Consider the following 56,658-nt stretch of genomic DNA (forward strand, 5'->3'; position numbering starts at 1 on the left):
AATTCATATAATCATACACTAAAAAAGGAATTTCCAGAGTAGATAAGCGAAGATAACATTCTCAATTAGCTTGTTAATATGTATCCCTCACTAATCGGATTTTTTTGAGAACAATCTTTTATAAAATGATTGTGAGGAATTCAGCAAAACAAGATATATGAAGTGAGTGAAGACTAGTGATGAACATACTACATTTTTTATTAGAGAATACTGTTTTCCAAAATGTATTACAAGATCTTCAGTTGAATGTCCTTTATATAGAAGATGGATGTACACATCAACAAACGATAGAAAATGTCCATCCAAAATGTATGTTTATAGCAAATAGTTTTGAAGAAGGAGAACTATTGTTTCATAAGACTAAACCACATATTGTAATTATGTATGTAACAGATTTTTCTCAAATAAAATATATAAAGAATATGTATAATCCCCATAGTACATTCATTGTCATTTGGGATCAACAGATAACAAACGAGTTTACAGAGGTGCTTACGTTAGGAATACGTAATATTGTGATAGCCCCAGTAACTCCACAAGTAGTGTTAGAGGAAGTGAATAAGAGTTTGTATCAACTTTCTTTAGTACGACAAGTAAGTTTGCAACAAGAACTACTTCAGACGATGTTTGATTTTCAAAATGATCTATTATTTATAGTAGAAGATGATGAGATTGTTGATTGTAATACGAATTTTTTAGAGTTTTTCGGATATGAAAATTTGTTTGCTTATCGTGAGCAACATTTAGTATTTGCTGAACATTTTATTAGAGAAAATGGATATTATTCAACGACTCATGATATAACATGGTTAGATGATACATTATCATATGATAGAAGAATTAAGATGTCCAATTATGAAGGGATCGTATCAACATTTTTATTACGTGCGACACCGTTGCCAGAAGATTTATCGAGATTTATTGTAAAGTGTACAGAGATTACAGAATTAGACGAAATCTATCAAGAGCAAGAAAGACTTGCTATGATAGATTCATTGACAGAGATTTATAATCGCTTGAAGTTCCAACAAATACTAGAGGTAGAGTGGGACAATGCAATACGTAACGATGAAAAATTAGCACTTATTTTATTTGATATAGATAATTTTAAAACAGTAAATGACACATATGGCCATGATTTTGGCGATTTAGCATTAATACAACTTGCAGATCTTATGAAATCTAAAGTTGAACATCAACATATATTTGCAAGGTGGGGAGGAGAGGAATTCATAATATTAGTGACAAATACGGTAGAAAAAGAAGCGTTTCAAGTTGCGGAATCATTGCGTTTTTTCATTGAAACAAAGCAATTCACTGGAATCTCAAAATTAACAGCGAGTTTTGGAGTTGCGTTATATGAGCAAGGGATTACAAGAGAAGAGTTAATGCAAAGAGCGGATATTGCATTATATGAAGCGAAAAAAAATGGGAAAAATCAAGTATGTATATATAGAAAAGAAAAAATGTGATTTTTCGCAACAAATTGTTGCGATTTTTTTTTATTACCTGATAATAGAATATGGGGGACCATTTTAAATGAAATAATTACGGAGGAACAATATGATAAAAAAAATAATTGTTATGGCTTCACTGTCTGCTGTAGTTTGCGGCGGAGTATACTATTTTCTCTATAGTCCCGATCCAAAGGAACAAGCAGTATTAACAACAAAGGTAACGCCTGCTATTGAGTCAGAGGTACAGGATAATATAGAAGAAGTACAAAAAATTGATTATGCTAGTATAGCTCAAAAGTTAGATCAGTATTTAGTAGGAAAGCAATTTAATGGGACAGTTTTGGTGACAGATAAAGAGCATGTTATATTGAATAAAGGATATGGATATGCTGATGTTCAAAATAAAATAGAAAATACGCCTCAAACAAAATATCGTATCGGTTCTATTACGAAAACCGTTGTTGCTACATCCATTTTACAGTTACAAGAACAAGGGAAGTTAAATATCCAAGATAATGTAAATAAATATATTCCTTCATTTCCAGCAGATAAAAACATCACGTTATATCACTTATTAACGCATACATCTGGTTTACCGGAAAATGGGAAAGGAAAGGTTAATGTAGCTTCACGTATAAATTTAATAAATTGGATTGGAAGTCAAAAGTTAGATTTTCCACCAGGAACAGGTTGGAAGTATACGGATTATAATTATATGGTGCTCGCTTATATTATAGAAAATATAACGAAAAAGCCTTTAGGAGATTATATAAAAGAAAATATATTTACAAAGGCAGAGATGCATGAATCAGGTATGGGAAATATGGTACCTGGAGATAAAAACTTCACGAAGGGTTATGTGAAGAAAGATCAAGAACTTGTACCAGCGCAAAAATTAGGGATGGACTGGTTATATGGCTCTGGTGAGATGTATACGACAGTAGGAGATATGAAGAAATTAGATGAAGCGATTATAAATGGAAAGCTTCTTTCTGAACAAAGTATACAAGCGATGTTTACACCTTCTGCAGAGAGGAAATATGCATTTAGCTTTTACATATATCCTGATTTTTTCCATAATCATGGTGTATTATCTGGTTGGAATACGTTTAATAATTTCAATAAAGAAAAAGGAACGTTTGTTATTTTATTCTCAAATGTGAAGAATAGTTTGGATGATGATTTTAATAAGGAATTTCGGAAGATGGTAAATGATTTATTAGAACAAAGGGGATGAGAAGATGGAGAATAAAAATTTATCAATAGGTTTCATTGGTATTGGTGTGATGGGAAAAAGTATGGTTAACCATTTAATGCAAAGTGGTTATAAAGTATATGTATATAATAGAACGAAAGAAAAAGCGGATTCTTTAGTGCAAGAGGGTGCGACTTGGTGTGATACACCGAAAGCGTTAGTAAAGCAAGTTGATGTTGTTATGACGATGGTTGGTTATCCTCATGATGTAGAAGAAGTGTACTTTGGGATAGATGGAATTTTAGAACATGCAAATGAAGGTACGATAGCAATTGACTTTACAACATCTACACCAACATTGGCAAAACGTATTAATGAAGTTGCGAAAAGCAAGAATATATATACATTAGATGCACCAGTATCTGGAGGGGACATTGGCGCTAAAGAAGCTAGACTAGCAATTATGGTCGGTGGAGAGAACAGAATATATGATATTTGCTTACCTCTATTTGAAAAATTAGGAACAAATATTCAGTTGCAAGGCCCTGCTGGGAGTGGACAACATACAAAAATGTGCAATCAAATTGCAATTGCTTCTAACATGATAGGAGTATGTGAAGCGGTAGCGTATGCGAAAAAGGCTGGACTTAATGCAGATAAAGTATTAGAGAGTATTTCGACAGGAGCAGCAGGTAGCTGGTCATTAAGTAATTTAGCTCCTCGAATGTTAAAAGGAGATTTTGAACCTGGCTTTTATGTAAAGCATTTTATGAAAGATATGAAGATTGCTTTAGATGAAGCTGAAAAATTACAATTACCAGTACCGGGTCTAACCCTAGCGAAGGAATTGTATGAAGAGCTAATCGCAGATGGAAAAGAGAATAGCGGAACACAAGTATTATACAAAAAGTATATAAGGGGGTAAATGAAATGGATCTCCAAAAGTTTGACGAGATGATTGATGCTGTGCAACGAGCAACTTGTGTACAGATTAATGATAAGCAAAAAGAAGCTTTTAAACAAAAATACGATTTTGGACCAGATTTTGAATATGGAAGAGATGAGAAAGGGCATTATGTTATCCGAACCTCGAAAAAGATGTTAGAGGAAATGGAGTTTTATTTGGCATTGAAATATGATCGGGATGGAATTGCCCTTTATATGCATGCTGAGATTGAAGGGACATGTCATGTATCAGTTAGCTATAGTGAAGATGCACTTCATTTGCAAGAATTGTTTCAATTTCTAGAAGAAAATAAATAAAAAGTCCTCATTTGAGGACTTTTTATTTATTTAGGCAGGCATAATATTTAAGTTGGATAATTTATAGGCTGGAAGCGCGACGGCATCTTTCAATTGGGAATGGAATAACTTGTGCAATGTGATTAGGGCCCAACTGTTTCGCGCGAGCATGGCGTAGTATATAAAATGCGCACAGAATAGCAACAGGAATAGCACCATATAAACCGAAAAATAAAGCGCTTACACATGATGCAGCAAAACCTAAAACACCAACTTCTAATTCTTCCATAATAGCTCCTAAAATGACAGGAATAGCTCCGCATATAACTCCTAGTATAAGTGCGATAAGTAAACTCATGATTATCCCCCTCTGTTTGCAATATTCTTTTCCTTCTTATTAGTTGTAGTATATCATACATAAAACAGAATTTTCAGAAAAAATTTAAAAAAAGTTCAACAAATGTTCAAAAAGTATTCCGAAATGTACTTGATAAAGTGGAATTATGATTCGAGATATTTGATTTAAACAAACGAAAGGGACAAATCATTTTAGTAAATAAAAAATCAGGCTTACTTCAATGTTATGAAATAAGCCTGTTCCATAGGAGGATGTATATATGTAGAGTGAATAAAAGGTTGGAAAAGGGGTTCCAATTTCTTTTATTCAACTAGCTACCTTAATAAATTGGAACCCAACCTTCTGTTGTAACAAAAATACGAATAGCTACAACTTGGCGATCATTTTGTAAGGTAAAATAGTGTCTGGCATTTTCAGGTACAGATATAAGATCACCAGGCTCAAGTTCAACGTCAAAGAATCGACCATCTTTTCCTTCAATAGCGAAGATGCCATGACCGCTGACAATAAAGCGAACTTCATCGTCAGTATGATGGTGCTCTTTTTGGAAATTAATTAATAACTCGTCAAGGTTAGGTATGCTATTTGAAAGTGAAATCACATCATATGCTTTATAACCTCTGCGCTCTGAAACATCAGCAATTTCTTTTGAAAACAACGTTAATATTTCAGCTTTGTTTTCATCTGTTAAGGAGTAATTTTCTTTTAAATGAGTAGGAAGTTTAGAAATATTCCATTTCTCATATAAAACATCTTCTCCTTGTAGAAAGTTTGATACCTCTACTTCATTTTCAATACGAGTATTTTCCTCATGAATACGAATTTGCGCCATTAGAAACGCCTCCTTGAATTGATAATAATTTTATATGAAATTGGAATAAAAACTCATAAGCTTCTAATCTTTTTTTTGCATCAAAGCTATCACGGCCCCATACGGTAATGCCATGGTTTCGAATTAATACTGCTCCGGAATCTCCTTGTATATGCTTTCGAAATTTTTCTCCAAGCGTTGGGATATGAGCATCATTTTCGATAATAGGAATGTTAATCGTTGCACCTTCTTCCCAAATATCAAGAGCTTTAATAATTTCTTGATTTTGAAGGGTGACTTTATCGCTATACAAATTTGTGATGACATTATTATCAGTTGTATGAACATGAAGTACGCACCCGGCATTCGTGCTGTTATAAATATGTGTATGCAATATTGTTTCTGCTGAAGGGCTTAACTCAGTTTCTAAAACGGGAACTCCTTGATGATTTACTAATAGAAAATCATCTGGAGTGGTTTTTGTTTTATCTTTGCCACTTGCTGTAATAAGAAAAGTAAGGGGATCATGACTGACTTTTATAGAAATATTTCCACTTGTTGCTGGAAACCAATTCCGAGTTGTTAATTCTTTTTTTATTTCACTTAAGTCATACCATTGACGAAAAAGTTGTTTCATGATTTCACCTCCAACAAATGTTGTAATTCGACTTGAATATCGTGAAATGTGTTAAAGGATGTATAAGCAATATGATTTTCTTCACATTTTGTAATAAGGAAGTCACGGGCAAATACTTTATCTGCTTGTTTTGCTGCTTGTAAATCAGTAATGGAATCTCCTATCACAATATGAAAATCATCTTTAGAGCTTAGTTTACGAATTAATGATGATTTACAGAGACCACAACTATGCTGACATTGCTCGTCACAAGGGTGTGGCCATTTAACTTCAACAAATTCTCCTGAAAAGTCAGTTGCATTACAATAAATTTGTTCTTTAGGGATTATTTCTTGTAAGAGTGGATAGACGAAGAAATCCATTCCACCTGATATAACGTAAAAGGAAATGTTATTTTCATTAATAAATTGTATGAATTCATGAAAACCTGTACGGATTTCAGCAGTTTCTTGTAAAAACTGAATAATATCATCGTGTAGATTAATAGGTATTAATCGAAATAATTGAGAAACACCTTCTTGAATAGAAAGTTCTTGCGATAAAATTTTTTGCTTTATTTCCTCTGCTTCTGATGGTGCGAATTTTTCCATAATGGACATGATATTATCGTTATTTGTAATCGTACCATCGAAATCACAAAATACTTGAATACTCATAATTTCACCTCATGAGAAGGATTTCCCCATATTTGTAGTGCGCTATGTAAATTTATTTCATCCACTTCATGGAGTGGTTTACCTTGTAAAGTAGCTTCAATTGCAGCACGGAAAGCTTTGCCACCACCTTGCGCCCCATACGGATGCCCATGTATGCCGCCGCCCGCATTAATAACAACATCCTTACCAAAATCTCGTAGAATAAAGGGAACGAAACCAGGATGAATTCCAGCAGATGGAACAGAGAAACTTTTTTTGAAAAATGCATCGTCTTCAGTTAAATAGTTTGAAATGTTGAGAGCATCTTCCTTTTCTAACGCAACACTTCCGTATGGAGACGGGAATAAAGAAAAATCAGCACCAGCATAACGTAGTAGCTTTCCAAGTAATAATGGAGATGAGACCCCATATAGCTTGGATGCTGAATAAGCACCACTTACAGCAGGGTGTGCCATAATAGGAACTGGGATTTCATCATCTTCTGCAAGTGATTGTAGTACATCTAGTCCGTAAGCAAATACATTAAATAATAGAATATCAGCACCAGCTTGCACTGCGCGTTTCGCATTTTCTTTTAAATCAAAAGTTCGTCCTGTTAAATTTACGGCATATAACGTTTTATGTCCGTATGTTTCATATACGGATTGTAAAACTTCTTTTCCAGATACAATGCGTTTCGTAAGTGGTGTTAATGTATTCTCAAATAATATTTCATCATCTTTTACTATATCTACACCACCAATTGCTTGATCACGTAATTGCGTTTTTAAATACCCAATATTTCGTCCAATCATTCCTTTAAAAATACTCATTAAAAGGGGACGCTCATGCACTTGTAAAAGATTTCGAATACCATCTATCCCGAACTTTGGACCAGGGAAATACTTTTTTAACTCGTCTGAAAATGTTAAGTCAATTAATTTCACTTCGCCATCAAGTGATAGCTTTCCGAATGTAGTTGTTAAAATTGCTGGTAAGTCTGGACTGAAGTTTAATAACGGATATTCGATTTTAATAATCCCGCGTTTAACTTTTTTACGTAAATACGAATTGGTATGTTCTTGTTCAGCTAACTCCTCAACATGAATGACGTTGCCTTTATGCTGTTTTAATTGTTCTTGCAATAAGTGTGGCAAATGAGTCCAAGAGCCAATTGTTAAACCGAGTGCAATTTGCTCGGCCTTTTTTTCTAAGTTATGTGAATCATCATGGATTAAATACGTTGCTATAATTCCGCTCATTGTTAAAACCTCCTAGTTAAATAAAAAAACCTCTCAGCTAAGGAGAGGTTTTTTTACAACCAGCTCCTTATCTGTCAGCATAACGCTGCGAGAATTAGCACCGTGTCTACAATTGTAGATCGGTTGCCGGGTTTCGTCGGGCTCGTCCCTCCACCTGCTCTTGATAAGAAGTATTTAGAAATGTTTAAATTTTTAAGATAACTGAATTTTGTCAGATATTTTTCATGTTGTCAATTACTTTTTGAAAAAATTTAATTTATCAATTCGATTAATGGCTTCTCGTAATCTATCTTCTGTATGTAAGAGGCCAACACGAACATACCCTTCGCCATGTTCACCAAATCCAACACCAGGAGCAACTGCAACGTGTGCTTTTTCTAGTAAAATATTAGAAAATTGCTCAGATGTATAACCTTCTGGTACAGGAAGCCATGCAAAGAATGATCCGGTTGGAATGTCCACATTCCAACCAATTGAGTGACAAGCTGAAATAAGAGAGTTTCTACGAGATTCGTAACTATTTACAAGGTCTACGACGCAAGACTGTGAACTTAATAGTGCTTCACGGGCAGCATCTTGAACTGCACCAAAAATACTAACATACATATGATCTTGTAATAAGTTAATTGTTTCAATCACACTTTCATTCCCCACAGCAAAAGCGATGCGCCATCCAGCCATATTGAAAGTTTTCGATAGAGTGTAAATTTCAATACCTGTATCTTTAGCGCCGTCTGCTTGCAAGAAACTAACAGGTTTTTGACCATCGAATCCAATCGCACCGTAAGCGAAATCATGAACGACTAATATATTATGTTCATTAGCAAAATGAATCGTTGCATCAAAGAAATCTTTTGATGCAGTAGCACCAGTAGGATTGTTTGGGTAATTTAAAAACATTAACTTTGCACGCTCAGCGATAGTGTCATCAATTTTCGTATAATCCGGTAAAAAATTATTTTCTGCAAGTAGCGGCATTGTTTGAAATTGTGCTTTTGCTAAAGCAACTCCTGATAAATAATCTGGATATCCTGGATCTGGAACGAGAATGGTATCGCCAGGGTTTGTAAAACAAATTGGTAATTCTACTAATCCGGCCTTTCCGCCAAACAAAATAGCAACTTCTGTTTTGGGATTTAATTCTACGCCGTATTCACGTTGATAGAATGTTGCCACAGCTTCTTTTAAACTTTCATGTCCGCGAAATGGCGGATATTTATGATGAATGGCCTTTTCAGCAGCGTCTTGTAAAGCTTTTACGATATGCTGCGGTGTTGGTTGATCTGGATTACCTTGTCCTAGATTAATAACATCGTGACCTGCTGCAACGACTTTGTTAACTTTTGCAACAAGTGAAGCGAAAAATTGTGTTGGCAATGATGTTACTATCTCAGAAGGTTGAAATAATTTCATACTTTCCACCTCTTTTGAAAGTTGTTACAATTCTAGTGACAAATGATATAATCTTTCCAGTATTTTGTAAAGAAAAAATTAAGAATGGGGCTGACAAAATGAAAGTCGCATGTATTCAAATGGATATTGTCTTTGGAGATGTAGAAAAAAATATTGAGAATGCTAAAAATAAAATAAGTGAAGCGATGAAAGAAAGACCAGATGTTATTGTCTTACCAGAACTGTGGACAACAGGATATGATTTAACGAGGCTTTCTGAAATTGCAGATAGGGATGGAGTAGAAACGAAAGAAAAGCTGAAAGAATGGTCGAAACAATATGGTGTACATATTGTCGGTGGTTCTATAGCGAAGCAAACAGGTCAAGGTGTTACAAATACAATGTATGTTGTAACTAATAAAGGTCAGCTAGTCAATGAATATAGTAAAGTGCATTTATTTCAGCTTATGGATGAACATAAATATTTAATCGCTGGAAATAGTACAGGCGAATTTAAGCTAGATGATGTAGAGTGCGCCGGTACAATTTGTTATGACATTCGTTTTCCGGAGTGGATGCGTGTTCATACTGCTAAAGGTGCAAAAGTTTTATTTGTTGTAGCAGAATGGCCATTAGTTCGTTTAGCTCATTGGCGTTTGCTATTGCAAGCAAGAGCAGTTGAAAACCAGTGTTATGTTGTTGCGTGTAATAGGTCAGGAAAGGATCCGAATAATGAGTTTGCAGGTCATTCTCTAATTGTAGATCCTTGGGGTGAAGTTGTAGTAGAGGCAAATGAAGAGGAATCCATTTTATTTGGAGAACTTATATTTGAGAAGATTAAAGAGGTGCGTAAAGGAATTCCAGTTTTTGCAGATCGCCGTCCAGAATTATACAAATAAAATGTTGACAAGTGATTTTTATTCTTGGTATAGTCTTCAACATAAAGTTAAAAATTCTAAAAAATTATATAACTCTTATCAAGAGCAGGTGGAGGGATTTGGCCCGATGAAGCCCAGCAACCGACCGTAATACCATTGTGAAATGGGGCGTTTATGACGCCAAAAGGCACGGTGCTAATTCCAGCAGAAAGTAAAATTTCTGGCAGATAAGAGGGGAGAAGATAAACTTCAAACCTCTTTCTTAGTGGAAAGAGGTTTTTCTGCGTTAGAAAAACCTCTGAATTTAAAAAGGAGGAAAAGACGATGGGATATTATTCATTAACAGAAGTAACAGCTGTACAATATGCGAAAGAACATGGCTATTTTGAAAAGAAAGCGAATGTAGTTTGTCATGAAATCGGAGATGGAAATTTAAATTACGTGTTCAAATTAGATGATGGAGAGAGATCAATTATAATAAAACAAGCACTTCCATATGCGAAAGTAGTTGGTGAGAGCTGGCCGTTGTCTATAAAAAGAGCAACGATTGAAAGCAAGGCATTACAAATTTTTGCGAAGTATGTACCAGATTATGTTCCGGTAGTGTACAGTCATGATGAAGAGTTAGCAGTTACAGTAATAGAAGACTTATCAAGACTAACAATTACACGAAAAGGATTAATAAATGGAGAAGGATATCCACTTCTATCCCAGCATATCGGTCGTTTTCTAGCGCATGTTTTATTTTATACTTCAGATTTCGGTTTACAGTCAGAAGAGAAAAGGTTACTAGAAGGTACATTTGTAAATCCAGACCTTAGTAAAATTACAGAAGATTTAGTTTTTACTGATCCGTTTGGACATTACGATACGAATGATTATGAGTCAGATTTACAGTCAGTGATTGATGAACTTTGGAGTGATAAAACTTTAAAACTAAAAGTAGCACAATATAAATATAAGTTTTTAACGAGAAAAGAAGCGCTTATTCATGGTGATTTACATACTGGTAGTATTTTTTCATCACCTTCTGAAACGAAAGTGATTGATCCAGAATTTGCAACGTACGGTCCATTTGGATTTGATATCGGTCAATTTATTGCAAATCTATTATTAAATGCTTTATCTAGAGAAGAAGAAAAGAGAAGTGTACTATTTTTCCATATAGAAAAGACATGGAGTTATTTTGTAGAAACTTTTACGAAGTTATGGATTGGAGAAGGTGTAGAAGCATATACGAAAGAAAAACAATGGTTACCAATTATTTTGCAAAATATCTTTACTGATGCCGTCGGGTTTGCCGGATGTGAACTGATTCGTAGAACAATTGGCTTAGCTCATGTAGCGGATTTAGATGGAATAGCAAATAAAGAAAAAAGAATTCAAGCTAAGAAGCAAGCGCTGTACTTAGGAAAAGAACTAATAAAATATGAATCTAAGTGTGCTGATATTCAACTGTTTCGAACATTATTTCAACAGACAGTTTCAGGAGGCATAAAAGCATGAGTACAATTGTAACTGTTCCGAGGTCTGTAAGTTGGAAAGGTGATACAATTGCGGTATTAAATCAAACAAAGCTGCCTCATAGTACAGAATACAAAACGTTAACGACTATTGAAGAGGTATGGAAAAGTATCATTATGTTAGAAATACGCGGAGCACCTGCAATTGGAATTGTAGCTGCGTTTGGTTTGGCGCTTGCGGCAAAGAAATACGATGCTACAAATATCGATGAATTTCAAAAGAAGTTTAATAGAGATTGTAACTATTTGGGGACATCACGCCCGACGGCAGTCAATTTATTTTGGGCAATTGATCGCATGAGAGAAGCTATACGAAGAATTGCTACAATAAAAGAAGCACAAAAAATATTAGAAGAAGAAGCACTTTGTATTCAGCAAGAGGATGAAAAGGTATGCCGAAGTATTGGAGAACATGCTCTAACATGTTTTAAAGACGGTGATAAGATTTTAACAATTTGTAACGCTGGAAGTATTGCAACTGCTAGATATGGAACTGCATTAGCACCGTTTTATATTGGGAAAGAGAAAGGTGTGCGTTTACATGCGTATGCGTGTGAAACGAGACCAGTTTTACAAGGTGGTCGTTTAACGACATGGGAATTGAAGCAAGCAGACATTGATGTAACGCTTATTACGGATAATACTGCAGCACATGCAATTCGAACGAAAGAAATCAATGCGATTATCGTAGGGGCAGATCGAATCGTTGAAAACGGTGATACTGCTAATAAAATTGGAACATTAAATTTAGCTATATTAGCAAAGTATTTCGGTATCCCATTTTACGTTGCAGCACCGTTATCTACATTTGATACTACGAAACAAACAGGTGCTGAAATTGTCATTGAAGAAAGAGATGAAGCAGAAGTTACGAAAATTTTTGGGAAACAAGTGGCGCCACTTGGAACGCCTGTATTTAACCCTGCATTTGATGTAACGCCGCATGAATTAATTACAGGAATTATAACTGAGGAAGGTATTTTACGTGGAGATTATAAGCAAGAAATTACATCATTATTTGAAAAAACAAGCTAATCACAAATAGCTTGTTTTTTTTATGCCTAAGATTCTCTTTTCCTCTTATTTATGTAATGAAGGGAGGAGAGAAGGATGGAAGAGTGGATCTCGATGATAGGTAATGTTGGGTTTCCAATTGTTGTAACAATATATTTACTACATCGTATTGAAAGTAAATTAGACGGAGTAATTGTTGCAATTGAGAAACTCCCTCAACAATTACTAAAGTATGAAGATCCTCGCGATAGAAAGTAAAATAAAGTTTGCTCTTCGTGAGCAAACTTTATTTTTATTGAGCAGTATAACCACCGTCGATAACGACAGCTTGACCAGTTATGCCTTTTGCTTTTTCACTCGCTAAAAACATAGCATAATCAGCAATTTCTTGTACTTGTAACAACCGCTTCTGTGGTACAAGTGGATAAATAACATCTTCTAAAACATTTTCAAGTGGCACATTTCGTGTAGTAGCTAAATCCTCTAGTTGATTGCGTACAAGAGGGGTATCGACATAACCAGGACAAAGGGCATTTACAGTAATACCATGGGTAGCACCTTCTAAAGCGGCAACTTTTGTTAATCCAATTACGCCATGTTTTGCGCTATTGTAGGCAGCTTTTCCAGCGAATCCGACAAGGCCGTTAATAGAAGCGACGTTAATAATCCGGCCGTATTTTTGTTTTTTCATAATAGGAAAAGCGTGTTTGATGGCGATAAATGGAGCGATTTGCATAATTTTAATAAGAAGTTCGAATTTCTCAGTTGGAAAGTCTTCAATCGGTGAAACATGTTGCATTCCTGCATTGTTAATTAATACATCTAGTGAACCGAAATGACTAACTGTTTGAGAAAGCGCTGCTGTAATTTCTTCTTCAGATGTAACGTCACATTTTAAACCGATAGCTTGAAAGCCTTCTTTTTGTAATTGTTCAGCAGCTTCTTTCGCACGATCTTCAAGGCGATCAGTAATAACAACTTTTGCGCCTTCTTTTGCAAAAGCGTTCCCCATTTCATATCCAATACCACTAGCAGCACCTGTTAAAAAGACAACTCGATTTGTAACCATGATGAAAAACACTCCTTCATAATAAAAGTTCTCTTATTGCTCTATTTAGAGGGGGAACTACGAAATTCCTGCAAACATTTGGAAAAAAACCGTTAGCTATCTTGTTTTGCAAAATAGTCTCTGTTATACTATTTTGTAAAGCAAGATACTTACGCTTATCTATCTTGTAAAACAAGATAGTGGGAGGATTTGAATTATGTCGACAAGTCAAATGCTGAAAGGGATTTTAGAAGGATGCTTACTTGCTATTATTTCTGAAGGTGAAATATACGGTTATGAAATGAGTGAAAAGCTAGCAAAGTATGGTTTTACAATGGCGAGTGAGGGGAGTATTTATCCGTTGTTAATACGAATGCAAAAAGAGGGGCTAATATCAAGTGTAATGAAGGAATCTCCATCTGGTCCGAAACGGAAGTATTATACGTTAACAGAAAAGGGAGAAGATGAACTAGATGAATTTATGGGTCGCTGGGAAGCGATGCAAAGTAGTGTAGAACGTCTACTTGAAGGGAAGGGAAGGAGAAAATAATGCTATCAAGTGAAGCGCAAAAGTTTTTGTTAGATATGAGATTATTTTTGACCGCAAAGAGTGTGAAAGAAAGCGATATGGAAAGCTTTTTAGAAGATGCAGAGTTGCATTTAATAGAAGGTGAGAGTGACGGGAAAAGTGTAGAAGAAATTTTTGGAAGCTCGCCGAAAGAATATGCCAATGAACTTGTAAAAGTGATGGAAAGAGATAGACAGGAAACGTGGAAGCAAATTGGGTTTACGGTAATGAATATCGTTTCGTTTTGGATTATTGCTTCTATTTTAATAGTGAATAATGGAATTTTACAGATTTCACTTATTCAGTGCATTGGTTATAGTTTCACATTGATTTTAGCTGTAATGGGTCCCAATTTCTTGCTTCGTAAAATGACTTTTGTAACAAGTTTTACAAAAACATGGTTTTCTATGTGGTTTTTAGTCATGATTGCTCCAATGTTTTTATTAGGAGCGGTTACGATATTAGACGTGATATATCCTACAAAAATGATTACATTCACCCAAATGCAAAGTTATATATTAGCTGGTGGGATCTTTATCATCACATTAGCTATAAATATATATTTTACAGGATGGTTTAAAAACTTATATTTAATCATTCCTCTTTCTATTATGTTAGTATTTCAAACATTTACATCAGAAGATTTCGTGCCAATGTTATTTCAAATTATATGTTTATACGGAAGTTTGTTTATTTTAATTTTCCTTGAAATTATGATGAAGACGAATAGAAGAGAAACGGTTAAATAAGGGAGGGGTTATAATGCAAGTTTCTAAAGAAGGGGAAAAGTTTTTAATCGATACGAAAGTATATTTAATAACAAAAGGAATTAAAGAAGAAGATGTGGATACTTTTCTATTAGATGCAGAACTTCATCTAATAGAAGGTGAGAAAGAGGGAAAGACGGTAAGTGATATATTTGGTGATTCACCAAAAGCATACGCGGAAGAGTTAGCGAAAGAGATGGAGAAGGATAAAAGCGGGAGTATAAAGAGTATTTTAGGAATGATTATTGGTATCGGTGGATATTGGCTACTTACAAATATATTATTTGGAAGTCCAAATCATGAATTTATATTAACGAATGTGCAGTTGATTGGATATCCTATCGTCTTAATAATTACGATTATTGGAACAATTATTGCGTTTAGAATGTCTTCTTTTAAAAGTAAGTTAGTAGAATTTGGTATTATTTACATAATAGTAATGGTTCCTATTCTATTACTAGTGTTATTAATGTTTATGAATAAATGGTATGGGACACCTGTATTACAATTAACTACTATGCAAAGTTATATACTAGCTGGAATTGTCTTATTAGTATTGTTAATTGGGGAAGCGTACATACTTGGCTGGATTGGAATATTGGCTGTTATCGTACCGCTATTAATTATGTTTGTATTTAAAGAATTAGGAAAGCAAAACCCATATTGGGGAATACTAGAGCCTTTACTTTTATACGGAAGTTTATATGTATTAATGCGATGGTCTTTAAAAAATGAAGAACGGAAAAGTATAAACTAGCTGTACGATAGTAACAAGCAAACAATTAGCAAACGGAATTTTCTATTAAGAGGGGTACAAATATGCAAAATATATTTATATGTATATTAACCATTATGTTTCTAGGATTAGCAATATTAGGGATCTATACCGTTTTTACAAAAAAGATGCATGATGACTATTTTGATACTTTATTAGAAGATACATCAGGATATGTTTTGTTTTTCGGTTTAATAGGAAAAGGGCTGCTTTGGATATGCAAAAAAGTATTTCCAAAGAAATATTATATTGGGATTTTTAGAGGGACTACATTTACTTTTAGTTGTATGTTTTTATTTCTCGCAGCCGGTATTTGGTTTGTTGATTGGAATATGTTGTTTTAAACAGTAACAATATCGTTACTGTTTTTTTCTTTGTAATAAAGTGCTTTGTAAAGAGAGCGCTTTTTGTTCATTTGTTAATAATGAATTGATGTGAACCTGATCAGGACGAGGGACTATAGGGTACATAAGGTTTGAGGGAGAAGGGTGGTGTTCAGAACCAGTTGGAGAATGGGGATCTGCGTGCGTAAGTTTTCCATGAATTCGTCTTGTAAATAAAATGTGCCCAACTTCGTGAGCGAGGGTATATATGTTTTTCATTGGAGCGGCTGAATTTGTTAAAACGATATAACCAGTAAGTTGCTGTTGTTTCGCTAAGGAGTAAGCGCAGGCAATTACGGCAGTTTCCTTGAAATAATCACTGCCAATATAACAAATATAAAGGTCACATTCAGGAGCTTCGTTAACACAAGTTTGAAAAAAGGATGATAATTTTTCCTGACTTTGAATGGAGTTTTTATAACTAATTTCCCGATTAGAAAAACGGAAAAGTTCGTTTAGTACAATTACTTCTTTAATTTGAAATGTAATGGGATGCCAAATTGATTCTGCAACTGCTAAATCTTTTGCAATACGGTCGTCAGAAATATCGGCGCCTGGAGTAATGCAAACACATATATTAACGTATGAATCCATAAGGAACACCTCAAATGAAAAAATTCTTTCTATAATATATGTGGGGAAAGATTCTATGTATGGATAAACGCCTTGTTTATCGCACGAATATATATAATACAAGTCGAAAAAATTTCATAGTTCTATAACGTAGTATGGTCATCTTTTTGATATAGTAAAGAAAAGGGGGAGAATATATGTATACATTAAAAATCGTTTCAGACAGAGAAGCTCTTTATCAATTTGCGAGCTATGTAAGAGTTGTGCAAGGGGTTGAAGATGTATATGTAGAGGTGGGAGAACCTTTATATGAACATCCATTAATGAAGTTTTATGTACATATTACAATTGAAGAAACATATGATCAGCATAAAGCGTTACAAGAAATAGCTAGATTAGTAGAATTAGGGCGTTTTACGTATGTCCATTATAGCAATGAAGAAATTGAAGAAGCTTTTGAAGCTGTAAAATACGAAAGCTTTAAGAAATAAAGTGAAACTTTAATTAGTGGGGTTTTTGTCCATCCCCCACTGATTATTAGCCTTCACCAATCGGGCTTTTACGGGCAGCCCGACCCCCGCCTAACTTCTTTGCTTTCGCTGAATTTTGAGGTAGGGGTCTTACTGCCCGCAAATAGCGGGATAACGGTAAAAAAAGGAAGCGGAAGCTTCCTTTTTTATTGAAAATTACAGCAACAAAAGGAAGAGAATTTTGTTATGATAAGGAAGGGTGAGGAAAGGAGAGTTTACATATTGGGGTATATTGAAGAGTTACGCAAAGTAGTTGGTACGAGACCACTTATTTTAGTAGGATCAGCAATTATTATATTAAATGATAATCAAGAAGTATTGCTTCAATATCGTTCAGATACATATGATTGGGGTGTGCCTGGCGGGGCAATGGAACTGGGAGAAACGACAGAAGAAACTGCTCGTAGAGAATTATTCGAGGAGACGGGGTTAAGTGCAAAAATAATGCAATTTCTTGGTGTTCTTTCAGGAAAGGAAGTTTATTTCCGTTATCCAAATGGAGATGAAATTTTTAATGTGATTCATCTGTATCAGGCACATCATGTAAGCGGAGAATTAAAGCTCGATCATGAAGGGTTACAACTTCAATATTTTCCAGTAGACAAGTTACCGAAATTGAATGAAACGACAGAGAAGATATTACAAAAATTCCTATACGCATTGACAGAATAGAAGGTTAATTCCTTCTATTTTTATTATATTAAATATTTTGATTTTTTGGTATGTTTATAGTATGATAATTGTAGACATACAACTTATGGAATTTCACCTAAAACTTACTAGGGTACATAAGAGAGGGGCAAGTACAAAATGCATAATGTTGTCATTACAGCTGCAGTTCGTTCACCTATTGGAACTTTCGGAGGAGCACTAAAAAATATAACACCAGTAGAATTAGCTGTTCCTGTACTTCAGGAAGCTGTAAAAAGAGGCGGAGTAGAGCCACATGAAGTTGATGAAGTAATTTTAGGTCATTGTATTCAAAGAACTGATGAAGCAAATACGGCAAGAACAGCTGCATTAGCGGCAGGATTTCCTGACACAGTTACTGGTTATACAATTCAACGTCAATGTTCTTCAGGTATGCAAGCAATTATGTCTGCTGCAATGCAAATCCAATTAGGTGTAAGTGATATTGTTGTTGCAGGTGGAGTAGAAGCAATGAGCTCGAGCCCTTATGCATTAAAACAACACCGCTGGGGACAACGTCTACAGCACGGAGAAATTCGTGATACGGTGTGGGAAGTTTTAGAAGATCCGATTCACCATATTATGATGGGTGAAACAGCGGAAAATTTAGTTGAACAATATGAAATTACAAGAGAGGAACAAGATGAAGTTGCGCTTCGTAGTCATACATTAGCGCTGCAAGCGATTGAGTCTGGATACTTTGACGATCAAATTGTTCCTATTTCGATAAAAGAACGTAGAAAAGAAGTTGTATTTGCGAAGGATGAACATCCACGTGCAGATATTACAGCTGAAAAATTAGCAGGATTAAAACCAGCTTTCCGTAAAGATGGATCAGTAACTGCAGGGAATTCATCTGGTCTTAATGACGGAAGTGCCGTTTTAGTATTAATGAGTGAAGAAAAGGCGAAAGAAAAAGGTTTACAACCGTTAGCTCGAATTGTTGGATATTCAGTAGCAGGTGTAGATCCGAAAATTATGGGTATTGGACCAGCACCAGCAATTCGCAAAGGGTTAGAAAAAGTAGATTGGTCATTAGAAGATGCAGATTTACTTGAAATTAATGAAGCTTTCGCTGCACAATACCTAGCTGTAGAGAAAGAGTTAGGGTTAGACCGTGAGAAAGTGAATGTAAACGGTAGTGGTGTAGGACTTGGACATCCAATCGGTTGTACAGGAGCTCGTATCACTGTAAGTTTAATTCATGAATTAAAAAGACGTGGATTAGAAAAAGGAATTGCCTCTTTATGCGTCGGTGGCGGTATCGGGGTTGCCTTATTTATAGAAGCATTATAAAAAAGAAGCAGCGTTTGCTGCTTCTTTTTTACGACTCAAATAGATGATGAAATAATCGATCGCGATTTTCAAAGAAAAGTTTCGTCGTTTGATAATGCTCCGTTTCTTCTAATGTCGATTCGTGAATCCCTTCTTGAGTTAAAGAGTATATAGTAGATTCAGGATAAGCCATTAAAATGGGAGAATGCGTGGCAATAACAAATTGTGAACCTTGTTCAGCTAGTTCGTGCATGCGAATGAGCATTGAAAGTTGTCTCATCGGGGATAAAGCTGCCTCAGGCTCATCTAGAATGTATAAACCTTGTCCTGAAAACCGATTCATAAATAATGAGAAGAATGATTCGCCGTGTGATTGTTCGTGAAGTGAAACGCCACCGTAAGATTTTATAGCATCTATTTCATCGATATAAGAAGCAACGTTATAAAATGATTCAGCACGAAGAAAGAAGCCGTCGTTTGGTGTATTGAAACTTTTTGAAATTCGAAGATGTTCATGTAAAGATGAATGGGAATCATTTGTGCTAAAACGGAAATTCTTCGTTCCACCTTCTGCATTAAAACCTAAAGCAATTGCAATTGCTTCAAGTAGTGTTGATTTACCTGTCCCATTCTCTCCAATAATGAATGTTACATTTGGGTGGAAAGCTAGTGATTGTAAAGTTCGAATAGCGGGTAGACAGTAAGGGTATGTGGAAAAGCTAGGGATATTTTCTTTTTTTAATGTGACATTTTTTAAAAAGGGTACGTCAATCAATATATAAACCTCAATTCATAACGGATTTTGATTCTAAAAAAGCGGCAAATACTAATGTAAGACAACTTGCTAATAGTATTGTATATTGAAGTGCGCCAAAACCGAGACCTTCCCAGCCGAAAGCCATTCTCTTTCCTATAAAAATGATAAGAACGCTCATAAATCCATATATATTTTATAATTTTGTAGTGCTTCCATATAAAGAATCCGATGTATGTACTTAAAAACAATATAAACAAAACAAGAAAAAAGACAAGTGTTAATGACACGTGAACATCTCCTTATTTTCTGAATATTCCATGTGGATTATAACATTTAAACTATCATATTCCAATGTGAAAATAAATATTGCATAGAGATTGTTCATATCGTTATGATAGTATGTATTCTATTGAAATTATGAAAAGGAGTTAAAGCATGCCGTTTACATTTGCACATCCAGCAGCTGTTCTCCCTTTTGCTAAGAAACATTCTAGTTATATTTCAGTGACGGCTCTTATATTAGGTAGTATGGCACCTGATTTTGAATATTTTTTATATTTTAGGCCATACGGTATTATTGGCCATACATGGGCTGGTTTCTTATATTTGAATTTACCACTCGTTTTTTTATTAGCATATGCATATCATCTTATTTTAAAAGGACCGTTTATAACACATCTACCTAAGCCGTTTGCTACGTACTATAAATATATAGCTGATGAAAAGTGGGGGCTTTATACATGGAAAGATATTTTTGTATTTTGCTATTCTGCTTTATTCGGTATGGTGACGCATGTCGTTTGGGATGCTTTTACCCATAAGACAGGCTATTTTGTTATGAAGATGCCGCTGTTACAGAAAGAAGTATATAGTATTCCAATTTATAAATTTTTACAGCATGGGAGTACGTGTTTTGGTCTACTATTACTAATATATGTACTATGGAAATATAGGAGGGAAACTGATCAAGATACTAGTTTAACTTCGGAAAAAAAGAAATATTGGGCTTCATCTATCGTTGTGGCGGCCATTATATTTATCGTTCACGCGTTATTAGACCCCTATTTTCATATTTTCCAAATAGGAGGTATAATAGTATCTGGACTGACAAGTTCGTTTTGTGGACTTCTTATTGTTTCTATAGTTTACAAATCAAGGGACTAATTTATATTAATGAATGATAGTGTTAGGAGAAATTAAATGATGAAAGCATGGAAAAGTATTTTTGTTTTATGTAGTTTTCTTCTTATGTTAAGTGGTTGCTTCCATCAAGAAGAAAAGAAGGCAGAACCTAAAAAGAAAGAATCTATTCCTGAAACAAAAGAGTATGGTGGGCGTGAGCTTAAAAAAGTAGGGCAAAAGGTGAAAGAAAAAGGATGGGGGACTTTTGAATTAGAACAGATTCATTCTGTGAATCAGACATTTGAAGTAGCCCCAATGAAAATTCACGTACAAGACGTTAAAGTTATCTCATTATCACAAATGAGCAAAGATGCAAAAAATACATTGAAAGTGTATACTGCATTAACTCCTGAAGAAGTAAAGCGTAGATTGGGAGATAAAGTGAGTCAAGAAGATGCTGAATTATATGCATCGTTAAGTGGAACAGAGATTAGCGATACGATTCGGTATGTTGAAATTACATATAAGGTAGAAAATAGTGGGAATAAGAACATGCAATTTTTCTCTATGAATGATGTTACTATAAATGACAAACAACATTTTAATGTAGCGACTCAAAACTTTTTATATGATGAAGATACGCTCGTTGGTACGAAGAGTGTTTCAAGAGAAGATTATAAGCCTGGTGAGACACGAGAAGGAATTATCGGTTTAATACTTGATGATGGAAAAGAAAAAGTAAAGGATATTAAGTTTACGACAGATGATTTAGCAACAGGAGACACAAATGAAGCTGTTAAAGAACCGCAAACTTTTAATATTTCACTCTCTAAATAAAGTGTCTTTATAATAATTTAAGAAAAAACAGTCAGCATAAAAAGTTATGCTGACTGTTTTTTTAGCTCTTTCACATATGAATCTACACTTTGAAAAGGTACTGTAATTTTAAAAGCATCTTTTTGCTCGTTAAATTGTTTTTCATTATAAGGACCGAATCGTTTATTATGCTTTACATCGATAATCCAATAATGTTCACTTTTTTTATTTGTAATTGCTGCGTCAGGATTATTTGGATCTGATTTTTCCTCAATTTGTTTTGTGATAATGTATTTATCGTCCCAAGCAATTTCTGTAATTTTTGCAGGGATGTATTGTGTAGCATATACAGCATCCTGAGAGGGGAAAAGTTCAAATGCATCTCCAGAAGTATGTATGAGTTCATATTCATCGTTAATTGTATAAGTTAAATGGTTTGTATTGCCTGTACAACCTGTTAATAAGAGTGCGGCAAATAGGATTATCCATCTTTTCAATATGGGAACCTCCTTTACAATGCTGTTGTAACACATTGTACAAGAAAAGTAAGCGAAACGCCAGTTTACAATGTTTTTTAGAAGTGGTACGATGAAACGGGTAAAGAAGGATATGAAGGAGTCGACACAAAATGAAGTTAAAGATGCATCGTCCAGCGCTTGTAATGAATCGCATAGGTGCTTCCCTTATTGACATGTTTTTAATCTCAGTTACGTACGGTGCAGTAGTAGCTATTATTACCGGGAACTATAGTGCTATTTTCAATCGTTTTAATATAAGTTTAGGTGACTATAGATATGACCTTACACTTGTTTTCGTATTAATGGCTATAAATTTTATTGTGTTACCTTTTCTTTGGAACGGTTCTACACTTGGTAAAAAGGTAACAAGAACAAAAATAATCTCGTTAACAAGTGAAAAACTAACGTTACAAACATTAATAATACGATTTTTGTTATTATTATTACCAAGCATATTATTACTTGGAGTTCCATTAATATGCAATGTATATATGATGTTATTCCGCAAAGATAATTGTGGCTTCCATGATTTAATTGCAAAGACGAAAGTGATGAGTCTTGTATAATTAATATTTAAATTATAGGTGCTACTAATGAAATAAGACTTTTTATTGTTTGTATATAAAAAGTCTTATTTTTAATTTCGTAAAAAATTTGATTATATAGGGAGGATATCTCCTATATAGTACCTTCCATATTACTGAAGGATGTTTAAAGAAGCGGTAGCTAATTCAAACACCCTATTTCCGTTTTGAATAGATTGAAAATTAAGAGAATGGTATGATGGATATAAATAATATCGTTATATAACAAAGGGGGATTTGCAATGACTGGAGGTAGCTTAATATTTTGGGGAATTCTTATTTTTATTGGTTTAACCTTCGATCAGTATAATAGTAAGAAAAAAAAGAAACAAACAAGTAATCGCTTACAAGTTGTCGAGTTAACTTTTCCTGCTTGCAGACTAATCTAATAAAGGAGTATACTGAATGACGGTAAGACTTATAGAAGGGGTAATGAAAATGAAGCTTGCAGGAAAAGTTGCCATTGTAACTGGCGGTGGCATCGGTATTGGACGTAGTACAGCTCTTTTGTTGGCTCAGCAAGGCGCAAAAGTAATTGTGACGGACATTGATCAAGAAAGTGGACAAGCAACAGTAGAGGAAATTACGGATCTAGGCGGAGAGGCACTTTTTGTATCCTATGATATGGGAAAGCAAGGAGATTGGCAACGCGTTATCAGTTTTGCGATGGAAGCATATAGTCGTATTGATATGCTTTTTCAAAATGCTGGTTTATATAAAATAGATTCTATATTTTCTGACCAACAAGAGAACGATTCCAATGCACTTTGTATTAATGACGTTTGGATAGAGATAAAACAATTAACGTCATCTTTTATGAAACAGCAAGAAGAAGTGGTGCTCAGTGACTTACCGATTTTCGGTATTATTAGCACGAGAGGACAATCATTTCATACAATAGAAGCCCTAGTATAATAATGAAAAACCGCCCTCAGTATATATGTGGACGGTTTTTTTGTGTGTATTTTCAGCCATTCTAATTTCTTATCGTATAAGTAGCAACTATACAGAATACAAGTGATTTCGTACCCACTATTTTTTTGTTTTAATTTGGAACGGGGTAGGAAGAGGATTTGACCGTTTCTATGCATGGCTAGGTTCTCTTTTCTACCTAAAAAAGAAGGTGTTGTATTTGCATGTATACTTAGCGAATACGTTGTTCGGTTTGGCTATCAAAGAAATGTGCTTTATTCATATCAAAAGCAAGTTTAATTTGGTCACCAGGTGAAAAAGTATGTCTTGCATCAACACGTGCTGCAAAATCTTGATTTCCAAGTTTCATATATATAATGGATTCAGCCCCTAACAACTCTGCAACTTCAATTTTTGTTGTGAAAGTAGTAGATTGTGAAGCTTCTAAAAATAATAGTTCATCATGAATATCTTCTGGACGAATACCTAAAACAATTTCTTTATTTACATAGCCTTGTTCGCGTAATAACTTCATTTTTCCTTCAGATACTTTAATCTTTAGTGAACTGTCTATAACGAAATCGGTTTCAGTTAATTTTCCACGGAAGAAATTCATTGCGGGTGAACCGATAAAACCACCAACGAAAATATTTTCAGGTGTTTCATATACTTCTTTTGGAGTTCCAATTTGTTGAATTTTGCCGTCTTTCATAACAACAAGACGTGAAGCCATTGTCATTGCCTCAGTTTGATCATGTGTTACATAAATTGTCGTTGTACCAAGACGGTGGTGTAATTTAGAAATTTCTGATCGCATTGCAACACGTAGTTTAGCGTCTAAGTTTGATAAGGGTTCATCCATTAAGAAGACTTTTGCGTCTCGAACAATTGCTCTACCTAATGCAACACGTTGACGTTGTCCACCTGATAAAGCTTTCGGTTTTCTATCTAAATATTGTTCAAGCCCTAATATTTGAGCTGCATGTTTCACTCGACGGTCGATTTCATCTTTCGGTATTTTTCGAAGTTTTAATCCAAATGCCATATTATCATACACACTCATATGTGGATAAAGAGCGTAGTTTTGGAAGACCATTGCGATATCTCGATCTTTTGGAGGAACATCGTTCATTAGCTTACCATCAATTGAAAATTCTCCTTTTGAAATATCTTCAAGTCCAGCTACCATTCGTAGTGTTGTAGATTTTCCACAGCCAGAAGGACCAACGAATACGATAAATTCTTTATCTTGAATGTGTAAATTAAAATCTGTTACAGCTGTTACGTTATTATCATATATTTTATAAATATTTTCTAATTTAAGTTCTGCCATGATATTTCCCCCTAGAAAGTTTATGCAAACGTTTTCTTTGAATTTATTATAAACGAATAGATTCAAAAAAGAAATAAAAACACTATAAAAAAATAAAACGTTTTCATTATTCCTATGAATATATAATAAGTTCCGCATGTTTTATTAGAAAAAGAAAATAAATATTGTAAGCGCTATTTTAAATTTGGATAGAATCTGTTATCATTCAGTAATGAAAACGTTTGCGCCTTAAAAAAAGAAAAAAGAATCAATAGTATAGATGAAATGGGGTAGCATAATGGGAAAACAATGGTGGAAAGAAAGTGTAGTATATCAAATTTATCCTCGTAGTTTTATGGATAGTAACGGTGATGGTATAGGTGATCTTCGTGGTATTCTTGCGAAGCTAGACTACTTAAAAAAATTAGGTATTGATGTAATTTGGTTATCACCAGTCTATGAATCTCCAAACGATGATAATGGTTACGATATAAGTGATTATTGTAAAATTATGAACGAGTTCGGAACAATGGAAGATTGGGATGAACTATTACATGAAATGCATAAACGTAATATGAAACTTATGATGGACTTAGTTGTTAATCATACTTCAGATGAACATAATTGGTTTATTGAATCACGTAAATCAAAAGAAAATAAATATAGAGACTATTATATATGGCGTCCTGGAAATGAAGGGAAAGAGCCGAATAACTGGGGAGCAGCATTTAGTGGCTCTGCATGGCAATATGATGAAATGACAGATGAATATTATTTGCATCTGTTTTCTAAAAAACAGCCAGATTTAAACTGGGATAATGAAAAGGTAAGACAAGATGTTTATGACATGATGAAGTTTTGGTTAGAAAAAGGAATTGATGGGTTCCGTATGGATGTTATTAATTTTATTTCTAAAGAAGATGGCTTACCAGCTGTTGAAACGGATGAAGAAGGATATGTTTCAGGGCATAAACATTTTATGAACGGTCCGAACATTCATAAGTATTTGCATGAAATGAATGAAGACGTATTGTCTCAGTATGACATTATGACGGTTGGGGAAATGCCTGGTGTAACAACAGAAGAAGCTAAATTGTATACAGGAGAAGCTAGAAAAGAACTGCAAATGGTATTCCAATTTGAACATATGGATTTAGATTCTGGAGAAGGTGGGAAATGGGATGTAAAACCATGCTCACTTCTTACTTTGAAACAAAATTTAACAAAGTGGCAAAAAGCATTAGAACAAACAGGCTGGAATAGCCTTTATTGGAATAACCATGACCAGCCTCGCGTTGTATCTCGTTTTGGTAATGATGGAGCTTATCATACTGAATCAGCAAAAATGTTAGCGACAGTACTTCATATGATGAAAGGGACACCATATATTTATCAAGGAGAAGAAATCGGAATGACCAATGTTCGATTTGAATCGATTGATGAATATCGAGATATTGAAACATTAAATATGTATAAAGAAAAAGTTATAGAGCGCGGCGAAGATATAGATAAAGTGATGCAGTCTATATATATAAAGGGCCGAGATAATGCTAGAACTCCGATGCAGTGGGATGATAGAGAACATGCTGGATTCACAACGGGTGAGCCTTGGATTACGGTAAACCCTAACTACAAAGAGATTAATGTGAAACAAGCAATCCAAGATGAAGACTCAATTTTTTATTACTATAAAAAATTAATTGAGCTACGCAAAAATAATGAAATAGTTGTGTATGGATCATATGATTTAATATTAGATAATAACCCTGCTATTTTTGCTTACGTAAGAACATATGGAGACGAAAAACTTCTTGTCATTGCAAACTTTACTGCGGGTGAATGTGTATTTGAATTACCTGAGGACATTAGTTATAGTGAATTGGAGTTATTAATACACAATTACGACGTGGAAATCGGATCGATAGACAACATTACATTACGTCCGTATGAAGCAATGGTATTCAAATTGAAATAAGAAAAAGCCTTATGCCACCTGGGTATAAGGCTTTTTCGATTACCATTTTAATATGGAGAATCCATATGGTGGAAGTGTAACTTGTAATATACTTGCTTCCGCTGAAAATTCTTCGTTTGTATATATATTGACTATTTTTTTTCCTGTAATATGACTAGGGAGTGAAGCTGTAATTTCATCGTTAGTAGGATTTAAAACGAAAAAGATAGTTTCATCTTCATATGTCTTCGTATAAGAAATATAATTATGTTCATCATTTGCTTCGATGAATTTGAAAGTGCCATGTCCTCCAAATGCTTTATATTGTTTCCGTAATGAAATTAATGTTTGTATATGTGTAAATAATACATGATCTTGTTCGTTTATATCCCAAATCATACATTTACGGCAATCAGGGTCCATGCCGCCATCCATACCGATTTCATCACCGTAATAAATACAAGGAGAACCGATGAAAGAAAGGTGGAATACATAGAGTAACTTTAACTTATTTTTATCCCCGTTACATGTTGTTAAAATTCTTGGTGTGTCATGACTGTCTAATAAATGAAATGCAGCTTCATTTACATTCATAGAGTAGGAATGTAGAGATTCTGTAATTTGTTTCATAAATTCACTTGCTTTAATGGAACCGTTAGCAAAGTAAGAAAGTAGAGCGTTTGTAACAGGATAACTCATTACAGCATCAAATTGATCCCCTTGTAGCCATGGGAGTGCATCGTGCCAAATTTCTCCCAAAATATATACTTCAGGATTTAATGCTTTTATTTCACTTCGGAATTCTCTCCAAAAACTGTGATCGACTTCATTTGCTACATCAAGGCGCCAACCATCTATATGGAATTCGCTTACCCAATAACGACCTACTTCAAGTAAATATTCTTTAACATCTGGATGTGCCGTATTTAATTTAGGCATATATGGTGTAAATGCGAAAGTATCATAGTTAGGAAGTGGCTCGGTTATAATTGGAAACTCATGAATATGGAACCAATCTTTATAGGCGGAATTCTCGCCTTGGTCCAGCACGTCTTGAAATTTATCAAAGAAGTATCCGCTATGATTAAAAACAGCGTCGAGCATTACTTTTATACCATGTTTATGACACGCCTGAACGAGTTCTTTGAACGTTTCTTTCGTCCCAAATTGTGGGGCGATTTCCATGTAATCAATTGTGTCATATTTATGATTCGAATGAGCTTTGAAAATAGGAGTGAAATAAATGCCAGAGATTCCAAGCTTCACAAGGTAATCAAGATTTTGAAGAATACCAGCAAAATCACCTCCGAAAAAATTAGTAGCAGTTGGCTCTGCACTGCTCCAAGAAAGGGTGTTTGCTGGATTTAATGTACTATCCCCGTTAGCGAATCGTTCCGGGAAAATTTGATACCATACTGTGTCTTTAATCCAGGATGGTGCCCTGAAAACGTCTTTTGCATGAATGAATGGAAAGCAGAAAAAGTTACCGACATCGTCATTTGGAATATTAGAAAAAAATCCTCGTTCTGTATAAATAAGAGTTTCTACGTCGTTTTTTAATTCGAATCCATAACGTAAGCGTTTAAATTTTGGTTTGATTGAAACCGACCAATAATCAAATAACTCAGTAGATCCGTTTTTTTTCATCGGTGTACTCGCTGTAATCCATTTCCCATCTTGCCATTCGTACGGATCGCCGTAGATGAGAGCGACGCTGTGAACATCATCCCTTTTTGTGTGTATTCGGATGTGAATTGTTTTTTCATCGTAAGCGTATGCATAATTATCTTTTGGCCTATGATAGATCGCTTCTTTAAGCATATAGAAAATCCCCCTTTAATATCTCTATACATATAGTTCCCGTAAATGAAATAATAAAAATTATGTTGCAAACGATTGCCTTCCACATAACTTTAATATTGCTTATAAGAGTAGTATTCATTTTATGTAAAGTCAATGAATAAAGAGTATGATAAGATTATTTTGAAAATTAATATTTGCAAAATGAATAAAAGGATGTATAATGATAGACAAATAGCGCAAACGTTTTCATAGATTTGAGATATTGTTTGCGCTTCTATTAAACTATCTAATGCAAGCGTTTTCAATTAAAGGGTACATAGACAATTTAGGGAGGTTTTTGGGATGAAGAAAGCATTATCACTATTAACGATTTCAGCATTGTCAATCGGTATGTTATCTGCATGTGGACCGAAAGATTCAGGGAAAAAGGAAGTAAGTAAAGAGAAGAAAGATTATGATCTTCTCGTTTGGGAAGATGAGAAAAAAGGTGTGGGTCTAGAGCCAGCAGTGAAAAGTTTTGAAAAGAAATATAATGTAAAAGTAAAAGTTGAAGAGGTTCAGATGACGAAACAAATAGAAAAACTTCGTCTCGACGGTCCAGCTGGCACAGGGCCAGATGTTGTAACATTGCCACATGATCATATTGGTAATGCGGTAACAGAAGGGCTACTTTCAGAAGTGAAAGTGGATGATACAGTAAAAAGTAAATTTACAGATTTATCAATAGAAGCACAAACGTATAACGGAAAATTATACGGTTTACCAAAAGCAATTGAAACACCAATCTTTATTTATAATAAAAAATTGATGCAAAAAGCACCTGAAACGATGGATGAGCTGTTTAACTTCTCAAAAGACTTTACGAAGGATGGCAAGTACGGATTTTTAGCACTAGGAGATAACTTCTACTTCGCTAATGCATTTATGGCAGGTATGGGCGGCTATGTATTTGGTGAGAAAGACGGAAAACCAAATGCAAATGATATCGGTTTAAATAATAGCGGTGCAGTACAAGGTGCTGATTATATTCAAAAATGGTACAAAGAAAAGTTATTCCCGAAAGGTATTATCGGTGAATCTGGTGGTTCAGCTGCAGATGGATTATTTAATGAAGGAAAAGCAGCATCTATTATGAATGGTCCATGGGCATTCCAAGCGATGGAAAAGGCTGGAATTGATTATGGTGTTGCTCCAATGCCAAAATTACCAAATGGTCAACCGATGAAAACGTTCGTTGGTGTAAAAGGATGGCATGTAACAAGCTTCTCTAAACAAAATGATTTAGCTACAAAATTCACTGAGTGGGTTACAAATGAAGAAAATGCGAAAATTCGATTTGAGAAAACGAAAGAAATTCCGCCAGTAAAATCAGTAATGGAAGATCCAATCATTAAAGATAACGAAGCTGCAAAAGCAGTTGCAACGCAATCGGAAAATGGAATTCCAATGCCGAATATTCCAGAAATGCAGGAAGTTTGGAAACCAGCTGGGGATGCGCTTCAATTAGTTGTATCAGATAAAGAAGCACCAAAATCCGCACTTGATAATGCAGTGAAACAAATTAAAGGTAATATTGAGGCAAATCATAGTAAGAAAAAATAAGGTGAAATTCGTGCTTCTAATATAAGAGGCACGAATTCTCTCCCTTCCAAGTAGGAAGAAAAAAGGGGGAAGGAACATGCAAACATCTATGGAACCAGAGAAAGAGTTAAACGGTTCAAAGCATAGGAAAATGGCGACCATGTTATCAATCATTCCAGGTATTGGTCAACTATATAATAAACAATTTGTAAAAGGTCTTATTTTTCTAGTATTAACAGGTTCATTTATTGTAGCATTTGCTGATTTGTTAAATATAGGATTATGGGGAATTGTAACGCTTGGTACAGAAGTTCCACGTGACCATTCGGTCTTTCTATTAGTAGAAGGGATTTTGGCACTAATCGTCGTTGTGTTTGGTCTAGGGATATATGCATTTAACTTATATGATGCATATCAAAATGGGAAAAAACGTGATATAGGAACGCCATTAAACTCTGTAAAAGAGCAATATCGTAACTTATTAGATCAAGGTTTTCCATATTTAATGGTTTCACCAGGTTTTCTATTGCTTATCTTTGTTGTTGTTTTCCCAATCATTTTCGTAATTTTAATTGGATTTACGAATTATGATTTATACCACTCTCCTCCAGCTAAATTAGTAGATTGGGTGGGCTTTAAAAACTTTATTGATATTTTCACGTTACCAATGTGGAGAGATACATTTTTAAGTGTATTTTCTTGGACTGTCATTTGGACGTTTGTTGCAACAACGTTACAAGTTGCACTTGGTATTTTTTTAGCGATTATCGTAAATCAGCCTGGTATTAAAGGGAAGGCAATTATTCGAACAATCTTTATTTTACCGTGGGCTGTTCCAGCATTCGTATCTATTCTTGTATTTGCTGGTATGTTTAATGAAACATTTGGAGCAATTAATAACCAAGTATTAGCTTTATTCGGGATTGAAAAGATTGCTTGGATGACAGACCCGTTTTGGGCGAAGATGGCTTTAATTATGATTCAAACGTGGCTCGGTTTCCCGTTCGTCTTTGCAATGACAACAGGTATATTGCAATCGATTCCAGGAGAATTATATGAAGCGGCTACAGTAGATGGAGCAACAGCTTGGCAACAGTTCCGCAAAATTACATTGCCACTTGTTTTATATGCAACAGCGCCAATATTAATTACGCAATATACGTTTAACTTTAATAATTTTAGTATTATTTATCTATTTAATAGCGGGGGACCTGCTGTGTCTGGACAAAATGCGGGTGGAACGGATATTTTAATTTCATGGATCTATAAGTTAACGATGACTTCGGCTCAGTACGGAAAAGCAGCAGCTCTTACAATGATTTTATCGTTAATTGTTATTACAGTTGCGTTATGGCAATTTAAGAGAACAAAATCATTCCAAGAAGAGGATATGATGTAAATGAATATTAAACGACAAAAGATGTTACGTCTTTCATTAAGTTATTTAGTTATCTTCATAATGTGTGCGATTATTTTCTATCCATTATTATGGATAATTGGCTCATCGTTTAATCCAGGGGATAGTTTATCTGGGTCAAGTATTATTCCGGAAAATGCCACGTTAGATCATTATCGCAAGCTACTTGATCTCGATTCAAGTAACTACTTACTTTGGTATAAAAATACTTTAAAAGTTAGCGTAATGACGATGATTTTCTCTGTGCTAGCCATTAGCTTTACTGCTTATGCATTTTCGAGATATCGTTTTGTTGGAAGAAAGAATGGTTTATTAACATTTTTAATTCTGCAAATGATCCCGAATTTTGCAGCGTTAATCGCACTATATATATTAGCTCAGTTAACAGGATTACTTGATACACATCTTGCATTAATTTTAATTTATGTGGGCGGAGCAATTCCGATGAATACATGGCTTATGAAAGGGTATTTTGATACGATTCCGAAAGAGTTGGATGAATCAGCTCGAATGGATGGAGCAGGGCATTTCCGTATTTTCTGGCAAATCATTATGCCGCTTGCAAAACCAATCGTAGCGGTTGTAGCTTTATTCACTTTCATCGGTCCATTTACAGATTTCATTTTAGCGAGTATTATTTTGCGCACACCGGAAAATTATACTTTAGCAGTTGGACTATATGAAATGGTAGCGAAAAAATTTGGTAATGAATTTACGACATTTGCAGCTGGCTCAGTATTAATTGCAATTCCGATTTCTATTTTATTCTTATCGCTGCAAAAATATTTTGTTTCCGGTTTAACAGCTGGAGGTACGAAAGGATGAAAATGGGACATTACGTCCCATTTCTCTTTTCATCTCCCTATAAAAAATTTGTAGGGAGATGAAAAGAGATTTGACATCACATGCGAAAAGATGTGAAATAAATAGTATATTATAGTATAGGAAAATAAAGCTATATCCCTTACAATACATGGAGAGGGAGAAGATAATAATTTTTGCAAGATAGAACGAAGTGATGAAAGTTTGCGGTTTCTCCTATTACTTGCAACGATTGCAAGATAACAATATATGAAATATGGCAGAGAAGTGAGAGGGGGGATTTTTATGACAGTTACAATTAAAGATGTGGCGAAGAAGGCAAATGTTGCACCATCGACAGTTTCCCGTGTAATTGCTGATAATCCAAGTATAAGTGAAAAGACAAAGCGCCGTGTTCGAAAAGTGATGAGTGAACTAGGCTATCACCCAAATTTAAATGCAAGAAACCTTGCAAATCAAACAACGAAAACGCTTGGGCTCGTTATGCCGAGCTCAGCAAGTAAAGCTTTTCAAAATCCGTTTTTCCCGGAAGTTATAAGAGGAATTAGCTCATTTGCACATATGGAAGGGTATGCGCTTTATATGTCGACAGGTGAAACGGAAGACGAAATTTTTAATGGTGTTGTAAAAATGGTACAAGGGCGTCAAATTGGTGGAATTATTCTTTTATATTCAAGAGAAAATGACCGGATTATTCAGTATTTGCATAATCAAAAATTCCCGTTTGTATTGATTGGAAAACCATATGATCGAAAAGATGAAATTACATATGTAGATAATGACAATTATACAGCAGCAAGAGAAGTAGCGGAATATTTGATTTCATTAGGCCATAAACAAATCGCGTTCATCGGCGGTGGATCAGATTTACTTGTAACGAGAGATCGTTTGGCAGGTATGAGTGATGCTTTAAAACTAGCAGATATTATATTACCGAAAGAGTATATTTTACACTTTGATTTTTCAAGAGAGAGTGGTCAACAGGCTGTTGAGGAATTAATGGGACTAAAGCAACCACCGACGGCAATTATGGCAACGGATGATTTAATTGGACTTGGCGTGTTAAGTGCGCTTTCTAAAAAAGGATTTGTTGTACCGAAAGATGTTTCTATTGTAAGTTTTAACAATGCTTTATTATCAGAAATTGCTAGTCCACCGCTTTCAACAGTTGATGTGAATATTTATCAATTAGGGTATGAAGCGGCAAAAGCTTTAGTTGATAAGGTAGAGCATTCTGAGTCTACTTCAAAATGCATTATTATTCCGCATAAATTATTGAAGCGTCAAACTTGTGATCAGTATAAAACAAAAAGCTAAGAGTTTAACTCTTAGCTTTTTGCTTTAGAAAGGCTTCTAAACGGTCGCAGCCTTCTTTTAAAGTTTCCATACTATAAGCATAGGAAAGGCGAAGGTAGCCTTCACCATATTCAGAAAATGCCGTTCCAGGAACGACGGCCAGCCCAGCTTCTTTTACAAGATTAAGTGCAAAATCAAATGATGAAGATGTTAAGTTTCCGACATATGGGAATAAATAAAATGCACCCGTTGGCTTCTCGACTGTTAAGTCCATTTGAATGAGTCTATTATATACGTAATCACGGCGCTTTTTATATTGATGACGCATCATCTTAGGTGCATCTTTAGCAGCTGTTAACGCTTCAATTGCAGCATGTTGGGCGATTGAATTAGCGCATGTCACATTATATTGATGAACTTTTAAAATATGCTTTGCTAAATAATTAGGAGCAAATAAAAATCCAATACGCCATCCTGTCATAGAATGTGATTTGGCTAAGCCATTAATGACAATAGTCTTCTCACGCATTTCTGGGAATTGAGCAATAGATGTGTGTTGCCCTTCATATACTAGTTCGCTATAAATTTCATCAGAAAGAACGAAAATATTTTTATCTTTTAAGACAGATACAATATCTTGTAATTCTTCTTTTGATAGGGTAACACCAGTTGGATTAGAAGGATACGGCAAAACGACGCATCTTGTTCGTTCTGTAATTGCATTTTGCAATGCTTCAGCTGTTAAACGAAATCCAGTTTCACGAACATCTATAAAAATAGGCGTTGCACCGCATAGTCGAATAATAGGCTCGTAGCCTGGATAAATAGGAGCAGGTAAAATTACTTCCGTTCCTGGTTCTAAAATAGTTCGGAATGCAACATCAATCGCTTCACTAGCGCCGATTGTAACAATGGTTTCGTTTTCAGGTGAATAGTGTAAATCGTAATTATCTTTTACAAAGTTACAAGCCGCCTCACGTAATTCTAATAAACCAGCGTTGTGTGTATAGCTTGTATAATTTTCTGTAATGGCCCGTTTAGCAGCTTCTTTTACTAAAGAAGGTGTAGGGAAGTCGGGTTGCCCAATTGTTAAAGAGATGAGATTATCATAGTTTTGAATCATGTTAGAGAACTGACGGATTCCAGAAATTTGGATGTCCTTCACTCTAGGATTAATGAATTGTTCCATTGTATCTCCCTTTCTTCCGTTTGAAAATTAAGTTCATTTTATCATATTTTTAACTATTACGCTTTGTTTATAAAATTTCCCCCGCTATTTGTGAAAGATAAGAATCGTATCTTAAAATTCAGTGGAAGTAAGAAATTATGTGAGGATTCAAATGTCCATAAGAGTATAAGCTGTGTGAGTTAATTAAAGTTTCACTCCATTTGTTTAAGCATAAACAAAAAAAGCCGCTGCAAGCGACTTTTTAATAACCGTATTCCCAATCTATTTCATCTTCGTTCCAAAGTACGGAAGATACTTTGCCAAGATGGACAACGGATTCATTTACAGCACATGTACAGTCTTCGTCCCCTGCTTTATGTTGCAATTCTTCGTATACTGATTTTTCAACGTTTTCTAGCACAACCAAATTTTCTTCTTTTAAAACAAGCGTAGTACCCGCCATATTTATCTTCCTCCTACTAAAGTAATGATCACTTATTTGTAAACATAGATAGTATGGATTATATGCTGTATTTTGCGATAGTTGTCCGTCTAGTGAAGTGTTTTTTATTTTCTTTGTAATCCGTATTCATTGTATACTGCACGAAGGAAATTTGGTACAGGGTTTACAATCATTTCGGAAATTTGTAACATTTATTATTAGTTGTTAACAAATAATTAACAAAAATGTTAAGAAAAATCAAAATTTTAAAACAAATATACTTATAAAATGATATAATCATATCAAAATACATATAGGGGATGAGAGGCTATGGAGCTGATTCGTGATTTAATGATCCAAATTGCCATCATTATTTTACCACTATTTTTATATGAAGCGATTCGTTTAAATCGTTATCAAGAAATGCTTCCGAAGCCTAATCGCTACTTTATTATGTTTTTATCTAGCGTTACACTCGTTCTCTCCATGACATACTCTATTTGTTTTGGTACTGTTTGCGGATACAATTTTCATCCAATCCCAATTGTTAGTGGTTTTTTATATGGTGGGATTGTTGGACTCATCCCTGCCATTATTTTTGTTGCATATGAATGGATTTTTAAGGGGCTCAGTTGGTTGCCTATCGTAGAAGTTATATTTCTTTCGATAATTCCATTGTTTTTGTCAAAGAAATGGTCTCTGTTTTCAAGAGATAAGAAGCTAATATTAGCTTTTATGATTGCATCATTTTATGTTCTTGTTTCATTAGTAGTCGGGATGTTGAATGTCCTTTTAGAAACAGGTTTTACACCGTACATATCTAATCTATATAGTGGGTATATATTTGCATCACTTATTATGGTTATGACAATGGTATTTCAAGTGTATTTGACTGAGTATTTAAATGAAAATGCATTATTGCGTACAGAAATGCAAAAATCAGAAAAACTTAATATTGTTAGTGAGTTAGCTGCAAGTGTTGCACATGAAGTTCGAAACCCTCTCACTGTTGTACGAGGGTTTATTCAATTGCTAGAGAGTACGGAAGAGGTAAAAAACAAAGATTATATGCGTCTCGTATTAGCTGAACTGGATCGTGCTGAACAGATTATTTCAGATTATTTAAATTTAGCAAGGCCTCAAATTGAAAAAAAAGAACATATTTGTTTATCAGCACAATTAATTGAAATGACAACTCTTATGTCATCATTTGCAGCGATGCAGGGCGTTTATTTGCAAGTTGAGATTTCTGAGAGCCTTTATACTATCGGCGATAAGACGAAATTGAAGCAAGCTATTATGAATGTTGTTAAAAACGGTATTGAAGCAATTCAAGGAAACAAAGGGTATTTAAAAGTAACAGCTATTCAAAAAGATGAAATGATAATAATAAGAGTTAAAGATAGTGGTGTTGGAATGACAAAAGAACAGTTAGTAAGGCTTGGACAACCGTATTATTCTTTAAAAGAAAAAGGAACAGGATTAGGTCTTATGGTAACATTTAGTATTTTACAAGCGCATAATGGTACATTGGAATATAAAAGTGAAAGTGGAAAAGGAACTGAAGCTATTATTATATTGCCAGCTGTACGATATAAGGAATAAAAGTTACCGGTAGAAGGTAACTTTTTATTTTATCTTGCATTAGAAAAATATACGAAATTTCATTCATTTATTTTATCTTGTTTTGTTCGAACGAATAAACTTTTAAATGATTGAAAGAAGCTTTGCTCTTTTGAAGCGGCGACTAATTTTTTTGTTTCTTGAATTTCGCGAATAACTTGCATAAGTTGTGCATCGCGGTTGCTATCTTTATTGTAAATTTGATTGACAAGTTTATTCATTTTTTCTTCTTGTTTGGATTCTCGCTTATACATATGATTCATTAATAAGTCCATCTTTTCTTTTTGGAGTGCATCTGTTTCGGCGGCATGAACAACTAGCTCTTGTAACATTTTTTCCTGAGAGCCTTCTTTTACATAAACTTGTTGCATTAGTTCATCTAATTTCTCGTCTTTTAAACGATTTTGTGTAATGAGAGTAGAGTTTTGATGAATAATTGCTTCATTTAATTGAGCAAGCATTTCAAGTTTTAACATGAACTCCTCAAAGTTACGTCCATCTTCTTTCGGTTGTATCTCTTGTTTATCTTGAATAACAGGTACAGGTGGGGCCTCTCTTTCTTTTAAAATAATAGGTATTGTTTCTGAAATGTCTTCTTGTAATGTAGCAGCTCTTTCATGTATAGATTTCAATAGTTTTAAATCATCCAATTTATAAATACGAGCATCAGCTGTTTTGGAAATGATATAACCGTGTTCCTCTAAGAGTTGGCTATATTTTCGGACTATATGTTTTGGGATACCTGTTTTATTTGTAACATCTTTCGTCTTATAAATAGCTTCCATGATAGTTCCTCCCCAAAAAGTATCGTATATATCATTTCAATCTTTTATGAGGACTTCCTTTGAAAAAGAATGTCGGAAGGTTATTAGTTTTCTACAGCATTAGTGAAAAGATGAGGAAAAATGAATGTTTTTGGCGAAATGGAGAGGAAGAGCTAAAATAATGTCTGAAAACATACGTAGAAGAAGTTTGTTATAATAACTGAGGAAAAGAAATTGGTAGGAACACGGAGGTACACATGAAGCAATTTAAAGGTATTATCATTTCAATTATTGCAATTCTTTCTCTTTTGATAGCGGTATATGAAGTACTTGTGCCAGAGGAGACAAGTACTAAAAAAACAACTACGTATGATCAAATTCTAGAGTTCCCGAAAGAACGATATCCAGAGACCGGGAAACATATAACGGATGCTATAAAAGAAGGGCATTCAGAAATGTGCACAATTGATCGTAATGGTGCAGCGGATAGAAGGAAATTATCGTTAGCGCCATATCCGACGAAGAAAGGTTATGATCGTGATGAATGGCCGATGGCGATGTGTAAGGAAGGCGGAAAAGGAGCCCATATTGAATATATAAGTCCAGCAGATAACCGCGGTGCAGGTTCTTGGGTAGGGAATAAGCTAGACAAATATCCAGATGGTACGCGTGTGAAATTTGAAGTGAAATAGTAATTGGCATACATTTCATAGTGGAGGAGAGGGGTAGTTATGGAATTAACAATTTCATATTCGCAATTAATGATAATGAATTATGATGGTCAGCAGCCTTATGTAGATTGGACTCCTGAAGATTTTGAAAGAGGCTATGCTGAGGTGGATGGAGCTATTATTTTTGAAGCAATCTCTGACTATACTTGTGAAGTAGAAGTTACTTGCGGAAATCATATTGAGAAAGAAGAAGTGGTTAGAACGATATCAGTTCCTTTCACAGTGAAGAATGAAGAAGTATATATAACAAGTATTCTTTCTAATAAATTTCATATTCCTATTCCGAACGGGGAATATATGGTAGTCTTGCAGGCAACTCCTCTTGAAGAGCCAACAGACGATGAATTGTATAAAGTACAATACGACTTCTATTTTGAGAGTGTAGAATAAAAAAACGTGTTATCCTTTTTGAAGGATAACACGTTTTTTATTATGCGTTTGTTTTTAGGAGAGAACGAGCGTCTTTTGCTGCCTGAACCATGTGCTCTAAAGCAGGTATAACTTCCTCAGTTCTTCGTGTTTTTAAACCACAGTCTGGATTAATCCAGAAATATTTAGGATCACATACTTGTAAAGATTGTTCTACGATTGTGAACATTTCATCTTTACTTGGGACACGTGGGCTATGAATATCATATACACCTAGACCAATTCCTTTTTCATATGTTGTATGTTTTAATGTATTAATAAATTCTCCATGACTTCTTGATGTTTCGATAGAAATAACATCTGCATCTAATGCACGAATTGCATCTACAATATCTTCGAAGTTACTGTAACACATATGAGTATGAATTTGTGTTTCATTTTCTACAGAAGATGTTGCTAACAGGAATGATTGAACTGCCCATGTAATGTATGCATCCCAATCTTTTTCTTTTAACGGCATACCTTCACGAAGTGCAGGCTCATCGACTTGGATTACTCTAATTCCGGAAGATTCAAGTAATTCAATTTCATGACGAAGTGCTAATGCAATTTGATATGAAACTTCTTTTCTTGAAATATCATTTCGAACGAATGACCAATTTAAAATAGTGACAGGTCCAGTGAGCATACCTTTTACTACTTTCTCTGTTAAGCTTTGTGCATATACAGTTTCTTTAATAGTCATTCCACTTATAAAGGCAACATCACCATAAATAACAGGTGGTTTTACGCAGCGAGAACCGTATGATTGTACCCATCCGTTTTTAGTAAAGGAGAAACCAGCAAGTCTTTCACCAAAATATTCCACCATGTCAGTTCTTTCGAATTCACCATGTACTAGTACATCAAGACCAATATTTTCTTGGTAACGAATCCACTTTGCAGTTTCTTGTTCAATGAATTGATTATATTGTTCATTTGTAATATCGCCGTTACGCCACTGTTTACGTATTTGACGAACTTCAGATGTTTGCGGGAAGCTACCGATAGTTGTTGTTGGTAACAACGGTAATTGTAAAGCTACTTGCTGTAGTTCATATCGTTTTTCAAATGGAAGAGGACGTGAGAAATCATCTTCTTTAAGTGATGTACGTGCCACTTTTACATCTTCACGATTACGTGCAGCTGATGAGCGGATTGCATGATGTGCATTACGATATGTTGTCAAATCGCTACTTATGCTTTCTACACCTTTAGTAAGAGCAGAATGGATAAGGACTAGTTCTTCTAATTTTTGATTAGCAAATGCAAGTGCATCAAATAATTCAGTTGCTAATTGGGTTTCTCCCGTTTTATCGATTGGAGTATGCAATAAGCTACAAGAAGGTTGAACAATTAAACCTTTTGCTGTGATTTGATTTTGTAATGTTGTAAATAAAGAAAGTACATCATCAAGATCAGCTCTCCAAATGTTACGGCCATCTATACAACCGATAGCTAAAATTTTATCAGCTGGGAATCCATATTTTGAAATAGCATTTACATTACCTTCTTTGCCATGAACAAAGTCTAATCCAATACCAGAAACAGGGAATGTAATGATTTCTTCATAGTTCTCTTCTACACTATCAAAATATGTTTGTAGAAGAAGATTAGCATTCGGAACTTCTTTATGAATAGCTTCGTAAAGTTCTTTCGCTTGATTAATTTCATCTTTTGTTAAGGATGCAAAGATTGGTTCGTCAACTTGAATAATTTGTGCTCCAGCTGCGTGCAATTCAGAGAATAATTGTACATAAGGTGCAACTAGCTCTTTTAAAATAGTGGGAAATTGCTCTTCGTTATAACCTTTTGCTAGTTTTAGGAATGTATAAGGTCCTAAAATAACTGGTTTTCCATCAACGCCTAACTCTTTTTTCGCTTCTTCATATAAACGAAGAGGGCGATTGTCTTTTAAAGAGATTTGTAATCCTTCTTCATATTCAGGAACAATGTAATGATAGTTTGTGTTAAACCATTTTGTCATTTCAGAAGCAACGTGATCTTTAGAGCCGCGTGCCATTGCAAAATATACATCAAGGTAAGAGGTAAACTCTGAAAAACGTGACGGGATGAATCCTAACATGTAGGCCGTATCCAGAACGTGGTCATAATATGTAAAATCGCCAACTGGAATTAATTCAATTCCTTTTTCTTGCTGTACTTTGACGTGTTGAAGGCGAATTTCTTTCATTGTCGTTAAAAATTGTTCTTCATCAATTTTATTGGACCAAAAAGCTTCCAATGTTTTTTTCCACTCTCGTTGTAGTCCGATACGTGGATAACCTAAGTTACTTGTTTGAATTGCCATTTTAAATTCCTCCCTAATTGAAAGTAAGCATTTCCGTTTACTCGGAAATACCTATAACAAAAAGCATAAAGGCATAGAAAAATAAGCCTTCCTTTTTGTTTTTAACACCTCATCATCATCCGTGAGTCTATCAGTGTTGTTAAAACAGGCAGGTCTCCTGACTTATGCTTTATATAATTTCTTTCACCTTCCCGTTTTCACAGTGGTACCAAAAAGAAATCTCAGCATTTACAGTGGCGGGACCGTGTTGGAGTTTCACCAAGCTTCCCTTTTAAACACGAAACGAAATTTCCGTGTACCTATTTTCCTTTTGAAAGGAATTTAACAAGCGATATGATATTGAAACAAATTCTAACACAATTTTTCGAATTTTGTCTACTGTTTTAAAATTAGAAAATTCAAAAGTTTTTTTATTAATTATTATTTTAAATACTCTGATTTTTATAAGTGGAGAAAAGGTGTGAGAATTGAAATAAATTGTGGTTAAGTTTCCGAAGAAGAGGGGTATCTTTTTCGGAAACTTAACCTTCATCAATATCAATTTCTGAAAGACGTCCTGCCACTGCATCTGTAAGGAGGGTGTTTAACCATTGTAATTCAACGGTAATATGCTCAATAACGCTTTGTAAAATGTATAGTTGTGCACGTGGAATGTTCCCTTTGCTACAATCGTATATAGTTTGCATTTTATGTAAATATTGAATGGTATCATTTTTCTTTTTTTCTAAAATAGGAACTAACTCTCGGTCATCACCAAAATGAGCAAAAGAGAGTGCTGAATAGATCGGTTTATATATTTCGTTTTTTGCTTCGAACTGTTTTAATAGTAACGTGTGAAATAGCCGTTTACCTTCTTCTGTTATATGAAAGATTTTTTTATCTGGCCTATTCGTATCTCGAACAATAGTTGTAATGCGAATTGCGCCTTGCTTTTCTAATTGCTCGAAGGCGTAGTACAGTGATCCTTTTGCGTATTTAATATAACAATCCATGTGTCGTTCTTTCATAATGTGCTGCACTTCATATGGATGTTTATCTCCTTCGAGTAGCAAGCCGAGAATGACTAATTTCATACTCATGCTGTCTCAACTCCTGTATATAGAAACTTTATACATATTATAAACGGCATATCCTTTTTCATAAAGGGATATGCCGTTTCTTTTTTCTATACTAACTTACTTTCTTTTGTTTTTGTTTCGTTTTTGGTCCTGTGAAGAGGCGCTCATTTCCCATAAGTAAAATACAAATAATACTTAGTACGGCCGGAATAAGTGCCCAGAAGAACGTATTAGCAATAGATGTTGCAAGAGCCTCCTTAATGCCGCTCAGTACTTCAGGAGGTAGCTTTTCAGTAGCATTTGGTGATAATAAAAAGCTTGTGTCTCCACCTTTAGGAGCCATTTTTGCTAGTTCAGGAGGGAAGACTGCTTTTAATTTATCAGTGAAAACATGATTTTGAATTGTACCGAAAATCGTTACACCAAGAGTCATACCGAGTGAACGGAAGAATGAATTTGTTGATGTAGCAGAACCGCGATCTCTCATTTCTAGTTTGTGAATAGATGCCATACTTAAAACTGAGAAGGAGAATCCAACTCCAAGTCCAGCAAGCACCATAAACATTGTTACGAGTGTACGAGGTGTTTCCATTGTTAAAGTACTTAGTAAATAAATACCAAGAACGAAGAAAACTCCAGATACTATCATGATGTTACGATAACTTGTTCGTGAAGCTAACTGTCCACCAGTTTGACTTCCAATTACAGATCCTACCATCATAGGTGTCAAAATTAATCCAGCATTTGAGGCTGAACCACCGAGAACACCTTGAACGAAGATTGGAATATAAACTGTACAGATGATAAAAGCTGCGCCATAGAAAAAGGCAACACCTTGGCTAGCTGCAAATAAAGGTTTTTTAAATAAATGGAAAGAAATAATAGGCTCGGTTGCGTTTCTTTCTACGAAGAAGAAAATAATAAGCATAATAATAACAGTTGAAAATAAACCAATAATCACATTAGAGTTCCATGCATATTCCTTACCACCAAGTTCTAGGGCAAACATTAAGCAAATGATACTAATGACAAGTGTAATGGCACCAGCCCAGTCAATTTTTTGTTTTCTATATTCTAGAGACTCGTTATAGTATTTAGTAATGAAGAAGAAGGAAATAAGTCCTAATGGAATATTAATATAGAAGACCCAGTGCCAACTTATATAATCTGTAATGTAAGCACCTAACAAAGGTCCGAAAACACTAGATGTTCCGAAAACAGCACCAAATAGTCCGGTCATTTTCCCGCGTTTTTCAGGCGGGAATATATCATACATAATTGTAAATGCGATAGGCATAAGAGCTCCGCCACCAATTCCTTGAATGGCTCTATAAATACTTAATTGTTCAATACTTGATGCTGTCCCGCAAAGTGCAGAACCGAATAAGAAAAGAATTAGTCCGCCAATATAAAAGCGTTTCCGCCCGTACATATCAGAAAGCTTACCGAATATAGGCATTCCGGCCATTGTTGCTACCATGTAGGCAGATGTGACCCAAACGAATTTGTCGAACCCTCCTAAGTCTCCGACAATCGTTGCCATCGCAGTTGCGACGATTGTGTTATCCATTGCTGCCATTAGAATACCAAGTAGTAAACCAGCAACAACAAATTTTGTTTTACTTGAATCTTTTTTTGAAAGTTGTGCTTCCAAATATAGCCCTCCTTTAATGAAAATTAAACTAACTTAAGTTTTTTAGTGCAATGCGTACAAACTTTATGTACAGTTTGTATCGTTCCCTCTTCATTTATAAAAAATTGCATTGACATGATATAAAGGATGGAAATCATAAATTATATTATAGTCAAATTTGACTAAAAGGTAAATGTTTTCTTAAGCCAAAGTATTTTATTATATTGACGAAAAGAGAGAGTAAGAATTTATTTTTTTATGTAGTTAAGGAAGGAAATTGTAAAAAAATATTTAATAAAGAATAACCTGTGTCAACCTATTAAAAATGGTTTTTTCTTTATATTGTCGAATAGGATAAAAGGAAAAGAAAAATTTAAAATGTTTTGTAACAAGCTGAATATTTTTTCTTAGTGTAGTTTATTGCATCGAGAGGCAGAATAAAGTTGTATAGATGATACATCTGGAATGAGGTGAATATATTATGAAAATATGGAAACGAATTTCGGATCAAGAAAGGTATTCTATACCGTTACAGCCGGTTTTGTGGATTGATGGTTCTAAAAAGGACACGGAAGCATCTAATGTAGCAGTCACATTGCAAATCCGTAGTATGTATAAAGAAAAATTTTCATATGAGATGATCTATGATGTTAATGACATACTAATTATTCGACTTGAAGTTGAAAACAAAGGCGTTGAAATGATTTCGCGAGTAGTTGTAAGTCATATGATTCGTGATTATTTCGCGTATATCCCAAACTCTTTAAAAGCAGATAAGGGAATAAGTGAGTTTTTATTTCAGCTTGTAAGGTGGCGAATCGATAATCTATCGCCGAGTGAAAGGGTAGAATTAATTTGTCAAATAAAAGCAAATAAAGATAAAGCTCCTCCCAATTCATTATTTCAGGCTACATATACATTTCAATATAAAGGAGTATCATATGGACCGCTACAAACAAATGAAGTGGTTGTCAGAAAATGATAAGAAGGAACCTGTGCGAAAGGTTCCTTTTTTAATGAAGATTGTGCTTCTTGAGTAATTTCTTTTGTTCCACTCCTTTTTTTCCAACATAGTTATTTTTGTATCCAAAATATAGAATGAATAGAAATGAAATAACATTTACTAGAGCGTCAATTTGATCGTTTGTAATGAAGTTTATTCCGAAAGAGTTAAATAGTAATTTTAATGATAATAAAAAGCCAGCTAGTAAGCGCATAATATCTGATAGATTTTCTTTTTGAAGCATATAGGTCACTCCTTTCTAAAAACGATATATAGTATATATATGAAATAAAATAGAAAAGGTATACGAGCTTAAGTAGAAATGTACATGGAATATGTACATTTTTTATTTTGTAGAAAAACATTATTGTTATAGAAGCATATATTGGTATAGAAGGGAGGGGAAGTATGAAATATAAAGGGAAAATAAGTGGATTACTACTTGGGAACACAGTTGCGGTTACAGAATGGATTGCACTTCAGGATGTAATTGCTAAGCTAGATTCGCGATCATTTTTTACCGTCTTTATTATTTATATATTGCAAATGATACTAAGCTATTATTTTGGACATTGGTACGATAAAAGAGCGAATGCGCGTGTAAATATTGAAGTAGGAGGAATGACAAATAACGATTTTGTCGTTGATTTTTTTGAGAAAGTAGCTGCTTTATCAGAAAGAGATTCTCGTAATATTACAGTGTATATTCTTTCCGTAAAAGAATGGGATGTATTAAAAGACACAGTGCAAGAAAAAAAGTTAGATGAGCTAGTCCAAAGAGTAGAACGTACAATTGTAAAGACAGTTCGAAAAGGCGATGCAGTTACGAGGTGGGATGAAAATAAATATGTTATCGTAGCTGTTGATAATGGCTATGAAAAGTCAACAATAACAAATCGATTAATCAAAAATATTCAAAATGAAATAGCGAATGATTTATTAAGTGTCACACTATTATTTGGGGCTGCAAGTTATCCGATAGAAGGGAAAACTGTTGAAGATTTGTTTAGAAAGGCACAAAATCAATTGTATAATTATAGAAACTTGCAAAGTCATGAATGAAACTTTGATTTGAAGAAGTATGATATAAAGAATTTTTTGTAACATTTTTTTGTCTTTTGTTACAAGAAAACTTTTTTTTGTAACAAAAGTCTTTAAAAATATATGAAATCAGCATATAATTGTCTGTGGATGTGTCAATGCATTTTGCACAATGCGTTTCATTTTAAAAGTGTAGAGGAAAGCATGCTCTACACTTTTCCTTTTTAAGAAATTAAAAGAATCTTTGTAAGAGTTGCGAGGTCACCTTTGCACTATGTAAAATGGACAAAGAGGTTATTTGATAGAAAGTGAGAAAGGGAATGATAGACGTGAGAGGTCAACGATCATCTTTTATCAGGTGAAACATTATAGTGTTTCTTGCAGTAGGTAAGATTAAGGTAAATGCCTTTATGTTTTAAGATATTACATAATTTCAAGTGCGAAAATTGTACAAGCAGTATAAATAATTATTGATGATCTTCGTAAAAAAGATGCGAGCGTGAAATAGATAAAGAAGTTACATGTTTTTCATGGAATTTTTGGCGCGATGGTCGTTTATTAATAGGAGGAAAAGATGTTGAAATATAATAAATTAGCAATTGTAACTGCATTATCAATGACTTTACTAGCTGGTTGTTTCGGCCCAAAACCAGAAGAGGAGCTATATGTTGCATTTGAAAATGCTGCCAAGCAAGAAAAAACAATGTTTGAAGATGCGAAAAAATTAGAGTCATTAGAGAAAGAGGGGCAAGTATTATATAATCAAATTGTCCAAGAAGGAAAAGATAATAATCAGGCTGTTAAGGATAAGCTTGATCAAGCAGTGAAAAATACAGCTGAACGAGAAAAAGTTCTTATTAAAGAAAAAGAGGCTTTAAATAAAGCGCAAGAAGAAGTGAAGTCAGCTGATAAGCATGTGAAGAAAATTGAAGATAATAAATTAAAAGACCAGGCGGATAAAGTAAAGAGTACTTATGAGAAACGACATGATTCATTCCAAAAGATGTACGATAGCTATAATAAATCTTTAAAGCAAGAAAAAGAATTATATGCAATGCTACAAGATAAAGGTACAAAATTAAAAGATATTAGCGAGAAAGTAAAGTTAGTAAACCAAGCATATAAAGATATTGAGACAGAAAAAGATAAGTTTAATGAATATACGAAATCATATAATACAGAAAAAGTTGCATTCTATAAACAAGCGAATATTAAAATTAAGGAAGATAAAAAATAAAACAGTTTGGCCTAATATGGGCCAAACTGTTTTATTTTTTTGTATAGGTACGGCTATACCATGGAACTGCTTCGCTTAATTTTTTTTCTTGTTTTAATGCTTCAGGACCAATATAATCTTGAAGTGTTTTTTTTGCTATTGTTAAAGATAAGGTTGTTTTCGGATTTCGATAGGAGGATTCAAGGTGACCAAGATGCGGTAGGGTGCGAAAATCATCTTTCGTAGGAGGGATATGGAAAAAATAATCGCCTAAACGTATAAGAACATCGGATTGTTGTTGACTAAAACGTGGGTTTCTAGAAAAATGTAATCCTTCTTTGATAGCCTTTTTTTCAGTAATTAAGCGTTCTAAAGCAGTCTTTTTTAACCAATATAAGTACTTAGGATTAGTTGCAGCTTTAGCATGACGATTCACAACGAAAATAGATTGAGCTAGTCTATTAATAGAATGTTGATTATGTAATTGAGATTGGGGTTGTGAAGGTTTCATATTTAATCTCCTTTCAAGTTTTCCTTATTATAGCATAAATAAAATGGGTTTTTATTATATGCAAAAAGTAATTGTATATATTTTCAATATTAAAGCAATATTGTTACAAAAAACAACTATTTTGTATAATAGTGATAGAATATGTTTCAGAAATTTGATAATGAAAGAGTGAGAAGTTTGAAAGAAATATTAAAACTACAATATGCCATTATAGACATTGGTTCTAATACAATGCGCTTAGTTATTTATGAAAAACAAAGCGGGGGTTTTTATAAAGAGATTGAAAATATGAAAGTGGTCGCTAGGTTAAGAAATTATTTAGTAAATGGTGTATTAAGTGAAGAAGGAATAGAAGTATTATTACAAACATTATTTCAATTTCAAGAAAGTACACGATTCCATAAGTTACATCATGTACTTTGCGTTGCAACGGCAACAATTAGACAGGCTGAGAATCAAGATGAAATTAAAAAACTTGTTGAAGGGCAAACAGATTTTACTCTTAGAGTTTTATCAGAATATGAAGAAGCACGTTACGGTTATTTAGCAGTTATGAATTCCACTTCATTTTCAGAAGGAATTACAGTTGATATTGGTGGGGGGAGTACAGAAGTTACATACTTTCGAAATAGAGAAATTTTAGAATATCATAGCTTTCCTTTTGGAGCACTTTCTTTAAAGCAACAATTTATTCAAGGTGATATTCCTACTACAGAAGAGTTAGAGGAAATAAAAAACTATTTATGGTATCAATTTCGAACGCTACCATGGTTAATCGATAAAGAATTACCCCTTATCGCAATTGGGGGGAGTGCAAGGAATATGGTGAAAATCCATCAAAATTTAATTTGTTATCCTATAGCTGGATTACATTTATACAAAATGAAAGAAGAAGATCTTAAACATGTAAAAGAGGAATTAAAAGAATTGTCGTTCATAGAGCTTCAAAAGATGGAGGGGTTAGCAAAAGATCGAGCAGATACAATTATTCCAGCAGTCGAAGTCTTTCATATGCTTGTTAACGTTATAGAGGCACCGGCATTTATATTGAGTAAAAAAGGATTAAGAGAAGGTGTTTTTTATGAAGAATTAACGAAAGACTTGGGGATTTCGTACTATCCGAACGTAGTAGAAGAAAGTTTATATTTATTATCATATGAGTACGAAATGGATATGGAATTTGTAATTCAACTTATTAAACAAGGAACATTGATTTGTAAACAACTTGAAGGAGTAGGACTTATTTCTATGTCGGAAAAAGACTGGGAAATATTCCATCAAGCGGCGAAAGTATTTAATATAGGGAAGTACATTGATGAAGAAGCGAGCCGCTTACATACGTTTTATTTACTAGCGAATAAAACAATTGATGGCATGATGCATAAAGATCGAGTTAGATTAGCACTTATTGCTTCATACAAATCAAAAATGTTATTTAAACAACATTTAGCCCCATTTGAAGGATGGTTTGATAAAAGTGAACAAAAAAAAATCCGGTTATTAGGAGCTGTTTTGCAATTTTCAGCCGCTTTAAATGTGAGACAAAGAGCGCTTGTTGAAACGATATCTATAACAGAAAGTAAAGAAGGATTAACATTTAGAATTGTATGCGAGCAATCGGCATTAGCGGAAAAAGTGCAAGCTGAAAAACAAAAAAAGCAGCTAGAAAGAGTATTGAAAACGAATATTAACTTGTTATTCGAATCAGTATGTTAAGTTGTACGGATGTCTTTACGAAAAATTAACACTTTGGAATATTATAATTTGATAAAATAAAAGTAACTAAATTATAGTGAAAAAGTTTCAAAGGGAAGTGTGAAGAGAATGGAATTGCTAAAGGGGAATTTAGTAAATTTAAATGATACAGCGTATTATAATAACCGCGAGTTGAGCTGGTTAGCTTTTAATGAACGTGTACTACAAGAAGCGCAAGATGAAAATAATCCACTTTTAGAAAGATTAAAGTTTATTAGTATTTTCAGTTCAAATTTAGATGAATTTTTTATGGTGCGCGTAGCAGGTTTGAAAGATCAAGTAAGTGCTGGATTTAATCAGACAGAAAATAAAGCAGGTTTAACACCGAAGAAACAGTTAAATAAGATTGCGATAAAAGCTCATGACTTAATGACTGTACAGTATGATACGTTTAAAGGTTACGTATTGCCAGCGCTTGAACTAGAGGGGATTGAGCGTCTAACATTCCATGATTTGACGAAAGAGCAGAGGGAATTTATCGAAGAGTATTTTGATGAACAAATCTTTCCAGTGTTAACTCCTGTAGCTATTGATGCGTATCGTCCATTTCCCATGTTATTAAATAAAAGCTTGAATTTAGCTACTATTTTATACGATGAGAAGCAGGCAGAGGAAGAAAATCGCACGAAGTTAGGAATTGTCCAAGTGCCTTCTTTACTGGAGCGTTTCATATTTTTACCGAGTGAAGGGCAAAAACATAAATTTATTTTATTAGAAGATGTAATTAGTGGTTTTACTCATAAATTATTCACAGGATATAACGTATCACCTGTTACTCGTTTCCGTATTACACGTAATGCGGATTTAACAATCCATGAAGAGGGTGCACGCGATTTATTAAAAGTAATTGAAAAAGAATTGAAAAAGCGTAAGTGGGGAGCTGCCGTTCGTTTAGAAGTTGGTAAAGAACACATTGATGAAAGAGTGTTAGCGTTATTGTATGAGGTGTTGGAAGTAAAAGATGAAGATGTGTACATGATGGATGGACCGTTAGATTTAACATGTTTATTCTCCTTATATAAAAAATTAGCGCCTTTATATGAACATCTAGTATATCCGGCTCTTATTCCTCAACCTCCTCAAGATTTAGGTGATGAGGAAGATGTATTTGAAAAAGCGATAGAACATGATATTTTATTACACCATCCCTTTGAGTCGTTTCAGCCAGTCGTTGATTTTGTCCGTGATGCGGCAGATGACTCGAATGTACTTGCAATCAAACAAACATTATATCGTGTAAGTGGAGATTCTCCAATAATTCAGGCGTTGAAGGTAGCAGCTGAAAAAGGAAAACAAGTGACGGTATTGGTTGAGCTAAAGGCGAGGTTTGATGAAGAGAATAATGTTAATTGGGCTAAAGAATTGGAACAGGCCGGATGTCACGTTATTTACGGAGTAAGTCACTTGAAAACGCATAGTAAAATTACGTTAGTTGTAAGAAGAAGAAACGGAAAAATTGAAAGGTTTGTACATCTTGGAACCGGAAATTATAATGATGCAACAGCGAAGTTGTATACCGATTTTGGATATATTACATCGCGAAAAGACTTTGGTGTAGATGCAACAAATTTCTTTAATTATTTGAGTGGTTATACAAAAAAACCGCATTTTCATCATTTATCTGTTGCCCCGTTTGATATAAGAGAGCAGTTTATGGAGTTAATAGATGAGGAAATTCGTTACCATAGACAATATGGAAATGGATATATTATCGCTAAGATGAATTCGTTAACAGATAAACCGTTAATAAAAAAAATGTATGAAGCATCGCAAGCTGGGGTAAGGATAGAGCTCATCGTTAGAGGGACATGTTGTTTAAGACCTGGTATTCCAAATGTAAGTGAAAATATTCGTGTAGTTAGTGTTGTGGGAAGATATTTAGAACATAGCCGTATTTATTATTTCCATCATAATGGAGATGAAAAAATATATTTATCTTCAGCTGATTTGATGACGCGAAATATGGAAAAACGAGTAGAAATATCCTTCCCGATTTTAGATATTGAAATGAAAGCGAGAATAAAGGCAATTTTACAGCTGATTTTAGCTGATAATGTGAAAACACGTGAACAAAATAAAGATGGTGACTATTATTATATAATTAATAGTAGTATAGAAGAAATTGATAGCCAAGTGAATTTATTTAAGATGGCGTACCAAAATACAGATGCTGAATAATAGAGAAAAAGTAAAAACCTCTTAATCGAAATTAAGAGGTTTTTATTTTTCTCTCTACTCATTCTTCCATAAATGGAAGAATGAGTAGAGAGAATAGTTTTTTATTATAGGCGTGTGATAAATCGGTTCGTTGATAGAAAAACATCAGAAGAATCGTTGTTTTAAATTAATAATAGTATGGTTGTTGACAAGGCCCTCCGTAACAAGGAAAGGGTGCTGGTGGTGGGAAAGGCGGTGGATATGGCGGATAAAACGGTCTAGGGCCGAAAGCTAATGCTCCACCGAGTAACCCTCCAGCAATTCCAGCTAGAAATGGAACACCGAAAAATGGAAAGAAGCGTGAGTCGCCTGCTGGGCCAATAGATGCTGAACGAACTGGGATTGGTTGATAATATGGATACATGAACAAACCTCCTTTACTGGACTCATTTTTATCATATGGTGGACCAAGCGTGGATGAGCGCGTACAAGAAAGGATATGTAAGAAAATAGGCGAATTGTTACGAATGTTGTAGGATGAAGAGTGTAATTTCAGGTTTTGACATAAAGCGGAATGGGACACGTGTTCTTCCAATACCTCGATTGACATAAAGAGTCAAAGCTTGAATGTTATAGAAACCTTCAATATATTCTTTTGCAAGCGACGGGGTAATAATAGCACCTAAAAAAGGGATTTGTACTTGTCCGCCATGGCTATGACCAGAAAGTTGAAGATTGATTGGATATGTTGCGATTTGTGGCGCGATATCTGGTTCGTGAACGAGAACAATTGTATAAATATTTTGTTTTGCATGTTGTAAAGTTTCCGCTATTTTTGGTTTACCTAGTAGCATATCATCGAGTCCGAAAATAGAAATTTCACTATTATCCAGTAAACGAATTCGCTTTTCGCTATTGTGCAAAAGTTCAAATCCAGATTCGCGCATGATGTGGTCATAGTATTCAGTTCCATATCCACCATGGTCGTGGTTACCATAAATAGAAAATTTACCGAAGGGTGCCTGTATATTCTTTAAAATGGATGCAACAAAAGGAGCCTCGGTATATGTTTGGTAATTATCAATGAGATCACCAGTAAAAAGGACAATATCTGGCTTTTCAGCATTAATCTTGGAAACGATTTGAGATAAATGTTGGAGAGAGAAATAGTATCCTAGATGTAAATCGCTAAATTGAAGGATTTTCATACCATGAAAACCTTTTGGTATGAGCTGTGATTTAAGTGTGTGTTGCGTAAAAGAAAGCAAATAGGGCTCTATATATTTAGCATAATAATAGCCGATACTAGCGGTTATAAATGAATATAGACAAGTGCGTATTCCAGATTTTAAAAAATTTCTTCTTGTAATTTTCTTCATATACAGGTTACTCGAATCTCCCTTCAGTTTTTTGGAAATATATTTTAGACACTAAAAAAGTAGTATAGATTACGAAAAAATGAACGAAAAGAAACCCCTTTACGTTAAAATATCAGAAAAATTGAAAAATATAAAGATTTCTATCAAATAAAGTGATAAAATGAATGTGTATTCATTTTTTGGAGGGGATGTATGTGAAAGCGAAGGTAGTTATTATAACAGGTGGATCAAGTGGAATGGGAAAAGGGATGGCGACACGTTTTGCGAAAGAAGGGGCACGAGTTGTTATTACAGGGCGTACAAAAGAAAAGCTAGAAGAAGCAAAGTTAGAAATTGAACAGTTTCCAGGGCAAGTATTATCTGTACAAATGGATGTACGAAATACTGATGATATTCAAAAAATGATTGAACATATTGATGAGAAGTTTGGACGAATTGATATTTTAATAAATAATGCAGCCGGAAACTTTATTTGTCCAGCAGAGGACTTATCTGTGAATGGCTGGAATTCGGTAATTAATATTGTATTAAATGGTACATTTTATTGCAGTCAGGCTGTCGGTAAATATTGGATTGAGAAAGGTATAAAAGGAAATATTATTAACATGGTGGCAACATATGCATGGGATGCAGGTCCAGGGGTTATCCATTCGGCAGCAGCTAAAGCTGGTGTATTAGCAATGACAAAAACTCTTGCTGTTGAGTGGGGACGTAAATATGGGATACGAGTTAACGCTATCGCACCAGGACCAATTGAACGTACAGGTGGTGCCGATAAATTATGGATTTCAGAAGAAATGGCTAAGCGTACAATACAAAGTGTCCCACTTGGTAGGCTGGGGACACCAGAAGAAATTGCGGGTCTAGCTTATTATTTATGTTCAGATGAAGCTGCATACATAAATGGAACTTGTATGACAATGGATGGTGGCCAGCATTTGCACCAATATCCATTTTAAAAGGGCTGGAAAATGAATGATTTATTATTTTTTCTTCGGTGAAATGTGACGAAGTTGTGACATGTGAGAGAAATGTGTTTACAAAGGGGAATATATACGTTATATTTAAGACCTCTTTTTTCTTCATAGTAGAATTGCTAATTCCCCTTAGCATTTTACCCCTCTAATCCCTTCAGGAAAACTGAAGGGATTTTTTATTATTTTTCCGTAAATATCGTGTTATAATTTTTGAAAAGTAAAGGGAGGGAAGCACGTTGATAGATGCATTAGATGTAATGAGTAACTTGGATAAAGTCCTTCCTTATTATCAAGCTATTTTTAGTGCTGATGAGCATACAGTAATTGGATATGAAGTTGTAGGACGTATTCAAACAGAAGAGGGCATACAAAGTTTAGCATCTTTCTTCCATGATGATTCTATTCCGAGTGAGTTCCAACTTGAAGCGGATAACATCATTGTAGAAAAAGCGTTAAATAGGTATTTAGAAACGGATCAAAAATTATTATTATTTATACATCGGAATGCTAATGTATTAATGAATGATGAAGATGAAAGTTTACTTCAACTTTTGCTGATGTATGAAGAACAAGGTTTGAACTTACAACGCATTGTTCTAGAAATAACAGAACATGAATGTAAAGAAGATATAGAACAATTTAATCATTTACTGATGTATTATCGTACATATGGTATTCAAATTTCGATTAATAAAGTCGGAACGGGTACAAGTAATTTAGAGCGTATTAGCGTGTTAGCACCGGATATTTTAAAAGTAGATTTAACAAATTTAAGGCAAACTGCACTTTTACAATCTTATCAAGATATTTTATATTCCTTATCTTTACTTGCTAGAAGAATTGGTGCGACATTGTTATATGAAGAAATTGATGCTTTTTATCAACTACAATATGCTTGGAAAAACGGTGGTAGATATTATCAAGGTAATTATTTGAAAGAATGTTTACCTGATTTTATTGAAACGAATGTTTTAAAAGAGCGACTTGGTAATGAATGTCATCAATTTATTCTGCATGAGAAGAAGAAGTTGCAAAAAATTTATAATTTAACAGAGATGTTACGTGATCGAATTGGTGATGTTCTGTCAAAACAAAAAAAGAATGAAGATATAAATGATTGGTTATTACAATTTAGCCAAAGCATATCACAATATAGTTTTCGGATATTTATTTGTAATGAAGATGGTTTTCAACAATCTGGTAATATTATGAAAAAAGATGGTGAATGGATCATTATGCCAGAGTATTATATGAAGAACTGGAGTTGGCGCCCGTATTTTCTAGAAAATATAATGAAAATGCGTTTTGAGAATAAGGCAAGACTTTCAGATTTATATGCTGATATCGAAACTGGTGAAATGGTACGAACATTTTCATTCCCGATTGATGATGAAAACTTTTTATTTATAGATTTATCGTATGAATATTTATATGAGGAAGATGTTTTATTTTAATGCGCGAAGAGATTCGTGCATTTTTTTGTTTGTTTTTATCATAAATTGGTAATAGTGAAAATGATGATGAAAATGCTGTCTATCGTTGTAAAGATTTTACGAACGAAATCATCCCTTTCTTTGCATAATCATTGTTACAATGAATACTACAAAGACAAGCTCTTTTAAAAGGAAGGTGAAAAAATGAAGAAATATGGAATATGGTTTGTTCTATTTATATGTGTTGCCTTTCTAGTTGGCTATAGTGTCACAACTGTTTTAGGAAAAGAAGAAGTGAAAGTGGATCGGAAAGAAGTGTTTACAACGATACAAAAAGGTTATGAGACCCAATTTTCAATTCGCGGGAAGCAAATATCTATGAATAAGATGATAGAGACGTTATCACCATATTTTACAAATAATTTCCTTCAAGTTTTTACAGATGAAAACAGTAGAAATGAAAAACAAAGTGGTGAATATTTACTTCCAGCAAAAGAAGCTCCGTTTTCCTTTAATTCAGAAACAAAAATGTCTTATGATGAAGAACATAAAAATTTATATGTCTACGAGCGGGCAAAGAGTGGACAATATCAAATTGTGACATTGCAAAAGGATAATGGAAAATGGAAACTAGCAGGGTATCATGAAAGTCAGGAACTGTTGACTGAAATAAAAAGGTTACAACAATTATGAGAATAGGGATAGGTGTCCCCTATTCCTATTCTATACCGAGTAGCTGTTGTAATTTTTCAATTTGAAAACCTGCGACAACTTCTCCGTCAATTACAACTGTTGGAGTTGAATAGGACTCATAGTCATATAAAAGACGATTGCGTGCAGCAGCGTCTTTTTTTACGTCAAATTCTTCATACACAACGTTATTATGTTTTAAAAATTCTTTCACAATGGTACAAGGCGGACAATCAGGTTGTGTATAAACCTCAATTTTTTTCATTGTAATTCCTCCCTTTTTCTGTTTTTTATTATATTCTGCCAGTATAAAAAGCGCAATAAAGAAGTAAAAAGATGCTCTTTCATCTTTTTACTTCGTATTTCGACAAATTTTAGTTGAGTTTCTGGCCAAGAACCTTTATCCTAGATTGTGGAACGTTTTTTCTGTTATGACGGATAGAATGAGTAT

At 34.3% G+C, this 56,658-nt stretch carries 59 protein-coding genes, 1 pseudogene and 3 riboswitches; of the genes and pseudogenes, 36 read left to right on the top strand and 24 right to left on the bottom strand.

From position 1 onward, the window contains the following. Window positions 1-179: 179 nt before the first annotated feature. The 4 genes from ACFVQC_RS04360 (at window position 180) to ACFVQC_RS04375 (ending at window position 3,915) form a co-directional block, all read left to right on the top strand. Window positions 180-1,472 carry a GGDEF domain-containing protein gene (locus tag ACFVQC_RS04360; protein WP_377897487.1) on the top strand — a complete coding sequence of 431 codons (1,293 nt, stop codon included), beginning with the start codon at window positions 180-182 and terminating at the stop codon, window positions 1,470-1,472. A gap of 91 nt (window positions 1,473-1,563) precedes the next feature. Further along, window positions 1,564-2,694 (top strand): serine hydrolase domain-containing protein, encoded by a 1,131-nt coding sequence (locus ACFVQC_RS04365; RefSeq protein ID WP_377897490.1) that lies wholly within the window; start codon window positions 1,564-1,566, stop codon window positions 2,692-2,694. A 4-nt stretch (window positions 2,695-2,698) separates the two neighbouring features. Continuing rightward, window positions 2,699-3,577 carry an NAD(P)-dependent oxidoreductase gene (locus tag ACFVQC_RS04370; protein WP_002033921.1) on the top strand — a complete coding sequence of 293 codons (879 nt, stop codon included), beginning with the start codon at window positions 2,699-2,701 and terminating at the stop codon, window positions 3,575-3,577. A gap of 5 nt (window positions 3,578-3,582) precedes the next feature. Further along, entirely contained in the window at window positions 3,583-3,915 is a 333-nt protein-coding gene (locus tag ACFVQC_RS04375) for a DUF3909 family protein (RefSeq protein ID WP_002122159.1), read from the top strand. Between the two features lie 61 nt (window positions 3,916-3,976). Here ACFVQC_RS04375 and ACFVQC_RS04380 read toward each other — a convergent pair whose 3' ends face one another. The 6 genes from ACFVQC_RS04380 to ACFVQC_RS04405 all read right to left on the bottom strand — a co-directional run bounded on the left by ACFVQC_RS04380 (window position 3,977) and on the right by ACFVQC_RS04405 (window position 9,010). After that, window positions 3,977-4,252, bottom strand: coding sequence for a hypothetical protein (locus ACFVQC_RS04380; RefSeq protein ID WP_002111585.1), 276 nt, complete (start codon window positions 4,250-4,252; stop codon window positions 3,977-3,979). A gap of 319 nt (window positions 4,253-4,571) precedes the next feature. Beyond that, complete coding sequence (locus ACFVQC_RS04385) at window positions 4,572-5,084, bottom strand: 1,2-dihydroxy-3-keto-5-methylthiopentene dioxygenase (RefSeq protein ID WP_377897491.1); 513 nt, start codon at window positions 5,082-5,084, stop codon at window positions 4,572-4,574. Next, window positions 5,062-5,700, bottom strand: coding sequence for a methylthioribulose 1-phosphate dehydratase (locus tag ACFVQC_RS04390; protein WP_002145939.1), 639 nt, complete (start codon window positions 5,698-5,700; stop codon window positions 5,062-5,064). The genes ACFVQC_RS04385 and ACFVQC_RS04390 overlap by 23 nt, the downstream gene beginning before the upstream one ends. Next, window positions 5,697-6,356, bottom strand: a complete 660-nt coding sequence (locus ACFVQC_RS04395) for a 2-hydroxy-3-keto-5-methylthiopentenyl-1-phosphate phosphatase (protein ID WP_377897492.1) — start codon at window positions 6,354-6,356, stop codon at window positions 5,697-5,699. Before ACFVQC_RS04395 ends, ACFVQC_RS04390 begins: the two co-directional genes overlap by 4 nt. Continuing rightward, on the bottom strand, window positions 6,353-7,597 hold the full coding sequence (gene mtnW, locus ACFVQC_RS04400; RefSeq protein WP_377897494.1) for a 2,3-diketo-5-methylthiopentyl-1-phosphate enolase: 1,245 nt from the start codon (window positions 7,595-7,597) through the stop codon (window positions 6,353-6,355). The genes ACFVQC_RS04395 and mtnW overlap by 4 nt, the downstream gene beginning before the upstream one ends. Window positions 7,598-7,661: 64 nt before the next feature. After that, window positions 7,662-7,767: riboswitch (SAM riboswitch) on the bottom strand. A gap of 64 nt (window positions 7,768-7,831) precedes the next feature. Beyond that, window positions 7,832-9,010 (bottom strand): pyridoxal phosphate-dependent aminotransferase, encoded by a 1,179-nt coding sequence (locus ACFVQC_RS04405; RefSeq protein ID WP_377897496.1) that lies wholly within the window; start codon window positions 9,008-9,010, stop codon window positions 7,832-7,834. A gap of 14 nt (window positions 9,011-9,024) precedes the next feature. Between ACFVQC_RS04405 and ACFVQC_RS04410 the strand changes: the two genes are divergently transcribed. The 4 genes from ACFVQC_RS04410 (at window position 9,025) to ACFVQC_RS04425 (ending at window position 12,662) form a co-directional block, all read left to right on the top strand. Then, the gene (locus tag ACFVQC_RS04410) at window positions 9,025-9,888 is read left to right on the top strand and encodes a carbon-nitrogen family hydrolase (protein ID WP_377898130.1); all 864 of its coding nucleotides are present in this window, start codon (window positions 9,025-9,027) and stop codon (window positions 9,886-9,888) included. A 72-nt stretch (window positions 9,889-9,960) separates the two neighbouring features. Beyond that, window positions 9,961-10,101: riboswitch (SAM riboswitch) on the top strand. A 90-nt stretch (window positions 10,102-10,191) separates the two neighbouring features. Next, window positions 10,192-11,373, top strand: coding sequence for an S-methyl-5-thioribose kinase (gene mtnK / locus ACFVQC_RS04415; RefSeq protein WP_377897498.1), 1,182 nt, complete (start codon window positions 10,192-10,194; stop codon window positions 11,371-11,373). Beyond that, entirely contained in the window at window positions 11,370-12,425 is a 1,056-nt protein-coding gene (mtnA, locus tag ACFVQC_RS04420; protein ID WP_377897499.1) for an S-methyl-5-thioribose-1-phosphate isomerase, read from the top strand. The genes mtnK and mtnA overlap by 4 nt, the downstream gene beginning before the upstream one ends. Window positions 12,426-12,500: 75 nt before the next feature. Beyond that, entirely contained in the window at window positions 12,501-12,662 is a 162-nt protein-coding gene (locus ACFVQC_RS04425; RefSeq protein ID WP_219919914.1) for a YvrJ family protein, read from the top strand. A gap of 34 nt (window positions 12,663-12,696) precedes the next feature. Here the strand turns inward: ACFVQC_RS04425 and ACFVQC_RS04430 are convergent, their stop codons facing one another. Next, window positions 12,697-13,473: a 3-hydroxybutyrate dehydrogenase gene (locus ACFVQC_RS04430; protein WP_219919910.1), complete on the bottom strand. Its 777-nt coding sequence runs from the start codon at window positions 13,471-13,473 to the stop codon at window positions 12,697-12,699. Between the two features lie 196 nt (window positions 13,474-13,669). Between ACFVQC_RS04430 and ACFVQC_RS04435 the strand changes: the two genes are divergently transcribed. From ACFVQC_RS04435 to ACFVQC_RS04450, 4 genes are all read left to right on the top strand, one after another. Then, on the top strand, window positions 13,670-14,002 hold the full coding sequence (locus ACFVQC_RS04435; protein ID WP_000107974.1) for a PadR family transcriptional regulator: 333 nt from the start codon (window positions 13,670-13,672) through the stop codon (window positions 14,000-14,002). Further along, window positions 14,002-14,769, top strand: a complete 768-nt coding sequence (locus ACFVQC_RS04440) for a DUF1129 domain-containing protein (RefSeq protein ID WP_377897502.1) — start codon at window positions 14,002-14,004, stop codon at window positions 14,767-14,769. Before ACFVQC_RS04435 ends, ACFVQC_RS04440 begins: the two co-directional genes overlap by 1 nt. 13 nt (window positions 14,770-14,782) lie before the next feature. Next, window positions 14,783-15,544 carry a DUF1129 domain-containing protein gene (locus ACFVQC_RS04445; protein ID WP_377897504.1) on the top strand — a complete coding sequence of 254 codons (762 nt, stop codon included), beginning with the start codon at window positions 14,783-14,785 and terminating at the stop codon, window positions 15,542-15,544. A gap of 62 nt (window positions 15,545-15,606) precedes the next feature. Then, window positions 15,607-15,906: a DNA-binding protein gene (locus tag ACFVQC_RS04450; protein ID WP_377897505.1), complete on the top strand. Its 300-nt coding sequence runs from the start codon at window positions 15,607-15,609 to the stop codon at window positions 15,904-15,906. A gap of 15 nt (window positions 15,907-15,921) precedes the next feature. On the opposite strand, the gene ACFVQC_RS04455 is transcribed toward ACFVQC_RS04450, so the two are convergent. Further along, entirely contained in the window at window positions 15,922-16,539 is a 618-nt protein-coding gene (locus tag ACFVQC_RS04455; protein WP_215573804.1) for a DUF955 domain-containing protein, read from the bottom strand. A 176-nt stretch (window positions 16,540-16,715) separates the two neighbouring features. Between ACFVQC_RS04455 and ACFVQC_RS04460 the strand changes: the two genes are divergently transcribed. From ACFVQC_RS04460 to ACFVQC_RS04470, 3 genes are all read left to right on the top strand, one after another. Next, window positions 16,716-17,009, top strand: coding sequence for a DUF3928 family protein (locus tag ACFVQC_RS04460; protein ID WP_000288333.1), 294 nt, complete (start codon window positions 16,716-16,718; stop codon window positions 17,007-17,009). A 261-nt stretch (window positions 17,010-17,270) separates the two neighbouring features. Next, window positions 17,271-17,720: an NUDIX hydrolase gene (locus ACFVQC_RS04465; protein ID WP_002145954.1), complete on the top strand. Its 450-nt coding sequence runs from the start codon at window positions 17,271-17,273 to the stop codon at window positions 17,718-17,720. 138 nt (window positions 17,721-17,858) lie between these two features. Then, complete coding sequence (locus ACFVQC_RS04470) at window positions 17,859-19,034, top strand: acetyl-CoA C-acetyltransferase (protein ID WP_377892791.1); 1,176 nt, start codon at window positions 17,859-17,861, stop codon at window positions 19,032-19,034. 28 nt (window positions 19,035-19,062) lie between these two features. On the opposite strand, the gene ACFVQC_RS04475 is transcribed toward ACFVQC_RS04470, so the two are convergent. Both ACFVQC_RS04475 and ACFVQC_RS04480 read right to left on the bottom strand, forming a co-directional pair. After that, complete coding sequence (locus tag ACFVQC_RS04475) at window positions 19,063-19,788, bottom strand: AAA family ATPase (protein WP_377892793.1); 726 nt, start codon at window positions 19,786-19,788, stop codon at window positions 19,063-19,065. A 10-nt stretch (window positions 19,789-19,798) separates the two neighbouring features. Continuing rightward, a pseudogene (locus ACFVQC_RS04480) lies at window positions 19,799-20,057 on the bottom strand (hypothetical protein). A gap of 148 nt (window positions 20,058-20,205) precedes the next feature. Between ACFVQC_RS04480 and ACFVQC_RS04485 the strand changes: the two are divergent. Further along, window positions 20,206-20,934: a DUF4184 family protein gene (locus tag ACFVQC_RS04485; protein ID WP_377897506.1), complete on the top strand. Its 729-nt coding sequence runs from the start codon at window positions 20,206-20,208 to the stop codon at window positions 20,932-20,934. A gap of 36 nt (window positions 20,935-20,970) precedes the next feature. After that, a complete protein-coding gene (locus tag ACFVQC_RS04490; protein WP_002145958.1) occupies window positions 20,971-21,729 on the top strand; it encodes a hypothetical protein in 759 nt (252 codons plus the stop codon). Window positions 21,730-21,773: 44 nt separating this feature from the next. Here ACFVQC_RS04490 and ACFVQC_RS04495 read toward each other — a convergent pair whose 3' ends face one another. Beyond that, window positions 21,774-22,205: a DUF3997 domain-containing protein gene (locus ACFVQC_RS04495; RefSeq protein ID WP_002033805.1), complete on the bottom strand. Its 432-nt coding sequence runs from the start codon at window positions 22,203-22,205 to the stop codon at window positions 21,774-21,776. Between the two features lie 131 nt (window positions 22,206-22,336). Here ACFVQC_RS04495 and ACFVQC_RS04500 point away from each other — a divergent pair, with 131 nt between their 5' ends. The 3 genes from ACFVQC_RS04500 (at window position 22,337) to ACFVQC_RS04510 (ending at window position 23,725) form a co-directional block, all read left to right on the top strand. Next, window positions 22,337-22,792 (top strand): RDD family protein, encoded by a 456-nt coding sequence (locus ACFVQC_RS04500; RefSeq protein WP_377897508.1) that lies wholly within the window; start codon window positions 22,337-22,339, stop codon window positions 22,790-22,792. Window positions 22,793-23,052: 260 nt separating this feature from the next. After that, the gene (locus ACFVQC_RS04505; protein ID WP_377897509.1) at window positions 23,053-23,199 is read left to right on the top strand and encodes a flagellar motor protein; all 147 of its coding nucleotides are present in this window, start codon (window positions 23,053-23,055) and stop codon (window positions 23,197-23,199) included. 16 nt (window positions 23,200-23,215) lie between these two features. Next, entirely contained in the window at window positions 23,216-23,725 is a 510-nt protein-coding gene (locus ACFVQC_RS04510; RefSeq protein ID WP_377897510.1) for an SDR family NAD(P)-dependent oxidoreductase, read from the top strand. Window positions 23,726-23,954: 229 nt separating this feature from the next. Here ACFVQC_RS04510 and ACFVQC_RS04515 read toward each other — a convergent pair whose 3' ends face one another. After that, entirely contained in the window at window positions 23,955-25,055 is a 1,101-nt protein-coding gene (locus ACFVQC_RS04515) for an ABC transporter ATP-binding protein (protein ID WP_002014802.1), read from the bottom strand. 277 nt (window positions 25,056-25,332) lie between these two features. On the opposite strand from ACFVQC_RS04515, the gene ACFVQC_RS04520 reads away from it, so the two are divergent. Further along, on the top strand, window positions 25,333-27,009 hold the full coding sequence (locus ACFVQC_RS04520) for a glycoside hydrolase family 13 protein (RefSeq protein WP_377892797.1): 1,677 nt from the start codon (window positions 25,333-25,335) through the stop codon (window positions 27,007-27,009). A gap of 39 nt (window positions 27,010-27,048) precedes the next feature. On the opposite strand, the gene ACFVQC_RS04525 is transcribed toward ACFVQC_RS04520, so the two are convergent. Next, window positions 27,049-28,809, bottom strand: a complete 1,761-nt coding sequence (locus tag ACFVQC_RS04525; protein ID WP_377897512.1) for an alpha-glycosidase — start codon at window positions 28,807-28,809, stop codon at window positions 27,049-27,051. 324 nt (window positions 28,810-29,133) lie between these two features. Between ACFVQC_RS04525 and ACFVQC_RS04530 the strand changes: the two genes are divergently transcribed. From ACFVQC_RS04530 to malR, 4 genes are all read left to right on the top strand, one after another. After that, a complete protein-coding gene (locus ACFVQC_RS04530; RefSeq protein WP_377897513.1) occupies window positions 29,134-30,393 on the top strand; it encodes an extracellular solute-binding protein in 1,260 nt (419 codons plus the stop codon). A gap of 76 nt (window positions 30,394-30,469) precedes the next feature. Continuing rightward, a complete protein-coding gene (gene malC / locus ACFVQC_RS04535; protein WP_002199479.1) occupies window positions 30,470-31,771 on the top strand; it encodes a maltosaccharide ABC transporter permease MalC in 1,302 nt (433 codons plus the stop codon). Then, window positions 31,772-32,614, top strand: coding sequence for a maltosaccharide ABC transporter permease MalD (malD, locus tag ACFVQC_RS04540; RefSeq protein WP_002145966.1), 843 nt, complete (start codon window positions 31,772-31,774; stop codon window positions 32,612-32,614). A gap of 282 nt (window positions 32,615-32,896) precedes the next feature. After that, a complete protein-coding gene (malR, locus tag ACFVQC_RS04545; protein ID WP_377892803.1) occupies window positions 32,897-33,928 on the top strand; it encodes a maltose operon transcriptional repressor MalR in 1,032 nt (343 codons plus the stop codon). A 4-nt stretch (window positions 33,929-33,932) separates the two neighbouring features. On the opposite strand, the gene ACFVQC_RS04550 is transcribed toward malR, so the two are convergent. Both ACFVQC_RS04550 and ACFVQC_RS04555 read right to left on the bottom strand, forming a co-directional pair. Beyond that, window positions 33,933-35,096, bottom strand: coding sequence for an aminotransferase A (locus ACFVQC_RS04550; protein WP_377897514.1), 1,164 nt, complete (start codon window positions 35,094-35,096; stop codon window positions 33,933-33,935). Between the two features lie 241 nt (window positions 35,097-35,337). Next, on the bottom strand, window positions 35,338-35,538 hold the full coding sequence (locus ACFVQC_RS04555; RefSeq protein WP_000929276.1) for a hypothetical protein: 201 nt from the start codon (window positions 35,536-35,538) through the stop codon (window positions 35,338-35,340). 309 nt (window positions 35,539-35,847) lie between these two features. On the opposite strand from ACFVQC_RS04555, the gene ACFVQC_RS04560 reads away from it, so the two are divergent. Next, window positions 35,848-37,122, top strand: coding sequence for an ATP-binding protein (locus tag ACFVQC_RS04560; RefSeq protein ID WP_377892807.1), 1,275 nt, complete (start codon window positions 35,848-35,850; stop codon window positions 37,120-37,122). 59 nt (window positions 37,123-37,181) lie between these two features. Here ACFVQC_RS04560 and ACFVQC_RS04565 read toward each other — a convergent pair whose 3' ends face one another. Beyond that, window positions 37,182-37,925, bottom strand: coding sequence for a DUF3967 domain-containing protein (locus ACFVQC_RS04565; RefSeq protein ID WP_377892809.1), 744 nt, complete (start codon window positions 37,923-37,925; stop codon window positions 37,182-37,184). 236 nt (window positions 37,926-38,161) lie between these two features. On the opposite strand from ACFVQC_RS04565, the gene nucA reads away from it, so the two are divergent. Both nucA and comJ read left to right on the top strand, forming a co-directional pair. Then, complete coding sequence (nucA, locus tag ACFVQC_RS04570; protein WP_377897516.1) at window positions 38,162-38,596, top strand: DNA-entry nuclease; 435 nt, start codon at window positions 38,162-38,164, stop codon at window positions 38,594-38,596. 39 nt (window positions 38,597-38,635) lie between these two features. After that, window positions 38,636-39,025, top strand: a complete 390-nt coding sequence (gene comJ / locus ACFVQC_RS04575) for a competence protein ComJ (RefSeq protein ID WP_219919867.1) — start codon at window positions 38,636-38,638, stop codon at window positions 39,023-39,025. Between the two features lie 40 nt (window positions 39,026-39,065). On the opposite strand, the gene metE is transcribed toward comJ, so the two are convergent. The 3 genes from metE to ACFVQC_RS04590 all read right to left on the bottom strand — a co-directional run bounded on the left by metE (window position 39,066) and on the right by ACFVQC_RS04590 (window position 44,066). After that, window positions 39,066-41,354, bottom strand: coding sequence for a 5-methyltetrahydropteroyltriglutamate--homocysteine S-methyltransferase (gene metE / locus ACFVQC_RS04580; RefSeq protein ID WP_377897517.1), 2,289 nt, complete (start codon window positions 41,352-41,354; stop codon window positions 39,066-39,068). 130 nt (window positions 41,355-41,484) lie between these two features. Further along, a riboswitch (cobalamin riboswitch) is annotated at window positions 41,485-41,672 on the bottom strand. Window positions 41,673-41,875: 203 nt separating this feature from the next. Continuing rightward, entirely contained in the window at window positions 41,876-42,433 is a 558-nt protein-coding gene (locus tag ACFVQC_RS04585; protein ID WP_377897519.1) for a PadR family transcriptional regulator, read from the bottom strand. A gap of 91 nt (window positions 42,434-42,524) precedes the next feature. Continuing rightward, the gene (locus ACFVQC_RS04590) at window positions 42,525-44,066 is read right to left on the bottom strand and encodes an MDR family MFS transporter (protein ID WP_002145976.1); all 1,542 of its coding nucleotides are present in this window, start codon (window positions 44,064-44,066) and stop codon (window positions 42,525-42,527) included. 460 nt (window positions 44,067-44,526) lie between these two features. On the opposite strand from ACFVQC_RS04590, the gene ACFVQC_RS04595 reads away from it, so the two are divergent. Then, window positions 44,527-45,027 carry a hypothetical protein gene (locus tag ACFVQC_RS04595; RefSeq protein ID WP_377897520.1) on the top strand — a complete coding sequence of 167 codons (501 nt, stop codon included), beginning with the start codon at window positions 44,527-44,529 and terminating at the stop codon, window positions 45,025-45,027. A gap of 31 nt (window positions 45,028-45,058) precedes the next feature. On the opposite strand, the gene ACFVQC_RS04600 is transcribed toward ACFVQC_RS04595, so the two are convergent. Then, a complete protein-coding gene (locus tag ACFVQC_RS04600) occupies window positions 45,059-45,292 on the bottom strand; it encodes an SPP1 phage holin family protein (RefSeq protein WP_002111524.1) in 234 nt (77 codons plus the stop codon). 164 nt (window positions 45,293-45,456) lie between these two features. Between ACFVQC_RS04600 and ACFVQC_RS04605 the strand changes: the two genes are divergently transcribed. After that, window positions 45,457-46,110 carry a diguanylate cyclase domain-containing protein gene (locus tag ACFVQC_RS04605; RefSeq protein WP_377897522.1) on the top strand — a complete coding sequence of 218 codons (654 nt, stop codon included), beginning with the start codon at window positions 45,457-45,459 and terminating at the stop codon, window positions 46,108-46,110. A 553-nt stretch (window positions 46,111-46,663) separates the two neighbouring features. After that, window positions 46,664-47,326 carry a YkyA family protein gene (locus ACFVQC_RS04610; RefSeq protein WP_002145981.1) on the top strand — a complete coding sequence of 221 codons (663 nt, stop codon included), beginning with the start codon at window positions 46,664-46,666 and terminating at the stop codon, window positions 47,324-47,326. A gap of 31 nt (window positions 47,327-47,357) precedes the next feature. Here ACFVQC_RS04610 and ACFVQC_RS04615 read toward each other — a convergent pair whose 3' ends face one another. Next, entirely contained in the window at window positions 47,358-47,816 is a 459-nt protein-coding gene (locus ACFVQC_RS04615; RefSeq protein ID WP_002066920.1) for a YkyB family protein, read from the bottom strand. Between the two features lie 141 nt (window positions 47,817-47,957). On the opposite strand from ACFVQC_RS04615, the gene ACFVQC_RS04620 reads away from it, so the two are divergent. Both ACFVQC_RS04620 and ACFVQC_RS04625 read left to right on the top strand, forming a co-directional pair. Continuing rightward, window positions 47,958-49,532: a Ppx/GppA phosphatase family protein gene (locus ACFVQC_RS04620; protein WP_377897524.1), complete on the top strand. Its 1,575-nt coding sequence runs from the start codon at window positions 47,958-47,960 to the stop codon at window positions 49,530-49,532. A gap of 108 nt (window positions 49,533-49,640) precedes the next feature. After that, window positions 49,641-51,749: a polyphosphate kinase gene (locus ACFVQC_RS04625; protein WP_377897525.1), complete on the top strand. Its 2,109-nt coding sequence runs from the start codon at window positions 49,641-49,643 to the stop codon at window positions 51,747-51,749. Window positions 51,750-51,915: 166 nt separating this feature from the next. Here the strand turns inward: ACFVQC_RS04625 and ACFVQC_RS04630 are convergent, their stop codons facing one another. Next, on the bottom strand, window positions 51,916-52,152 hold the full coding sequence (locus ACFVQC_RS04630) for a hypothetical protein (RefSeq protein ID WP_002145984.1): 237 nt from the start codon (window positions 52,150-52,152) through the stop codon (window positions 51,916-51,918). Between the two features lie 97 nt (window positions 52,153-52,249). Next, window positions 52,250-53,107, bottom strand: a complete 858-nt coding sequence (locus tag ACFVQC_RS04635; protein WP_377897527.1) for a metallophosphoesterase — start codon at window positions 53,105-53,107, stop codon at window positions 52,250-52,252. A gap of 194 nt (window positions 53,108-53,301) precedes the next feature. Between ACFVQC_RS04635 and fadH the strand changes: the two genes are divergently transcribed. The 3 genes from fadH (at window position 53,302) to ACFVQC_RS04650 (ending at window position 56,210) form a co-directional block, all read left to right on the top strand. Further along, window positions 53,302-54,066 (top strand): 2,4-dienoyl-CoA reductase, encoded by a 765-nt coding sequence (gene fadH / locus ACFVQC_RS04640; RefSeq protein ID WP_377892819.1) that lies wholly within the window; start codon window positions 53,302-53,304, stop codon window positions 54,064-54,066. A 254-nt stretch (window positions 54,067-54,320) separates the two neighbouring features. Next, complete coding sequence (locus ACFVQC_RS04645; protein ID WP_002111513.1) at window positions 54,321-55,538, top strand: EAL domain-containing protein; 1,218 nt, start codon at window positions 54,321-54,323, stop codon at window positions 55,536-55,538. A gap of 183 nt (window positions 55,539-55,721) precedes the next feature. Beyond that, complete coding sequence (locus ACFVQC_RS04650; RefSeq protein ID WP_002111512.1) at window positions 55,722-56,210, top strand: DUF3993 domain-containing protein; 489 nt, start codon at window positions 55,722-55,724, stop codon at window positions 56,208-56,210. 25 nt (window positions 56,211-56,235) lie between these two features. On the opposite strand, the gene ACFVQC_RS04655 is transcribed toward ACFVQC_RS04650, so the two are convergent. Continuing rightward, entirely contained in the window at window positions 56,236-56,472 is a 237-nt protein-coding gene (locus tag ACFVQC_RS04655; protein ID WP_002111510.1) for a glutaredoxin family protein, read from the bottom strand. Between the last annotated feature and the right edge of the window lie 186 nt (window positions 56,473-56,658).

Origin of the sequence: Bacillus sp. NPDC057893, from assembly GCF_042796455.1 — a bacterium.
Lineage (GTDB): Bacteria > Bacillota > Bacilli > Bacillales > Bacillaceae_G > Bacillus_A.

Excerpts from the sequence above, each read along its gene's own strand:
- ACFVQC_RS04500 (WP_377897508.1), top strand. The coding sequence starts at position 22,337 with ATGAAGTTAAAGATGCATCGTCCAGCGCTTGTAATGAATCGCATAGGT.
- ACFVQC_RS04390 (WP_002145939.1), bottom strand. The coding sequence starts at position 5,700 with ATGAAACAACTTTTTCGTCAATGGTATGACTTAAGTGAAATAAAAAAA.
- ACFVQC_RS04450 (WP_377897505.1), top strand. The coding sequence starts at position 15,607 with ATGCAAAATATATTTATATGTATATTAACCATTATGTTTCTAGGATTA.
- ACFVQC_RS04585 (WP_377897519.1), bottom strand. The coding sequence starts at position 42,433 with ATGAGTATGAAATTAGTCATTCTCGGCTTGCTACTCGAAGGAGATAAA.
- ACFVQC_RS04405 (WP_377897496.1), bottom strand. The coding sequence starts at position 9,010 with ATGAAATTATTTCAACCTTCTGAGATAGTAACATCATTGCCAACACAA.
- ACFVQC_RS04635 (WP_377897527.1), bottom strand. The coding sequence starts at position 53,107 with ATGAAGAAAATTACAAGAAGAAATTTTTTAAAATCTGGAATACGCACT.
- malD (WP_002145966.1), top strand. The coding sequence starts at position 31,772 with ATGAATATTAAACGACAAAAGATGTTACGTCTTTCATTAAGTTATTTA.
- ACFVQC_RS04370 (WP_002033921.1), top strand. The coding sequence starts at position 2,699 with ATGGAGAATAAAAATTTATCAATAGGTTTCATTGGTATTGGTGTGATG.
- ACFVQC_RS04360 (WP_377897487.1), top strand. The coding sequence starts at position 180 with ATGAACATACTACATTTTTTATTAGAGAATACTGTTTTCCAAAATGTA.
- malR (WP_377892803.1), top strand. The coding sequence starts at position 32,897 with ATGACAGTTACAATTAAAGATGTGGCGAAGAAGGCAAATGTTGCACCA.
- malC (WP_002199479.1), top strand. The coding sequence starts at position 30,470 with ATGCAAACATCTATGGAACCAGAGAAAGAGTTAAACGGTTCAAAGCAT.
- ACFVQC_RS04365 (WP_377897490.1), top strand. The coding sequence starts at position 1,564 with ATGATAAAAAAAATAATTGTTATGGCTTCACTGTCTGCTGTAGTTTGC.
- ACFVQC_RS04510 (WP_377897510.1), top strand. The coding sequence starts at position 23,216 with ATGACGGTAAGACTTATAGAAGGGGTAATGAAAATGAAGCTTGCAGGA.
- ACFVQC_RS04485 (WP_377897506.1), top strand. The coding sequence starts at position 20,206 with ATGCCGTTTACATTTGCACATCCAGCAGCTGTTCTCCCTTTTGCTAAG.
- ACFVQC_RS04625 (WP_377897525.1), top strand. The coding sequence starts at position 49,641 with ATGGAATTGCTAAAGGGGAATTTAGTAAATTTAAATGATACAGCGTAT.
- ACFVQC_RS04650 (WP_002111512.1), top strand. The coding sequence starts at position 55,722 with ATGAAGAAATATGGAATATGGTTTGTTCTATTTATATGTGTTGCCTTT.
- ACFVQC_RS04455 (WP_215573804.1), bottom strand. The coding sequence starts at position 16,539 with ATGGATTCATACGTTAATATATGTGTTTGCATTACTCCAGGCGCCGAT.
- mtnK (WP_377897498.1), top strand. The coding sequence starts at position 10,192 with ATGGGATATTATTCATTAACAGAAGTAACAGCTGTACAATATGCGAAA.
- mtnW (WP_377897494.1), bottom strand. The coding sequence starts at position 7,597 with ATGAGCGGAATTATAGCAACGTATTTAATCCATGATGATTCACATAAC.
- nucA (WP_377897516.1), top strand. The coding sequence starts at position 38,162 with ATGAAGCAATTTAAAGGTATTATCATTTCAATTATTGCAATTCTTTCT.
- ACFVQC_RS04520 (WP_377892797.1), top strand. The coding sequence starts at position 25,333 with ATGGGAAAACAATGGTGGAAAGAAAGTGTAGTATATCAAATTTATCCT.
- ACFVQC_RS04560 (WP_377892807.1), top strand. The coding sequence starts at position 35,848 with ATGGAGCTGATTCGTGATTTAATGATCCAAATTGCCATCATTATTTTA.
- ACFVQC_RS04550 (WP_377897514.1), bottom strand. The coding sequence starts at position 35,096 with ATGGAACAATTCATTAATCCTAGAGTGAAGGACATCCAAATTTCTGGA.
- ACFVQC_RS04425 (WP_219919914.1), top strand. The coding sequence starts at position 12,501 with ATGGAAGAGTGGATCTCGATGATAGGTAATGTTGGGTTTCCAATTGTT.
- ACFVQC_RS04655 (WP_002111510.1), bottom strand. The coding sequence starts at position 56,472 with ATGAAAAAAATTGAGGTTTATACACAACCTGATTGTCCGCCTTGTACC.
- ACFVQC_RS04385 (WP_377897491.1), bottom strand. The coding sequence starts at position 5,084 with ATGGCGCAAATTCGTATTCATGAGGAAAATACTCGTATTGAAAATGAA.
- mtnA (WP_377897499.1), top strand. The coding sequence starts at position 11,370 with ATGAGTACAATTGTAACTGTTCCGAGGTCTGTAAGTTGGAAAGGTGAT.
- ACFVQC_RS04505 (WP_377897509.1), top strand. The coding sequence starts at position 23,053 with ATGACTGGAGGTAGCTTAATATTTTGGGGAATTCTTATTTTTATTGGT.
- ACFVQC_RS04630 (WP_002145984.1), bottom strand. The coding sequence starts at position 52,152 with ATGTATCCATATTATCAACCAATCCCAGTTCGTTCAGCATCTATTGGC.
- ACFVQC_RS04430 (WP_219919910.1), bottom strand. The coding sequence starts at position 13,473 with ATGGTTACAAATCGAGTTGTCTTTTTAACAGGTGCTGCTAGTGGTATT.
- ACFVQC_RS04530 (WP_377897513.1), top strand. The coding sequence starts at position 29,134 with ATGAAGAAAGCATTATCACTATTAACGATTTCAGCATTGTCAATCGGT.
- ACFVQC_RS04555 (WP_000929276.1), bottom strand. The coding sequence starts at position 35,538 with ATGGCGGGTACTACGCTTGTTTTAAAAGAAGAAAATTTGGTTGTGCTA.
- ACFVQC_RS04610 (WP_002145981.1), top strand. The coding sequence starts at position 46,664 with ATGTTGAAATATAATAAATTAGCAATTGTAACTGCATTATCAATGACT.
- ACFVQC_RS04470 (WP_377892791.1), top strand. The coding sequence starts at position 17,859 with ATGCATAATGTTGTCATTACAGCTGCAGTTCGTTCACCTATTGGAACT.
- ACFVQC_RS04595 (WP_377897520.1), top strand. The coding sequence starts at position 44,527 with ATGAAAATATGGAAACGAATTTCGGATCAAGAAAGGTATTCTATACCG.
- ACFVQC_RS04620 (WP_377897524.1), top strand. The coding sequence starts at position 47,958 with ATGTTTCAGAAATTTGATAATGAAAGAGTGAGAAGTTTGAAAGAAATA.
- metE (WP_377897517.1), bottom strand. The coding sequence starts at position 41,354 with ATGGCAATTCAAACAAGTAACTTAGGTTATCCACGTATCGGACTACAA.
- ACFVQC_RS04515 (WP_002014802.1), bottom strand. The coding sequence starts at position 25,055 with ATGGCAGAACTTAAATTAGAAAATATTTATAAAATATATGATAATAAC.
- ACFVQC_RS04490 (WP_002145958.1), top strand. The coding sequence starts at position 20,971 with ATGATGAAAGCATGGAAAAGTATTTTTGTTTTATGTAGTTTTCTTCTT.
- ACFVQC_RS04605 (WP_377897522.1), top strand. The coding sequence starts at position 45,457 with ATGAAATATAAAGGGAAAATAAGTGGATTACTACTTGGGAACACAGTT.
- comJ (WP_219919867.1), top strand. The coding sequence starts at position 38,636 with ATGGAATTAACAATTTCATATTCGCAATTAATGATAATGAATTATGAT.
- ACFVQC_RS04395 (WP_377897492.1), bottom strand. The coding sequence starts at position 6,356 with ATGAGTATTCAAGTATTTTGTGATTTCGATGGTACGATTACAAATAAC.
- ACFVQC_RS04435 (WP_000107974.1), top strand. The coding sequence starts at position 13,670 with ATGTCGACAAGTCAAATGCTGAAAGGGATTTTAGAAGGATGCTTACTT.
- ACFVQC_RS04565 (WP_377892809.1), bottom strand. The coding sequence starts at position 37,925 with ATGGAAGCTATTTATAAGACGAAAGATGTTACAAATAAAACAGGTATC.
- ACFVQC_RS04445 (WP_377897504.1), top strand. The coding sequence starts at position 14,783 with ATGCAAGTTTCTAAAGAAGGGGAAAAGTTTTTAATCGATACGAAAGTA.
- ACFVQC_RS04460 (WP_000288333.1), top strand. The coding sequence starts at position 16,716 with ATGTATACATTAAAAATCGTTTCAGACAGAGAAGCTCTTTATCAATTT.
- ACFVQC_RS04615 (WP_002066920.1), bottom strand. The coding sequence starts at position 47,816 with ATGAAACCTTCACAACCCCAATCTCAATTACATAATCAACATTCTATT.
- ACFVQC_RS04440 (WP_377897502.1), top strand. The coding sequence starts at position 14,002 with ATGCTATCAAGTGAAGCGCAAAAGTTTTTGTTAGATATGAGATTATTT.
- ACFVQC_RS04600 (WP_002111524.1), bottom strand. The coding sequence starts at position 45,292 with ATGCTTCAAAAAGAAAATCTATCAGATATTATGCGCTTACTAGCTGGC.
- ACFVQC_RS04380 (WP_002111585.1), bottom strand. The coding sequence starts at position 4,252 with ATGAGTTTACTTATCGCACTTATACTAGGAGTTATATGCGGAGCTATT.
- ACFVQC_RS04525 (WP_377897512.1), bottom strand. The coding sequence starts at position 28,809 with ATGCTTAAAGAAGCGATCTATCATAGGCCAAAAGATAATTATGCATAC.
- ACFVQC_RS04375 (WP_002122159.1), top strand. The coding sequence starts at position 3,583 with ATGGATCTCCAAAAGTTTGACGAGATGATTGATGCTGTGCAACGAGCA.